48 protein-coding genes, 1 tRNA gene, 2 rRNA genes and 1 other RNA gene (1 of these 52 only partly in view) are annotated in these 57,671 nt (G+C 57.5%); 14 read left to right on the top strand and 38 right to left on the bottom strand.

Annotated elements, in window-relative coordinates; all coding sequences use genetic code 11:
• The 3 genes in view from recF to RMR21_RS14675 are tightly spaced (at most 41 nt apart) and all read left to right on the top strand, a layout consistent with a single transcriptional unit that may run on beyond the window.
• Window positions 1-440 carry the end of a DNA replication/repair protein RecF gene (gene recF / locus RMR21_RS14685; protein ID WP_498668693.1) on the top strand. 685 nt of this gene lie to the left of the window's left edge, so only the last 440 of its 1,125 coding nucleotides appear in the window; its start codon lies off the left edge, out of view; it ends in the stop codon at window positions 438-440.
• A 41-nt stretch (window positions 441-481) separates the two neighbouring features.
• Window positions 482-1,243, top strand: coding sequence for a molybdopterin-synthase adenylyltransferase MoeB (locus RMR21_RS14680; protein ID WP_498668692.1), 762 nt, complete (start codon window positions 482-484; stop codon window positions 1,241-1,243).
• A complete protein-coding gene (locus tag RMR21_RS14675; RefSeq protein ID WP_498668691.1) occupies window positions 1,240-1,713 on the top strand; it encodes a GNAT family N-acetyltransferase in 474 nt (157 codons plus the stop codon). Before RMR21_RS14680 ends, RMR21_RS14675 begins: the two co-directional genes overlap by 4 nt.
• Window positions 1,714-1,719: 6 nt before the next feature.
• Here RMR21_RS14675 and RMR21_RS14670 read toward each other — a convergent pair whose 3' ends face one another.
• Window positions 1,720-2,724, bottom strand: a complete 1,005-nt coding sequence (locus RMR21_RS14670; RefSeq protein WP_183896765.1) for a 2-hydroxyacid dehydrogenase — start codon at window positions 2,722-2,724, stop codon at window positions 1,720-1,722.
• A gap of 184 nt (window positions 2,725-2,908) precedes the next feature.
• Here RMR21_RS14670 and RMR21_RS14665 point away from each other — a divergent pair, with 184 nt between their 5' ends.
• On the top strand, window positions 2,909-3,445 hold the full coding sequence (locus tag RMR21_RS14665; protein ID WP_498668690.1) for an SH3 domain-containing protein: 537 nt from the start codon (window positions 2,909-2,911) through the stop codon (window positions 3,443-3,445).
• A gap of 10 nt (window positions 3,446-3,455) precedes the next feature.
• On the opposite strand, the gene RMR21_RS14660 is transcribed toward RMR21_RS14665, so the two are convergent.
• On the bottom strand, window positions 3,456-4,448 hold the full coding sequence (locus RMR21_RS14660; RefSeq protein ID WP_498668689.1) for an adenosine kinase: 993 nt from the start codon (window positions 4,446-4,448) through the stop codon (window positions 3,456-3,458).
• A 318-nt stretch (window positions 4,449-4,766) separates the two neighbouring features.
• Between RMR21_RS14660 and RMR21_RS14655 the strand changes: the two genes are divergently transcribed.
• A complete protein-coding gene (locus tag RMR21_RS14655; RefSeq protein ID WP_498668688.1) occupies window positions 4,767-5,711 on the top strand; it encodes an AEC family transporter in 945 nt (314 codons plus the stop codon).
• On the opposite strand, the gene RMR21_RS14650 is transcribed toward RMR21_RS14655, so the two are convergent.
• The 9 genes from RMR21_RS14650 to rimP form a co-directional block, all read right to left on the bottom strand.
• Window positions 5,712-6,731 (bottom strand): class I SAM-dependent methyltransferase, encoded by a 1,020-nt coding sequence (locus tag RMR21_RS14650; RefSeq protein ID WP_498668687.1) that lies wholly within the window; start codon window positions 6,729-6,731, stop codon window positions 5,712-5,714. It lies immediately after the preceding gene.
• Between the two features lie 79 nt (window positions 6,732-6,810).
• Window positions 6,811-8,952 carry a polyribonucleotide nucleotidyltransferase gene (pnp, locus tag RMR21_RS14645; RefSeq protein WP_498668686.1) on the bottom strand — a complete coding sequence of 714 codons (2,142 nt, stop codon included), beginning with the start codon at window positions 8,950-8,952 and terminating at the stop codon, window positions 6,811-6,813.
• 282 nt (window positions 8,953-9,234) lie between these two features.
• A complete protein-coding gene (gene rpsO, locus RMR21_RS14640; RefSeq protein ID WP_067649741.1) occupies window positions 9,235-9,504 on the bottom strand; it encodes a 30S ribosomal protein S15 in 270 nt (89 codons plus the stop codon).
• Between the two features lie 176 nt (window positions 9,505-9,680).
• Window positions 9,681-10,628 carry a tRNA pseudouridine(55) synthase TruB gene (gene truB, locus RMR21_RS14635; RefSeq protein WP_498668685.1) on the bottom strand — a complete coding sequence of 316 codons (948 nt, stop codon included), beginning with the start codon at window positions 10,626-10,628 and terminating at the stop codon, window positions 9,681-9,683.
• Window positions 10,629-10,631: 3 nt separating this feature from the next.
• Window positions 10,632-11,048, bottom strand: coding sequence for a 30S ribosome-binding factor RbfA (gene rbfA / locus RMR21_RS14630; RefSeq protein WP_498668684.1), 417 nt, complete (start codon window positions 11,046-11,048; stop codon window positions 10,632-10,634).
• Between the two features lie 73 nt (window positions 11,049-11,121).
• Window positions 11,122-13,842 (bottom strand): translation initiation factor IF-2, encoded by a 2,721-nt coding sequence (gene infB, locus RMR21_RS14625; protein ID WP_498668683.1) that lies wholly within the window; start codon window positions 13,840-13,842, stop codon window positions 11,122-11,124.
• A 102-nt stretch (window positions 13,843-13,944) separates the two neighbouring features.
• A complete protein-coding gene (locus RMR21_RS14620; protein ID WP_498668682.1) occupies window positions 13,945-14,640 on the bottom strand; it encodes an RNA-binding protein in 696 nt (231 codons plus the stop codon).
• Window positions 14,637-16,247 (bottom strand): transcription termination factor NusA, encoded by a 1,611-nt coding sequence (nusA, locus tag RMR21_RS14615; protein WP_498668681.1) that lies wholly within the window; start codon window positions 16,245-16,247, stop codon window positions 14,637-14,639. Before nusA ends, RMR21_RS14620 begins: the two co-directional genes overlap by 4 nt.
• Window positions 16,248-16,300: 53 nt before the next feature.
• Window positions 16,301-16,885, bottom strand: coding sequence for a ribosome maturation factor RimP (rimP, locus tag RMR21_RS14610; RefSeq protein ID WP_498668680.1), 585 nt, complete (start codon window positions 16,883-16,885; stop codon window positions 16,301-16,303).
• Window positions 16,886-17,167: 282 nt separating this feature from the next.
• On the opposite strand from rimP, the gene RMR21_RS14605 reads away from it, so the two are divergent.
• Window positions 17,168-18,796 carry an MFS transporter gene (locus RMR21_RS14605; protein WP_498668679.1) on the top strand — a complete coding sequence of 543 codons (1,629 nt, stop codon included), beginning with the start codon at window positions 17,168-17,170 and terminating at the stop codon, window positions 18,794-18,796.
• 17 nt (window positions 18,797-18,813) lie between these two features.
• On the opposite strand, the gene RMR21_RS14600 is transcribed toward RMR21_RS14605, so the two are convergent.
• From RMR21_RS14600 to RMR21_RS14585, 4 genes are all read right to left on the bottom strand, one after another.
• Entirely contained in the window at window positions 18,814-20,064 is a 1,251-nt protein-coding gene (locus RMR21_RS14600) for an ABC transporter permease (protein WP_498668678.1), read from the bottom strand.
• Between the two features lies 1 nt (window position 20,065).
• Window positions 20,066-20,746: an ABC transporter ATP-binding protein gene (locus RMR21_RS14595; RefSeq protein ID WP_498668677.1), complete on the bottom strand. Its 681-nt coding sequence runs from the start codon at window positions 20,744-20,746 to the stop codon at window positions 20,066-20,068.
• 2 nt (window positions 20,747-20,748) lie between these two features.
• Window positions 20,749-21,213 (bottom strand): hypothetical protein, encoded by a 465-nt coding sequence (locus RMR21_RS14590; protein ID WP_498668676.1) that lies wholly within the window; start codon window positions 21,211-21,213, stop codon window positions 20,749-20,751.
• Between the two features lie 94 nt (window positions 21,214-21,307).
• On the bottom strand, window positions 21,308-23,065 hold the full coding sequence (locus RMR21_RS14585; RefSeq protein ID WP_498668675.1) for an alkaline phosphatase: 1,758 nt from the start codon (window positions 23,063-23,065) through the stop codon (window positions 21,308-21,310).
• 352 nt (window positions 23,066-23,417) lie between these two features.
• On the opposite strand from RMR21_RS14585, the gene dnaK reads away from it, so the two are divergent.
• Both dnaK and dnaJ read left to right on the top strand, forming a co-directional pair.
• On the top strand, window positions 23,418-25,322 hold the full coding sequence (gene dnaK, locus RMR21_RS14580) for a molecular chaperone DnaK (protein WP_174151719.1): 1,905 nt from the start codon (window positions 23,418-23,420) through the stop codon (window positions 25,320-25,322).
• Between the two features lie 86 nt (window positions 25,323-25,408).
• Entirely contained in the window at window positions 25,409-26,542 is a 1,134-nt protein-coding gene (gene dnaJ, locus RMR21_RS14575; protein WP_174151718.1) for a molecular chaperone DnaJ, read from the top strand.
• 78 nt (window positions 26,543-26,620) lie between these two features.
• Here the strand turns inward: dnaJ and RMR21_RS14570 are convergent, their stop codons facing one another.
• The 10 genes from RMR21_RS14570 to recR form a co-directional block, all read right to left on the bottom strand.
• Entirely contained in the window at window positions 26,621-27,178 is a 558-nt protein-coding gene (locus tag RMR21_RS14570; protein WP_498668674.1) for a DUF924 family protein, read from the bottom strand.
• A 10-nt stretch (window positions 27,179-27,188) separates the two neighbouring features.
• Entirely contained in the window at window positions 27,189-27,401 is a 213-nt protein-coding gene (locus tag RMR21_RS14565) for a SlyX family protein (protein WP_042616170.1), read from the bottom strand.
• A 105-nt stretch (window positions 27,402-27,506) separates the two neighbouring features.
• A complete protein-coding gene (locus RMR21_RS14560; protein ID WP_498670185.1) occupies window positions 27,507-29,012 on the bottom strand; it encodes a tripartite tricarboxylate transporter permease in 1,506 nt (501 codons plus the stop codon).
• An 8-nt stretch (window positions 29,013-29,020) separates the two neighbouring features.
• Complete coding sequence (locus tag RMR21_RS14555) at window positions 29,021-29,482, bottom strand: tripartite tricarboxylate transporter TctB family protein (RefSeq protein WP_498668673.1); 462 nt, start codon at window positions 29,480-29,482, stop codon at window positions 29,021-29,023.
• Between the two features lie 72 nt (window positions 29,483-29,554).
• On the bottom strand, window positions 29,555-30,538 hold the full coding sequence (locus RMR21_RS14550; RefSeq protein WP_498668672.1) for a tripartite tricarboxylate transporter substrate-binding protein: 984 nt from the start codon (window positions 30,536-30,538) through the stop codon (window positions 29,555-29,557).
• 214 nt (window positions 30,539-30,752) lie between these two features.
• Entirely contained in the window at window positions 30,753-32,117 is a 1,365-nt protein-coding gene (locus RMR21_RS14545) for a sigma-54-dependent transcriptional regulator (protein ID WP_498668671.1), read from the bottom strand.
• Window positions 32,114-33,937, bottom strand: coding sequence for a sensor histidine kinase (locus tag RMR21_RS14540; protein WP_498668670.1), 1,824 nt, complete (start codon window positions 33,935-33,937; stop codon window positions 32,114-32,116). Before RMR21_RS14540 ends, RMR21_RS14545 begins: the two co-directional genes overlap by 4 nt.
• Window positions 33,938-34,100: 163 nt before the next feature.
• A complete protein-coding gene (gene rpmF / locus RMR21_RS14535) occupies window positions 34,101-34,286 on the bottom strand; it encodes a 50S ribosomal protein L32 (RefSeq protein WP_003507205.1) in 186 nt (61 codons plus the stop codon).
• Window positions 34,287-34,492: 206 nt separating this feature from the next.
• Window positions 34,493-35,758, bottom strand: a complete 1,266-nt coding sequence (locus RMR21_RS14530; protein WP_498668669.1) for a lytic murein transglycosylase — start codon at window positions 35,756-35,758, stop codon at window positions 34,493-34,495.
• 46 nt (window positions 35,759-35,804) lie between these two features.
• On the bottom strand, window positions 35,805-36,410 hold the full coding sequence (recR, locus tag RMR21_RS14525; RefSeq protein WP_498668668.1) for a recombination mediator RecR: 606 nt from the start codon (window positions 36,408-36,410) through the stop codon (window positions 35,805-35,807).
• Between the two features lie 55 nt (window positions 36,411-36,465).
• On the opposite strand from recR, the gene RMR21_RS14520 reads away from it, so the two are divergent.
• Window positions 36,466-37,080, top strand: a complete 615-nt coding sequence (locus RMR21_RS14520; protein ID WP_498668667.1) for an MOSC domain-containing protein — start codon at window positions 36,466-36,468, stop codon at window positions 37,078-37,080.
• 6 nt (window positions 37,081-37,086) lie between these two features.
• Here the strand turns inward: RMR21_RS14520 and RMR21_RS14515 are convergent, their stop codons facing one another.
• The 3 genes from RMR21_RS14515 to ffs all read right to left on the bottom strand — a co-directional run bounded on the left by RMR21_RS14515 (window position 37,087) and on the right by ffs (window position 39,537).
• Complete coding sequence (locus RMR21_RS14515; protein ID WP_498668666.1) at window positions 37,087-37,410, bottom strand: YbaB/EbfC family nucleoid-associated protein; 324 nt, start codon at window positions 37,408-37,410, stop codon at window positions 37,087-37,089.
• A gap of 21 nt (window positions 37,411-37,431) precedes the next feature.
• Window positions 37,432-39,300 (bottom strand): DNA polymerase III subunit gamma/tau, encoded by a 1,869-nt coding sequence (locus RMR21_RS14510; RefSeq protein WP_498668665.1) that lies wholly within the window; start codon window positions 39,298-39,300, stop codon window positions 37,432-37,434.
• A gap of 140 nt (window positions 39,301-39,440) precedes the next feature.
• Window positions 39,441-39,537, bottom strand: an RNA gene (gene ffs / locus RMR21_RS14505) — signal recognition particle sRNA small type.
• A 31-nt stretch (window positions 39,538-39,568) separates the two neighbouring features.
• Here ffs and RMR21_RS14500 point away from each other — a divergent pair.
• Entirely contained in the window at window positions 39,569-40,030 is a 462-nt protein-coding gene (locus RMR21_RS14500; RefSeq protein ID WP_498668664.1) for an HIT domain-containing protein, read from the top strand.
• Window positions 40,030-40,998, top strand: coding sequence for an NAD(+) diphosphatase (gene nudC, locus RMR21_RS14495; RefSeq protein ID WP_498668663.1), 969 nt, complete (start codon window positions 40,030-40,032; stop codon window positions 40,996-40,998). Before RMR21_RS14500 ends, nudC begins: the two co-directional genes overlap by 1 nt.
• Before the next feature lie 15 nt (window positions 40,999-41,013).
• Here the strand turns inward: nudC and RMR21_RS14490 are convergent, their stop codons facing one another.
• Together RMR21_RS14490 and RMR21_RS14485 are read right to left on the bottom strand one after the other, a co-directional pair.
• Window positions 41,014-41,871: a prephenate dehydratase gene (locus tag RMR21_RS14490; RefSeq protein ID WP_498668662.1), complete on the bottom strand. Its 858-nt coding sequence runs from the start codon at window positions 41,869-41,871 to the stop codon at window positions 41,014-41,016.
• A gap of 13 nt (window positions 41,872-41,884) precedes the next feature.
• Complete coding sequence (locus tag RMR21_RS14485; protein WP_498668661.1) at window positions 41,885-42,640, bottom strand: 3-deoxy-manno-octulosonate cytidylyltransferase; 756 nt, start codon at window positions 42,638-42,640, stop codon at window positions 41,885-41,887.
• Between the two features lie 148 nt (window positions 42,641-42,788).
• Here RMR21_RS14485 and RMR21_RS14480 point away from each other — a divergent pair, with 148 nt between their 5' ends.
• The gene (locus RMR21_RS14480) at window positions 42,789-43,361 is read left to right on the top strand and encodes a c-type cytochrome (RefSeq protein WP_498668660.1); all 573 of its coding nucleotides are present in this window, start codon (window positions 42,789-42,791) and stop codon (window positions 43,359-43,361) included.
• A gap of 64 nt (window positions 43,362-43,425) precedes the next feature.
• Here RMR21_RS14480 and RMR21_RS14475 read toward each other — a convergent pair whose 3' ends face one another.
• Window positions 43,426-45,762 carry a transglycosylase domain-containing protein gene (locus tag RMR21_RS14475; protein WP_498668659.1) on the bottom strand — a complete coding sequence of 779 codons (2,337 nt, stop codon included), beginning with the start codon at window positions 45,760-45,762 and terminating at the stop codon, window positions 43,426-43,428.
• 125 nt (window positions 45,763-45,887) lie between these two features.
• The gene (locus tag RMR21_RS14470; protein WP_498668658.1) at window positions 45,888-46,346 is read right to left on the bottom strand and encodes a YbaK/EbsC family protein; all 459 of its coding nucleotides are present in this window, start codon (window positions 46,344-46,346) and stop codon (window positions 45,888-45,890) included.
• Window positions 46,347-46,856: 510 nt separating this feature from the next.
• Between RMR21_RS14470 and RMR21_RS14465 the strand changes: the two genes are divergently transcribed.
• Window positions 46,857-47,066 carry a cold-shock protein gene (locus RMR21_RS14465; RefSeq protein ID WP_045230211.1) on the top strand — a complete coding sequence of 70 codons (210 nt, stop codon included), beginning with the start codon at window positions 46,857-46,859 and terminating at the stop codon, window positions 47,064-47,066.
• 453 nt (window positions 47,067-47,519) lie between these two features.
• Here RMR21_RS14465 and RMR21_RS14460 read toward each other — a convergent pair whose 3' ends face one another.
• From RMR21_RS14460 to RMR21_RS14450, 3 genes are all read right to left on the bottom strand, one after another.
• A complete protein-coding gene (locus tag RMR21_RS14460; protein ID WP_498668657.1) occupies window positions 47,520-48,911 on the bottom strand; it encodes a dipeptidase in 1,392 nt (463 codons plus the stop codon).
• Between the two features lie 137 nt (window positions 48,912-49,048).
• Window positions 49,049-49,492 (bottom strand): MarR family winged helix-turn-helix transcriptional regulator, encoded by a 444-nt coding sequence (locus tag RMR21_RS14455; RefSeq protein WP_498668656.1) that lies wholly within the window; start codon window positions 49,490-49,492, stop codon window positions 49,049-49,051.
• A 315-nt stretch (window positions 49,493-49,807) separates the two neighbouring features.
• The gene (locus tag RMR21_RS14450) at window positions 49,808-50,191 is read right to left on the bottom strand and encodes a hypothetical protein (RefSeq protein ID WP_498668655.1); all 384 of its coding nucleotides are present in this window, start codon (window positions 50,189-50,191) and stop codon (window positions 49,808-49,810) included.
• 87 nt (window positions 50,192-50,278) lie between these two features.
• On the opposite strand from RMR21_RS14450, the gene polA reads away from it, so the two are divergent.
• Window positions 50,279-53,257, top strand: coding sequence for a DNA polymerase I (polA, locus tag RMR21_RS14445; protein WP_498670184.1), 2,979 nt, complete (start codon window positions 50,279-50,281; stop codon window positions 53,255-53,257).
• 394 nt (window positions 53,258-53,651) lie between these two features.
• Here polA and RMR21_RS14440 read toward each other — a convergent pair.
• From RMR21_RS14440 to RMR21_RS14430, 3 genes are all read right to left on the bottom strand, one after another.
• Window positions 53,652-53,728, bottom strand: a tRNA-Met gene (locus tag RMR21_RS14440).
• Window positions 53,729-54,077: 349 nt separating this feature from the next.
• Window positions 54,078-54,192, bottom strand: a 5S ribosomal RNA gene (rrf, locus tag RMR21_RS14435).
• A 458-nt stretch (window positions 54,193-54,650) separates the two neighbouring features.
• Window positions 54,651-57,457: ribosomal RNA gene (locus RMR21_RS14430) — 23S ribosomal RNA — on the bottom strand.
• Between the last annotated feature and the right edge of the window lie 214 nt (window positions 57,458-57,671).

Genomic DNA, 57,671 nt, shown 5'->3' with positions numbered 1-57,671 from the left:
TCTCTGGCTTCATGGACGGCGAGTTTCATCGTCCCGCGGTCGATCTGGAAGACGCGTATCTGGCAACGCTGAAGGACAACCGCTATCGCGATGCCGCAGCCGGGCGCACGTTGGAAGGTCCACACCGGGCTGACCTGTTCGTGCGCCACGCAGAGAAGGACATGGATGCGGGCCGTTGCTCGACGGGCGAGCAAAAAGCGCTTCTGGTCGGGCTGGTTCTGGCGCATGCGCAACTCACGGCCAACATGACCGGCCATGCGCCGGTGCTGCTTCTGGATGAGATTGCCGCCCATCTGGATGAAGGGCGACGGGCTGCACTGTTCGATCTCATCCATGCGCTGGGTGGGCAGAGCTTCATGACCGGCACGGACGTTTCGATGTTTGCGGGGCTCGGTGAGCGCGCCCAGTTTTTCGATGTTTCCCATGGAAGCATCGGGTGATAATTCTAGATTTCTGTTGAGCATTGCCGGGAGAAGTGACTTTGGACCCCCTGACACCAGAGGAAATCGAACGCTACAAGCGCCATATTCTTTTGCCGGAAATCGGCGGCGCGGGCCAGCAGCGTCTCAAGGCTGCCAAAGTGCTGGTGATCGGCGCAGGTGGCCTCGGTGCGCCGGTGCTGTATTATCTGGCAGCGGCTGGCGTGGGTACGCTCGGTCTTATCGATGACGATGTGGTTTCGCTCTCCAATCTCCAGCGTCAGATCATTCACGACACGGGCACGATCGGAGAACAGAAAACGGAAAGCGCCCGCCGCTCCATCGCGCAGTTGAACCCGCATGTGCGGACGCAGAATTTCGAGGAACGATTCTCGCTTGTCTGGGCGAATGACCATCTGAAATCCTTCGATCTCGTTATCGATGGTTCCGATAATTTCGACACACGCTACGCCGCAGCCGACGCAGCAGAGACCGCTGGGGTGCCGCTGGTGACGGGCGCCGTCGGTCGCTTCGATGGTTCCGTGACCGTCTTGAAACCTTATGAGACCGGACCCGATGGCATGTTATGGCCGGGTTATCGCGATCTCTTCCCTGCCCCCCCACCGGAGGGAGTGGTGCCATCCTGCGCCGAAACAGGCATCATCGGTGCCCTCACCGGGGTGATCGGCACGATCATGGCGATGGAAGCCATCAAGCTGATAACCCGGACCGGAGAGCCGCTGATCGGACGGCTGCTCCTATACGATGCGCTGGCGGCGCGGTTCGATACCGTTCGCTACAAGCGGCGTGCACAGACATCATGATCGATATCGTCAAGATCGACGGCGACTTTTCGCGGTTTTCCGAGTTGCTGGCGCTGATCAGGTCATCCTTTGCCTATATGGACGGCGTGATCGATCCGCCGTCTTCCGCGCACCGGCTGACGCCCGAGACACTGACGCAGAAAACACGTGACGAGATCGCTTTTATTGCGCTTGAGGACGAGACCCTGCTGGGGTGCATATTCTTGAGGCCGGAAGCAACCAGCCTTTACGTCGGCAAACTCGCGGTTCCCCCATTGGCGCAGGGCAAAGGCGTAGGCTTTGCTCTTCTGGGTAAAGCGGAAGAGGTAGCCCTTGGTTTGGGGCTTATGGCGCTGCGGCTGGAAACGCGCATCGAACTCATCAGCAACCACCGCCGCTTTGCTGCATGGGGTTTCGTAAGAACGGCAGAAAATTCCCATCCCGGCTATACGCGCGTAACCTCCATCGAGATGACGAAGCGTCTGGCCTGATATCGTCTAGGCCCGCCCCGGCAGGACCCGATTTGGGGGCCGGTGGCCATCGTAAAAGGCGCGGATGTTGATGATGACCTTGTCACCCATATCGATGCGGCCTTCGATGGTGGCGGAACTCATATGCGGCAACAGAACGACCTTGCCTTCCTTGGCGAGCTTGATGAGTTTGGGGTTGACCACCGGTTCGTTTTCGAAAACGTCGAGGCCCGCGCCCGCAATCTTGCCGTCCATTAGGCAGCGGATCAGCGCTGCCTCGTCGATGATATCGCCGCGCGCCGTGTTGACGATGTAGCTCGTGGGCTGCATCAGCGCCAGATGGCGGGCCGATATCAGGTGATAGGTGGCAGGCGTCGAAGGGCAGTTGACGGACACGATGTCGACGCGGGCCAGCATCTGGTCCAGACTGTCCCAATAGGTCGCTTCGAGCTCGGCTTCGGTGGCCGGATTGACACGCTTGCGGTTGTGATAATGTATCGACAGGCCAAAGGCCTTGGCGCGACGGGCGACCGCCGTGCCGATGCGCCCCATGCCGACAATGCCGATGCGCTTACCCGACAGACGGCGTCCCAGCATCCATGTGGGTGACCAGCCCAGCCATTCATCCGAGCCGTTGGCGAGAACGCGGGTTCCTTCCACCAGACGGCGCGGGACGGCCAGCACCAGGGCCATGGTCATATCGGCGCTGTCTTCGGTCAGGACGTTGGGCGTGTTGGTGACGGTGATGCCCTTGCGGGCGGCAGCATCCACATCGATATGGTCGATACCGTTTGAAAACCCGGCGATCAATTTCAGTTGAGGGCCTGCCTGCTCGATCATATCGGCCGTGATGCGATCCGTGACGGTCGGCACCAGAACGTCCACTGTCTGCATGGCTGCGATCAGCTCAGCCTTGGTGCGTGGGGCATCTTCGATGTTCAGTTCCGCGTCGAACAGCTCTCGCATGCGGGTTTCGACCAGATCCGGCAATTTGCGTGTCAAATAGACGGTCGGTCTCTTCTTATTCGTCATTGTCCGATGGCACCTTGTTCAGAGGTCGTTAACCAAAAAGAGCGATAATTTCTTTCACCACGGGCGTTTCTACCAGACCCACCGGCGAAGACAAACAAATCTCGCATGTTGCCTTCATCGACTGTTGAAATGGTAGGCCTGATCGTCATCTCGATTGCTGAAACGCAAGGAAACGGAAACCGGCATGCGTAGCATTGTCCTTATTGTCTGCATGGCATTGTCGCTGGGTTTTCTCGACGCTGCAAGCGCACCTGTGATGGCACAAGGTGCGGCCAAGGGCGCAAGCGGCCTGCCTTTGCCACGCTTCGTCAGCCTGAAATCGAGACGCGTCAACATGCGCATCGGCCCGAGCACAGATTACGCGGTGTCGTGGATGTACATGAAGTCCGGCATGCCGGTTGAAATCATTCAGGAATATGAAAACTGGCGGCGTATACGCGACGCCGATGGCACCGAGGGCTGGGTCAACCAGGCGCTGCTATCGGGCGAGCGAACCGCCGTCGCAGCGCCATGGATGCGCGGCAAGGGAAAGGACGTCTATGTCAACCTGCGCCGTGAACCCCAATCCGGCGCGGGTATTATGGCCAAGCTGGAGCCGGGTGTTCAGATCAGGATCGGCGAATGCAACGGCGACTGGTGCAAGGCCGAAGCCGGTCAGGTGACCGGCTGGGTGTCTCAGGGTGAAATCTGGGGTGCATATCCCGGAGAAGCCTTCAAGTAGGCGATGGCCTTCAGATAAGGCCGTGCTTTTCCGCCAGCGCCTTCAGCGACGACATGGGACGTGGACCGACCTGCTGGATGACGGCAGCCGCCGCCAGGCATCCGAGCTTGCCGCTGTCTTCCAGCGAACGCCCCTGCGTATAGCCATACAAAAAGCCAGCGGCGAAAAGATCGCCCGCGCCCGTCGTGTCGACCACGTCGAAAACCGGGTAGGCCTCGACCTTGATGCGTTCTGTGCCGCGAACGATGGTTGCGCCCTCCTCGCTCATGGTCACCGCCGCAATCTTGCAATCGGCAGCGATCTTTGTCAGCGCCAGATCGAAATCATCGGTCTCATAGAGCGAGAGCGCTTCCTGCTTGTTGGCGAACACGATATCGACCGTGCCGGAGCGCATGAGATCGAGAAATTCATCGCGGTAACGACCGACGCAGAAGCTGTCCGACAGCGTCATGGAGACTTCACGACCGTTTTCATGGGCAATGCGAGCACTATCGCGGATCGCATCCTTGGCGCGTGGCGGGTCCCAGAGATAACCTTCGAAATAGGTGACCTGCGAAGAGGCAACGACCGATGGTTCGACGTCTTCGGGACCGAGATCGACACAGGCACCGAGATAGGTGTTCATCGAGCGCTCTCCGTCTTCGGTGACGAAGATCATCGAGCGTGCTGTTGGCGGGAACGTGCCTTGCGGTTTGGTCTCGAAGTGAACGCCCTGGGCGCGAATATCGTGCTGGAAAATCTCGCCAAGCTGGTCTTCCGCAACCTTGCCGAAATAGGCTGCACGACCGCCGAAATTGGCAATGCCAGCCGCCGTGTTGCCAGCACTGCCACCAGATGCTTCCAGTGCTGGGCCCATCAACGAATAGAGCAGTTCGGCGCGCTCGGCATCGATGAGGTTCATCGCGCCCTTGGTGATCTTGGTCTCTTCCAAAAACTGATCATTGCAGCGGGAAATGATATCAACGATGGCGTTGCCGACCGTCAGTACGTCGAATTTTGTCATGAGCCTCTTATCCGAGATGCATCGATCGATGCGTTACCTGCCATCAGGTCTTAAAGAATTTTGGCGACAAGAAAAGCCAAAACCGTTGCCACCCCTGGCAGAACAGGTGCTGCGAAAAAAAGAAATGCGTCATGTGTCTGTCATGCAGCGTTGTTATAGAATGCCCATTGCGTCATCACGGATGTACTGGTGAGGCAAGCGGATGAAAGCGGGGGCGACCTCGCTTTTTTCTTTTGTGCGGGCGCGTTGGTTGTTCGCCTGCCACAGATGCGCTAGACCCGAAGTCTCGTGCCAAGGGCCTGCGAAAGTACCTCCGCAATGTATGCTGTCGCCATCAATGTCGCTCCGATCTTCCTGCTCATTCTCATTGGCTGGATCACGGTCAAGCTGAAGCTTTTCAAGGCGGACGCCAGCGATGTGCTCAGCGACTTCGTCTTCAAGATCGCCGTTCCCACACTAATTTTTCGCACGCTTGCGTCTGCCGATTTTCACGGCGCCTCGCCGTTCAAGCTGTGGGTGACCTATTTTGCCGGCGTCGCGGTGACCTGGACCGTGGGACAGCTGGTGACCCGGCACGTCTTCAAACAGGATTTGCGCGTCAGCGTCGTCGCTGGAATATCATCCGCATTTGCCAACAACATCTTCATCGGCCTGCCGCTCGTCGGGCGCTCCATCGGTAGCGAAGGCATTGTGGCGATTTCCATTCTGCTGGTGATACACCTGCCGATCATGATGATTGCCGGAACGATTCTCATGGAAAATGCCACCCATAAGGTTCTGGGCGGAGAAAAGCGCAGCGCATTTGCCGTTCTGAGGCAGGTGGGGCGAAACTTGGCACAAAACCCGCTGGTGATCGCGCTTGTGCTGGGTTTGAGCTTCAACATGACGGGCTTTGCGATGCCTGAGGTCATGACGACCGTCATCGATCAGATTGCCAGCATGGCGGGACCGGCGGCACTGATATCGCTGGGTATGGCACTGACCAAATATCCCATTCGCGGCAATTTGCGTATTGCGGTGACGATGACCGCCTTCAAATTGATCCTGCTACCTGCCTGCGTGTGGCTGACCGCCCATGCGCTGGGTTTGAGCCCGGCATGGACCGCCGCACTGGTCCTCACATCCTGTGTGCCGACCGGAATCAACTCCTGGCTGCTGGCCAACCGCTTCGGCATCGGTCACAGCATTGCCGCCTCCACGATCAGCATTTCCACCCTGTTCGGTGTGCTGACCGTGTCGTTCTGGGCGTGGCTTTTGAGCTGATTATTTCTGCGCGCTCAAAACCTTGAAGCGCGAGTTGCGGCAGACTTCCTGGCTGGAGCGGAATTCCGTGGACAGCATCGTCTCGTAGGGCATGCCGCGATTGGCAACCATCAGCAGCTTTCCGCCACTGCGCAGTGCCGTTGCCGCCGTCTTGATCATCGCTTGGCCGAGGGCTGGCTCTGACGCCTGCCCATTGGCATGGAAGGGCGGGTTCATGATGATGAGATCGTATTTTTCCTTTGGTGGCTCTGCCACCAGATCCTGCCAGAAGAAGCGTGCCGTGAGACGTGGGCAGTTTTCCAGCATATTGGTCTTTGCGAATTCCAGCGCGTTCCAATCGGCTTCGAACAGATCGATCCGGGCGGTGCGCGCGGACTTTTCAGCCAGCATGACGGAAAGATAACCCCAGCCAGCACCAAAATCGGCGGCATTGCCATCGAAATCCGTCGGCAGGCGTGATGCCAGAAGTTCGGAGCCGCCGTCCACGCGGTCGTGCGAGAACATGCCGGGCATCGCGGTAAAGCGGCCATCGATGGTGGCGGCACCCTGCTGGAGCTTGGAAACAGCTGCCGAGACATCGTCGGGACGTCTGAACCAGATGGCGACGCCGTGATATTTCGGTGTCGATTCCGCTTCGATCCCAAGCTTCGACAGGGTCTTGCGCAGCGTGACGATGCCGTCTTCCTTGGAACCGGCAGCAACGATCAGGCCACCCGCCTTGACGCGGATGAGCGCCTGCGCAAGGCGGTTTTCGTTTTCGCCACGATGCTTGCCGCCGATGAGAAGTGCCACGTCATAGTCTTCACCCGAAATCTCCGGCGTTACCTCTACGCCCTGCGCATGCAGTGCACGGTAGAGCGGGCGCATGTTCTGAACGGCTGTAATGGTGGCATCGAACCCTTCCAGACGCGGCGCGCCCGCTTCAGCGCCCAGAAACAGGACGCGTTCGTCCGCTTTAGGGCTCGCCAGCATCTCTGCGGCAAAGGGGTGAAACAGGGTTTTGACGGCGTCGCGGCTCATGAGGGTCGTTCCTAGGTTCAGATAGAAAAAAGGCGCGGGGAGAAATCCCGCGCCTCGATATCTTCAAGCGCATGCAGCCTTATTCGGCAGCTTCGCCTTCGCTCTTCTTTTCAGCAACGGCTTCCTTGCCGGTTGCCTGATCGACAACCTTCATGGACAGGCGAACCTTGCCACGCTCGTCAAAGCCCATCAGCTTGACCCAAACCTTGTCGCCTTCCTTGACGACGTCGGAGGTCTTGGCAACGCGATCGGATGCCAGCTGCGAGATATGAACGAGACCGTCGCGTGCGCCGAAGAAGTTGACGAATGCGCCGAAGTCAGCGGTCTTGACGACCGTGCCTTCGTAGATCATGCCAACTTCAGGCTCTGCAACGATGGAGTGGATCCACTTGCGGGCCGCTTCGATTTCCTTGCCCGAGGACGAGGCAATCTTGACTGTGCCATCGTCTTCGATGTTGATCTTGGCGCCGGTCTTTTCAACGATTTCGCGGATAACCTTGCCGCCGGAGCCGATAACTTCACGGATCTTGTCGACCGGAATGTTCATGACTTCGATGCGTGGTGCAAACTCGCCGAGCTGCGAACGTCCTTCGGTGATGGCGTTGGCCATTTCGCCTAGAATGTGCGTGCGACCGCCCTTTGCCTGCTCCAGAGCAACCTTCATGATCTCTTCGGTGATACCGGCGATCTTGATGTCCATCTGCAGCGAGGTGATGCCATCGGCTGTACCGGCAACCTTGAAGTCCATATCGCCGAGGTGATCTTCGTCACCCAAGATATCGGAGAGAACGGCGAAGCGTTCGCCTTCGAGGATGAGGCCCATGGCAATACCGGCAACCGGCTTGGCAAGCGGAACGCCAGCGTCCATCAGAGCGAGCGATGTGCCGCAAACGGTTGCCATCGAGGACGAGCCGTTGGACTCGGTGATCTCGGAGACAACGCGCAGCGTGTAGGGGAACTGCTCAGGCGATGGCAACATCGGACGGATTGCGCGCCATGCGAGCTTACCGTGACCGATTTCGCGGCGGCCCGGGGAGCCCATGCGGCCTGTTTCACCAACCGAGTAGGGAGGGAAGTTGTAATGCAGAAGGAAGCGTTCCTTGTACATGCCAGTCAGGCTGTCCACATACTGCTCGTCTTCGCCGGTGCCGAGTGTTGCAACAACGATGGCCTGGGTTTCGCCGCGTGTGAACAGCGCCGAACCGTGGGTGCGTGGCAGCATGCCGACTTCCGACACGATCGGACGAACAGTGGACAGATCGCGACCGTCGATGCGGCTCTTGGTGTCCAGAATGTTCCAGCGAACGATCTTCGCCTGAAGATGCTTGAAGACAGCGCCGATGACTTCATTGGTGTACTTCGGCTCTGCACCTTCCGGGAAGAAGTGCGCCTTGACCTTTGACTTGGCGACGTCAACGGCTGCGTAACGGGCAGCCTTTTCAGTGATCTTGTAGGCATCGCGCAGTTCAGCTTCGGCAACGCCGAGCATTTCAGCTTCGAGGGCGGAGAAATCTTCCGGCTCGAATTCGCGGGGTTCCTTGGCAGCAACTTCAGCCAGCTTGATGATGGCGTCGATGACAGGCTGGAAACCGCGGTGACCGAACATAACGGCACCGAGCATGATTTCTTCGTTGAGTTCCTTGGCTTCCGATTCAACCATCAGGACGGCGTCCTGCGTACCGGCAACGACCAGATCCAGAACCGACTCGTCCATCTCGTCGAGATGCGGGTTCAGAACATATTCGCCGTTGATGTAGCCGACGCGTGCACCGCCGACTGGGCCCATGAAGGGAACACCCGAAAGCGTCAGCGCTGCGGAAGCGGCAACCATCGACAGAACGTCCGGGTCATTTTCGAGATCATGCTGAATGACTGTCACGACAACCTGTGTGTCGTTCTTGTAGCCTTCAGGAAACAGCGGGCGGATTGGACGGTCGATCAGGCGGGAAACCAGCGTTTCCTTTTCGGAAGGACGGCCTTCGCGCTTGAAATAGCCACCGGGGATCTTGCCGGCTGCGTATGTCTTTTCCTGGTAGTTGACGGTCAGCGGAAAGAAATCCTGACCGGCCTTTGGAGACTTTGCGGAAACGACGGTCGCGAGAACCATTGTTTCGCCGTAGGTTGCGATCACCGCACCATCGGCCTGACGGGCAACTTTGCCTGTCTCAAGTCTTAAGGGGCGGCCTGCCCACTCGATTTCGACGGAATGTTGATTGAACATATCTTGTCCTCAAATGTCGCCTCGGTTCTCACAGTGAAGGAAAACACGGAGGCTTTAACAGGTCACGGGCAAGACAGCGGGAGGCTCAAACGCATGTACAAGAGACATGCAGCAACGCTTCAGGCGTTACTAAAGCATCCGGCAATCCTGCCCCATGACAGGTCATCGGTTTATGTCAGACGGCACCGGCCCATCCGGCCCATCTTCGTTTTCGCGTCTTCGAAAAGACTGCGGGTAAAGAAACCGGCGGACTTCGTATCGAAACCCGCCGGTGTCATGTTTTTAGCGGCGGATACCGAGGGCACCGATCAGCTTGGTGTAACGGCTTTCGTCCTTCTTCTTGACGTAATCAAGAAGCGAACGGCGGCTGGAAACCATGGTCAGAAGGCCACGACGCGAGTGGTTGTCCTTCTTGTGATCCTTGAAGTGGCCTGTCAGGTTGTTGATCCGTTCGGTCAAAATTGCGACCTGAACTTCCGGCGAACCGGTATCACCTTCCTTGATGGCATATTCCTTGATGAGGGCGGCTTTGCGCTCTGCAGTAATCGACATCGGACGATCCTTTCTATTTAAGGAAAAACGGGACGCCAAGTACCGGGATGTCGTCCAGCACTGGCCATTCATTAGCGCGGGCGCTGCCCAAGCTGCCGCTGCCTATAAACCAATTGGTCTATAAAGGAAAGAGGCGATTGGGACCGCCTCTTTGGGATAGCCTGATGTTTCAGCACTCAGCCGAAAACGCGCTTGGGACGGAACTCGCCTTCGGCGATCTCACCGATGGCGACCAGCTTACCGCGCGCCGTCGCATAGGCCTCCATTTCCTGTGTCGGCGCATCACGACCGCGCAGGAGAATTGGATTGCCCATTTTCAATCGATGCGCCTGATCATCATTGATGATGAGGTGCGGCAGAGACGACAAGGCTTCGGACGTATCGATAAGGTAGGCGTCAAGCGCAGCGGCTCTCTCGTCGCGATCTTCGATGGCTTCGAATTCGATCAGCTTTGCCAAGGGCACCATGGCATCTTCCGAAAAGGGCGCGACCATGGAGCGGCGCAGTTGCGAGATGAAGCCGTAGCAGCCCAGATCGCGGCCCATGTCACGGGCGAGCGCACGCACATAGGTGCCCTTGCCGCATTCCACTTCGAAATGCGCCGTGTTGGCGTCCGGGCAGGCCAGCAGGGTTATGCGGTGGATGATGACTTCACGGGCGGGAATTTCGACCGCTTCACCGCCGCGTGCGATATCATAAGCACGCTCACCGGCAATTTTGATGGCCGAAAACTGCGGCGGCGTCTGCATGATGGTGCCGGTGTAATTCGGCAGAAGGTCACGAATTGCCTGTTCGTCGGGGCGATCGGGCGATGTGTTGAGGACCTCGCCTTCCATATCGTCAGTGGTGCGCTCTTCACCCCAGGATACGGCAAATTCGTAGATTTTGCGTCCGTCCATCACGTAAGGAACGGTCTTGGTCGCATCGCCCAGCGCAATCGGCAACATGCCGGAGGCGAGCGGATCAAGTGTTCCGGCGTGGCCGGCCTTTTGGGCGTTGAAAAGCCATTTGATTTTCGAGACGGCTTCTGTCGAGCCGAAATCGAAGGGCTTATCAAGAATGAGCCAACCGGAAATCGGCCGGCCCTTGGGCTTACGGTTTTGCTGTTTGCGTGGTTTGGACATGCTTCAGTTCTGTTCGTCGTCTTTTTCAGTTGAAGGTCCCAGATCGCGCTGAACCTCCGGCGAGCGCAGGAGCGCGTCTATCTTCTTGTAATTGTCGAAGCTGGTATCATCGCGGAACCGCAGTTCCGGCACATATTTCAGCTGACGCAGATGTGGACCGAGACGGCCACGCAAGAACTTTGCGTGACGGTTCAGCGCTGTGATCGTGTCGGTATGGTCATCGACGCCGATTGGCGTGACGTAAGCGGTCGCGATCTTGAGATCGGTCGACATGCGCACTTCCGAAATGGAAATCACCGTCTTTTCGATAAGATCGTCGTTCACCTCTCCGCGTTGCAGAATTTGGGTCACCGCAGCGCGAACCTGTTCGGCAACGCGCAGCATGCGTTGCGAAGGCGCGGATGATGTTACTTTTGCCATTTTATCAAGCCTCAAACAGAGCGAGCGCCGGTTAAGCCGGCGCCCGACAGTTTTATTTGGTGTGGCGAAACGCTTAGAGCGTTCTGGTGATGTGCTCTACGCGGAAGCACTCGATGGTGTCGCCAGCGCGGATGTCTTCGTAGTTTTCGAATGCCATACCACACTCCTGACCGACCGGCACTTCGCCGACTTCGTCCTTGAAGCGCTTGAGCGTCTTGAGCTTGCCTTCGTGGATGACAACGTTGTCGCGCACCAGACGAACACCTGCACCACGTTCGACCTTGCCTTCAACCACACGGCAACCGGCAACCTTACCGGTCTTGGTGATGTTGAAGATTTCAAGGATCTCGGCATTGCCGAGGAAGGTTTCACGACGTTCTGGCGACAGAAGACCGGACATCGCTGCCTTCACGTCATCAACCAGATCGTAGATGATGTTGTAGTAGCGAATTTCGATCCCGGCCCGTTCGGCAGCAGTACGCGCCTGCACATTGGCACGAACGTTGAAGCCGATGATGGCCGCGTTCGATGCTTCGGCAAGCGCAATGTCGGACTCGGTGATGCCGCCTGCACCGGAATGGATGATGCGCGCACGCACTTCGTCCGTTCCAAGCTTGTCCAGCGCGCCGGCAATGGCTTCGATCGAGCCCTGCACGTCGCCCTTGATAAGCAGCGGGAAGTCCTTGCGGCCTGTCGACTGCAGTTGCGTCATCATCTGTTCCAGAGAACCACGCTGACCGGTCTGACGTGCAACGGCCTTGTCGCGCGTCAAGCGCTGGCGGTACTCGGAAATTTCGCGCGCACGTCCCTCGTTTTCGACGACCGCGAAGCGATCACCGGCAGATGGCGTGCCCGAAAGACCTAGAACCTCGACCGGCATGGCAGGACCGGCTTCCTTGACGTGGTCGCCCTTGTCGTTGACCAGCGCACGCACACGGCCCCACTGATCGCCGGCAACGATGATCTGACCTGGACGCAGAACGCCCTTCTGGACGAGAACCGTTGCCACAGAGCCACGACCACGGTCGAGCTGGGCTTCGATGACCGTGCCTTCGGCAGTACGGTTCATGTTTGCCTTCAGATCGAGAATTTCGGCCTGGAGCAGAACGGCTTCGAGAAGCTTGTCGAGGTTGAGCCTGTTCTTGGCCGAGACTTCGACGTCGAGAACTTCACCGCCCATGGATTCCACGAACACTTCGTGCTGCAGGAGCTGTTGGCGAACCTTTTCAGGATTGGCTTCGTGCTTGTCGATCTTGTTGATCGCCACGATGATCGGCACACCCGCGGCTTTCGCGTGGTTGATCGATTCAATCGTTTGCGGCATCACGCTGTCGTCGGCTGCAACGACCAGGATCGCGATATCGGTTGCCTGTGCACCACGGGCACGCATGGCCGTAAAGGCGGCGTGGCCGGGGGTGTCGATGAAGGTGATCTTGTGACCGTTCTTCTCGACCTGGTAGGCACCGATGTGCTGGGTGATGCCACCCGCTTCACCGGACACAACACTCGTCTGACGAATGGCGTCGAGAAGCGATGTCTTGCCGTGGTCGACGTGACCCATGATGGTGACGACAGGAGGACGCGAAACAAGCTCGCCGCCGCCATCTTCGTCAGAAATATTGAAGATACCTTCTTCAATGTCGGATTCCGAGACGCGCTTGACCGTATGGCCGAATTCGCCTGCAATCAGCTCGGCCAGATCGGCGTCGATGACGTCGCCCGGCTTCATCATCTGACCTTCCTTCATCAGATACTTGATCACATCGACGGCCCGTTCGGACATACGCTGCGAAAGTTCCTGAATGGTGATGGTCTCAGGCAGAATGACTTCGCGCATAACCTTTTCGCGCGTTTCCTGCATCTGGCCGCGGCGGAATTTTTCCTGACGACGGCGCATGGCAGACAGCGAGCGGCCACGGGCCTGACCGTCTTCTTCCAGATTGGATGTCACCGTCAGCTTGCCACGACGACGCTCTTCTTCCGTCTTGAGGCGAGCGGCAGGCTTGGCAGGAACAGGTGTCGCGACCTTGCCACGAACCGGCAGGTTACCACGGCGCTGGTTGCTGCGTTCGTCCTCTTCCTCTTTTTCGGTCCGGCGCGCGCCTGGCGTGCCGCGTGCCGGCGTCAAGCCGGGAGCAGGTGCTGCGGCAGGCGCAACGGTCCGTGTCGTCTGCGAACGCGCATCCTGACGTGCAGGCTGTGCCGAAGCATCGGCTGGAGTTTCAACTGGGGCAACCGGCGCTGGCTGAGAGGCCGCAATCTTGGCAGCAGCAGCTTCTTCCTGGGCGCGAACCACAGCTTCTGCTTTTTCCGCTACGAGGCGTGCTTCTTCTTCAACCTTGCGACGGGCTTCATCTTCGGCGCGCTGCTTGGCTTCAACGATATCGCGGGCCTGCGCCTCTGCGAGAGCGCGGCGGCGTGCATCCATTTCACCGGCAGACAGATCATGCAGCACATTGCCGCGCGGACGATCCGGCTGGCGAGGTGGCTGCGGAGATGGCGCTGGACGCTGTTGATTACCAGACTGATGACCGCGCTGCTGAGGCTGCTGCGGACGCGGCGCGGCTGGAGCAGCGGCAGCCGGTGCGGCCGGGCGCGCGGCAATCGGTGCAATCACATGCTTTTCGTCTTCGGGACGCAATGGGCGGCGCTTGCGTGTTTCCACCACAACCGCGTTCGTGCGACCTCGACCCATATCTTGACGCACAGTGCCTTGAGACGCCCCACTCGGCTTGAGTGTCAGGGTCTTCTTGGCTGGTGCGTTCAGTGTCTTGTCGTCGTTGTTGTCGGTCATTCCGTTCCCGTTCCTTCAGACGAGAGCCGGATGACGTCACCAGACTCTGTCTCTACAATTGCTGTATCCGAACGCGGTAGACGGTCATGTCCGATAACCGCGTCATTGTGTTTCCATCCGGGCAGCGTCAATTTCTTCCCGAGGTTTTTCGCCATGGCGATACCGCTCGAGCATCTTTGCGCGCTTCACTACACCCTCACCCGCCTGTCCCGCAAGCGCGCAGGCATGGATAAAAGCATTCTGGCCCATAAGGTCGTCCATTTCCTGCTCGCTGAAGAGCTGAAAGGACGGTATTTCCGTCTCGGCGCCTGAGCCGAGGGTCCAGGCCTTGCGGGCCTGGTTTATCTTTCGCACGCCGTCGGGCGCTGCATCGGTCGCGTGAAAGACCGCAAGGGTCTTTCCCGATCGCACGGAGGCGTCGACCTTCGTCGCACCCGAGATGAACTGACCGGCTTTACGCGCCATGTTCATCATCCCGGCCAGCTGCTGCGCCATCAATCGGTCCATCATATCCAGAAGGTCCGGTCCGGCTTTCACATCCGTCTTCAAGGCACGCGCAAAGAGCTTCTTCGCAATGGCCTTTTCTATCAGGGCGCGCTCGGGTGTCACCCAGCAACCGCGCCCCGGCAATTGGCGTTTCAGGTCTGGAACAACACTCTGGTCCGGGCCTGCGACAAAACGGATCAACTCATCCGGTGTTCCGATTTGTCGTGTCACAATGCACATCCGCTCACTTGCGGTGCCTTCGAACTGGTCGTCATCGACCAATTCGTCCGGCTCATGCGCCTGCGAAATCATTCCTGATCGGCGGTATCCGCCTCCTCGACACCAAGGTCTTCCTGCTGAGCCGCAAGATCCTCTTGCGTGATCCAGCCAGCCAGAAGGCGGGCCTGAACGATCATGTTCTCAGCTTCGACTCGCGAAACGTCGAGCTTTGAGAATGTGCCCTCGAACTTCTTGGTCTCGCCATCCTTGCGTTCGCTCCAGCCAACCAGATCGTCGGCGGCGCAACCTGCAAAGTCCTCGATGGTCTTGACACCTTCTTCACCCAGCGCGACCAACATCGGAGATGTCAAACCATCGATCTGGAGAAGCTCGTCGGTAACGCCGAGTTCCTTGCGCTTTGCGTCCATTTCAGTCTCGATGCGCTCGAGATATTCCTTGGCGCGCGTCTGGATTTCAATCGCTGTATCCTCATCGAAACCGTCGATAGAGGAAATTTCGCTCAGATCCACATAGGCGAGTTCTTCGACCTGCGCGAAGCCTTCGGACGCCAGAACCTGGCCAACCATTTCGTCCACATCCAGCGCTTCCATGAAAATGCCGGTGCGTTCGTTGAATTCCTTCTGACGACGCTCCGACTCTTCGGCTTCCGTCATGATGTCGATGTCCCAGCCGGTCAGCTGCGACGCGAGACGTACATTCTGTCCGCGACGACCGATGGCGAGCGACAGCTGCTCATCGGGAACGACGACTTCGATACGCTCAGCCTCTTCGTCGAGAACAACCTTGGACACTTCAGCAGGCTGAAGGGCGTTGACGATGAAGGACGCCGGGTCCTGAGACCAGGGAATGATGTCGATCTTTTCGCCCTGAAGCTCGCCGACCACGGCCTGAACGCGCGAACCGCGCATACCGACGCAGGCGCCGACCGGATCGATCGAGCTGTCATTGGAGATAACGGCGATCTTGGCACGTGAACCCGGGTCACGGGCAACCGACTTGATCTGGATGATGCCGTCGTAGATTTCAGGCACTTCCATGGTGAAGAGCTTAACCATGAACTGCGGATGGGTACGCGACAGGAAAATCTGCGGGCCACGCTGTTCGCGGCGCACGTCATAGACGAAGGCACGAACGCGGTCGCCGTAACGCAGGTTTTCCCGTGGGATCATCTCGTCGCGACGAATGATGCCTTCGCCACGGCCCAGATCGACGATGACGTTGCCGTATTCGACACGCTTGACGGTACCGTTGATGATCTCGCCGATGCGATCCTTGAATTCGTCATACTGGCGGTCGCGCTCGGCTTCACGGACCTTCTGGACGATGACCTGCTTGGCGGACTGGGCTGCGATGCGGCCGAAATCCATCGGCGGCAGCGGATCGGCGATGTAGTCACCGATCTTGGCATCGACGTTGCGGTCGCGCGCCAGCTCCAGCGGGATCTGCGTGCCGTAGTCTTCGGCCTTTTCGACAACTTCGAGCAGACGCTGCAAGCGGATTTCGCCGGTCTTGGAGTTGATGTCGGCGCGAATGTTGGTTTCGGAACCGTAACGCGAGCGGGCAGCCTTCTGGATGGCATCGGCCATCGCGGCGAGCACGATTTCGCGGTCGATGACCTTTTCGCGCGCCACAGCATCGGCGATCTGCAGAAGCTCAAGCCTGTTAGCACTGACTGCCATTTTATGTCTCCGTATGTCGTTTTGCCCGCGTTATCAGGGCTTATACGTTGGAATTAGTCTTCGTCTGCTTCTTCGTTCTGGTTGGCAGCTGCGGCCTTGGCCTGCTTGTCCGCCTTCAGCGCGTCGCGAATGAGTTCATCCGTCAGGATCAGCTTCGCGTCGGACAGTGTGTTGAACGGGATCATCACCACCGGCTCTTCGCCGTAGGCGATCTGGTCACGTTCAAGCTTGAAACCGTCTTCTTCGACGCCCGCGATCTTGCCACGGAAGCGCTTGCGGTTATCCACCAGGATCGACGTCTCGACCTTGACGATATGGCCCTGCCAGCGGGCAAAATCGATCTTGCGCACCATCGGCCTGTCGATGCCGGGCGACGACACTTCCAGATGATACGCCGTTTGAACGGGATCTTCTACATCCAGAACCGGAGAAATGGCGAGCGACACCGCTTCGCAGTCCTGAACGGTCATGGTTCCGTCTTCACGTTCGGCCATGACCTGCAAGGTCGAACCGTTCTGATTGGACAGGCGAACCCTGACCAGCAGATAGCCCATGCCTGTCAGCACCGGCTCGATGATCTCGGCGATGCGTTGATCTACGCCCGTTTCAGTTATCAGTCTTGGTTCGGCTTCTGCCATTCTGGCCTTCCGGTCTCATGTCCAACACCGGCGTTCGTGCCGGTTTTAAGGGCGCCTAACGAAAAAGAGCGGGGCCTTGCGACCCCACTCTTCATCAGACGATCAAGAATTTGAAGGTCCGTATAAACCCTTACGGCCGATAATGCAAGGATAAGGCGCAAGCGCCGCTAAATTGGCTATCGCCACAATTTTACCTTGGCAGAGCCTGAAACAGTAGCATCCTCTCAAACGGCGTCTATAGTGTCTGCCGCATCACCAGCAATTGCATCCATTGGACTGCCCGTGCCCGATAGAAAATCTCCCCTCACGCCGCTCAAGCATCAAACCTACAGAACGATCTGGTTTGCAAGCATCGCCTCCAATTTCGGCGGCCTCATTCAGGCGGTGGGTGCTGCATGGATGATGACGGCGCTGTCCTCGTCGGAAAACATGATCGCATTGGTGCAGGCCTCGACCTCCCTTCCCATCATGCTGTTCTCCCTTGTGTCAGGCGCGCTTGCGGACAGTCTCGACCGCCGCCGTATCATGATTTCGGCTCAGTTCCTGATGTTGACCGCTTCCGTCATGCTGACCGTTTTTGCCTGGTTTGGCTGGCTATCGCCCTGGTTGCTGTTGTTTTTCACCTTCATGATCGGTTGCGGCACGGCTCTCAACAATCCGTCCTGGCAGGCATCCGTCGGCGAAATGGTGCCGCGCGAAGACCTGCCAGCAGCCGTGACCCTCAACAGCGTCGGCTTCAATATCACCCGCAGCGTCGGTCCCGCCATCGGCGGTGTCATCGTCGCGATTGCGGGGGCGGCGGCAGCGTTTCTCGTCAACACCTTCAGCTATTTCACGCTGATCTATGCACTCATCAAATGGCAGCCGCCAAAAAATACGTCGACCTTGCCACGTGAGCATCTGTTGGCCGCGATTTCGGCGGGAATGCGCTACGTGGCGATGTCGCCGAATATCGGCAAGGTTCTGGTTCGTGGCTTTCTGTTCGGTCTGTCGGCCAGCGCGATTTTGGCTCTCATGCCGCTTGTCGCCCGCGATCTCGTGCAGGGCGGGCCGTTGACCTACGGCATCATGCTCGGCGCTTTCGGTGTCGGCGCCATCGGTGGAGCGCTGATCAGCGCGCGTCTGCGTGAAACGCTGAGCAGCGAATGGATCGTACGCGTCGCCTTCCTCGGTTTCGCCTTCAGCGCCGGTGTGACGGCCATCAGCACCAACGCGATTCTGACGGCACTTGTTCTAACGGTCTCTGGCGCAAGCTGGGTGCTGGCGCTTTCGCTGTTCAACACCATCGTGCAACTGTCGACGCCACGCTGGGTGGTGGGACGCGCGCTGTCGCTCTACCAGACACTGACCTTCGGTGGCATCGCGGTGGGCAGCTGGCTGTGGGGCTCGCTGGCGGAAGATTACGGCCTGACCTATTCGCTGCTCTGTTCGTGCGTGCTGATGCTGCTGGGCGTTCTCGTCGGTTTCAAGCTGACCATGCCCGCTTTCGCATCGCTCAATCTCGATCCGCTCAACCGCTTCGTGGAGCCGAACCTTCGCCTCGACATCAAACCCCGCAGCGGCCCCATCGCCATTCTGGTCGATTACGAAATCGACGACAGCGACCTGCCGGAATTCATGGCCATCATGGTCGAGCGGCGACGCATTCGCCTGCGGGACGGCGCGCAGAACTGGACGCTGATGCGCGATCTGGAAAACCCCGACATCTGGACGGAAATCTACCACGTGCCAACCTGGGTGGAATATGTGCGCCACAACCACCGTCGCACCCAAGCCGACGCGGAAAGCTGGGACAGCATTTTAAAGCTGCACCGCGGTGCGACCCGCCCGCGCGTTCACCGGATGATCGAACGTCAGGCGATACCGCCGCAGGACGACATCTTCCACAAGGCGCATATCGAGCCGCATTGAAGTCCGACCAGTGTCGCTTATCCGCGAAGCGCTTGCGCAGGTGACTGGCGGTAAGCCAGCCATGCAGGCAGGATTGCCAGAGCCGCTGCGACGACAAGCAACACAGCAGCTTGGGTAGCATCAGCCCGCGCAAATTCCACCGGCATAACGACGCCACTTTTGGCGACGAGCATGCCGGTGATGATGTTTGCGGCCGTAAAGCCGATGGCAAAGCCCAGCGCGATGCCTGTTGCAAACAATGCAAACAATTCCGTCCAGACAATCAGCGAGATCGAGGATCGTGGTGCACCGAACGCACGCAAGGCACCGATCTGCTTTCGCCTTTGGACGATATGCGTCAGCGTGACGAGAATGAGGGATGCGCCAACCAGCCCTTGCGCGCCGATAGCGACCACAGACAGAACCTGCCGTGCATCGCCCAGCGTCGCATAGAGTTTGGTCAACACTTCGCCGGGAAACACCGCCATCGTATTTCCCTGCCGGTACTGCTGGCGCAGCTTGTAGGCGTCCGCGATGGTTTTCGGTTTCACGAGGATTGCCGGTACACCCGGTGTTTGCGCTGTAAATGTCTCGTTCAGCCCGGCAGCCTCACCCTCTTCATGGGAATGTGCGTGGACATCATGGCTTTCGGCTTCATGGGCGTGATCTTGCCCTTCCTCATGCGCCTCCATGCCGTGAATGTGCCAGACGGAGCTGATCGGCACCAGAATGGCCCGATCCCACGGCGTTCCGGTGGGCTTCAGACGGCCCTCTACATGATAGATGATCTCGGTATGGGTATGACCGCCCTCTTCCGGTGCGCCATGCATCGGTTTGATCTCAGCGCCAATGGGCAAATCTACGGCAGAACCGATTACGGCGTCTTCGCCATCGGCAAAGCCCTGACCTTCCAAAAAACCGCTGGCCGTGTTTTTGATGAGAGCGGTCGTCGTTCCGACAATTGGATAGCCGGCAAAGGAATCTCCGAAACCGACTGGTCCGGCCCATGCGACACGCGGATCGTTCGTCAGGGATGCCAAGGTTTCGCCACTGACCAGCGGCAACGGTGCCGCTTGGAGGAAGACCGAGGATAGAACCAGTTGCGTCTCGCTGCCAGCCGCACCAACGACGAGATCAAACTTGTCGGCTGCTCGGGCCGTCCCCAGGCGCAAAGCGCGTTCCTGCAATGTCACGGTGACGCCGAGCGCCGTTGCGAGGGAAACCAGCAGGACGACGACAAGCGAGCCTGCCCAGAGCCGTTTCAGATCGGAGAGAATAAAACGGATCATATCAGGCCTTCCCGGCGGTGTCGGACAGGATCCGGCCATTGGCGAATTCCAGACGGCGGTCGAGGCGTTGTGCCAGAAGCCTGTCATGGGTGATAACGATGAGCGTCGTGCCTTCCGCCCTTGCCAGCTCGACCAGCAGGCGGCCGATGGCCTCACCATTGTCGGGATCGAGACTTGCAGTCGGCTCATCGGCAACGATGACACCCGGTTTTCGCAACAGAGCCCGCGCAATGGCAACGCGCTGCATCTCACCACGCGACATGGTGTCGATGTTCTGATCCGGCCTACCAAGACCGGTTTTTTCGAGCAGAGCCTTGGCGCGCTTGCCATAGTCACTGGACATGGCGCGTGCGAGGCGAACCGGGAGCAGGACGTTTTCGATGGCGGACAGACCGGGCAAAAGGTGAAACTCCTGCATGACGAGCCCGACATTTTCGCCGCGCCAGCGATCTCGTCCGGTTTCGGTCAATCCGGCGATATCACGATCACTCCAGACAACCTTGCCCTCGCGGACCCGTTCCAGTCCGGTAATGATATTGACGAAGGTGCTCTTGCCCGAGCCCGAAGCGCCCGTGATTGCCATGGTCTCACCGGCAGCGACGCTCAAGGCGTCGATGGACAGAACAGGCGTTGCAAGTCCGGGGAAAGAGACGGTCAGGCCGGATATGGTCAGTGACAGCATGTTTACGAGACCGAATATTCTGCATCACGAATGCGCACGAGACTGACGAACCCCGTTTCCGGGTCGGTCCACGAGCCATACTCTAGCACGCCCCTGACCTCGATCGTGGTGCTTGGCTGCACGAAGGTCTGTTTTTCGGAGAGATAGACGACGACGATATTATCGGGCCAGTCGGAATCGGACGAGCAGAACGGGCAGAGCGCCATTGGAATCTCTGTCAGCACGAAAAAGGCAGCCTCAGCTTTGAGCGGCGGAGCCATGAAGCCCTTCATGCGGATATCCTGGCCGCTCAATTGCTTGAGTTTATCGGAAAATTCCAGCCCGAGCACGCCGACCTTGCCATACATCTCATCGAAGGTCAGCGTCGACGGGGACGCATAGGATTGACGAGCGGCAAGCGAGAATGCCGCCAGACTGGCAAGTTGAAGAGACTGCCTGCGGGTTAGCATGGGGAAAGAGCGCGCCATGACGATCTCCGATTTGGACCTGTCTGGATTATTCTAGAACGAGGCGATCCGGCCCGCATGATGCGAGCCGGATCGTTATCACTCAATGCATGGCTTACTGCGTCTGCTTTACGCCGAGCGCAAACGTATCGGCCAGTACGCGGTAGACGTCGCTCTGTTCCATATAGCCCTTGAACTCTTCCGAGCCGGGACCGGTGGACTGAAGCACGATATCGTCGACGGCATGAACGCCGCTATCGCCTTCTTTCGGGATGTTGCCCTGGACGAAAACGGCGCCCGGAACGTTCTTGTAGGCTTCGTTGGCGATATATTCCTTCTTTTCGTTCTGGATTGCCGGAACGAAAGGACCATCCATCTTCGGACGGAATGTTTCATAATGGTCAGGACCATTATTGGCATTGAGGAACAGACGGCGGCTGACGTCGATCCGGTCCGGATAACCATCGCCATCCTTGTCTTCGTAGTTCGGGAATCCGGCTTCCGCATAGGTCCCGACCTTGGCGCGCATTTCATCGCCCGGCTTGTCGTCATCGACGGTGCCGATGATGGAAACGCCATGGGTGTGGTCGCCGGTGACGACGATCAGCGTATCCGGGTTTTTCGCCGCAAATTCGCGGGCGACGCCGACGGCCTTGTCGAATTCGATGGTTTCCATCACGGCGCGATCCCAGTCCAGCGGGTGGGACATCTTGTCGATGTTTGCCGCTTCAACCATCAGGAAGAAGCCGTCCTGGTTCTTCGAAAGCTCACCAAGAGCGGCCTTGGTCATATCGACGAGACCAGGCTGGTTCGGAAACTTGTCGACGGTTCCCTTCTTAAGGAAGTTGCGGTCAAGAACCGCATCCATATTCGACGGGTGGAAGAGACCCAGAAGCTTGCCCGTGTTGGAACCTTCGGCTTTTTCCAGCTCGCTCTTGTCGGTTGCCAGCGTGTAACCGGCTTCCTTGAACAGCTTGATGTAATCCTTGTCGTCCTTGCGCTTGGAGCCGGGCGTGTCCTTGCCAAGGAAGTAGGCGGAGCCACCACCCAGAACGACCTCTGGCTTGACGTCGTACATCATGCCGGTGATCTCGGCCTTGTCGGCGCGTTTACGGGTATGAGACACGACGGCCGCAGGCGTTGCGTCCTGCAATTCGGAGGTCGTGACGATGCCGATCGACTTCTTGGTCTGGCGGCGCAGCGCCTCTGCCATCGTCTCGACGCGTGGGTCGTCAAGGCTTGCAGGCGTGCGGTCGCCATATACACCAAGCGCGTTCACGGCTGTCTTGTGGCCGGTCATATAAGCGGACATGGTGTTGGCGCTGTCGGTGGCGACAGCTTCTGTAGAGGATGTACCGATGAACGCCATGCGGTCCATCTCGTCCATGTTGAGGCGACCGTTGGCTTTGCCTTCAGTCATGCCCTTGGACATGATGCGGGCCGCCGTGCGGTGGGCAACCGAAAGGCCATCGCCGAGCAGGAAGATGATATTCTTGGCTTTTGGCTTCTCAGGCGTGCCATAAACCGTCCATGTGACGTTTTTGGTTTCGGAGCCTGCCGAGACCTCGACCTTGTAATCTCCAGCCTTGGCGATCTTAAGTCCGCGCAGAATGACAGCAGACCCGAGCACCTTGTCTTCCTTGCCCTTTTCTTCCGCCGTGAACGTAACGTCGGACCCGAAGACAGCCTTGTAATCCTGGCCATTGACCATGATCTTGACGTCTTCAGGTTTTACGACGCTCTTGAACTCGACCTTGAAATCAAAAGGCGAGCCGGACAGGATCGTCGCGCGGTCGAGGGGATAAACGGTCGCAGCCTGTGCGGCACCGGCAAGAACGGTGGTTGCGACAAGCAGCGCGAGAAATTTGCGCATGGTAACCTCGCGGGATGGGTGTTTGGTTGAAGATACATTCGCCTATAGGGGCCGTGCGTGACAGACACGTGACGGTTTCCAAGGATTTGGCTTCGATACCCAAACGTCCAATGTTTCTTGCATTCGGATCCAATGTCTGCACGCGCAGGGGCTTCATTCGCATATGAGGGCTTCATTTCTTTTTTTTGCACCTCTCAGCAGCGCTATCGCCTTGCAGCCTGAAAAATCGCTCCTTATATACCCCGCAGACCAGCAGAAATGCTGACAAAACCGGAAGACCCATCCAAGTCAAGGAGTTGTCAGTGGAATGCCTCCCGGGGTTCCGACAACTCGCTTCAAGGAGAGAAGAAAAATGGCAAAAGTAATCGGTATCGACCTTGGCACGACCAATTCCTGCGTTGCAGTGATGGACGGCAAGGATATTAGAGTTATTGAAAACGCGGAAGGTGCGCGCACGACCCCTTCCATGGTTGCATTCAGCGACGATGGCGAGCGTCTGGTCGGCCAGCCTGCTAAGCGTCAGGCCGTCACCAACCCAACCAACACCCTGTTTGCCGTGAAGCGTCTGATCGGTCGCCGTTATGAAGACCCCACTGTCGAGAAAGACAAGGGCCTCGTTCCGTTCGAGATCGTCAAGGGTGACAACGGCGACGCCTGGGTTCAGGCACAGGGCAAGGGCTACTCCCCTTCCCAGATTTCTGCCATGATTCTTCAGAAAATGAAGGAAACAGCCGAATCCTACCTTGGTGAAAAGGTCGAAAAGGCCGTCATCACGGTTCCCGCCTACTTCAACGACGCACAGCGTCAGGCAACCAAGGACGCAGGCCGGATCGCCGGTCTTGAAGTTCTGCGCATCATCAACGAGCCGACCGCTGCCGCCTTGGCCTATGGCCTCGACAAGAAGGAAGGTAAGACGATTGCCGTGTACGACTTGGGTGGCGGCACTTTCGATATTTCCGTTCTGGAAATCGGCGACGGCGTTTTCGAAGTGAAGTCCACCAACGGCGATACCTTCCTTGGCGGCGAAGACTTCGACATGCGTCTGGTCGAATATCTGGCTGGCGAATTCAAGAAGGATCAAGGGATTGATCTGAAGGGCGACAAGCTTGCGCTTCAGCGCCTGAAGGAAGCCGCTGAAAAGGCAAAGATCGAACTGTCGTCTTCGCAGCAGACCGAAATCAACCTGCCGTTCATCACGGCGGATGCGACTGGTCCTAAGCACCTGACACTGAAGCTGACCCGCGCCAAGTTTGAAAGCCTGGTTGACGATCTGGTCCAGCGCACCGTTGCACCGTGCAAGGCAGCGTTGAAGGATGCTGGCTTGACTGCAGCCGAAATTGAAGAAGTGGTTCTCGTCGGCGGTATGAGCCGCATGCCGAAGGTGCAGGAAATCGTCAAGCAGCTGTTTGGCAAGGAGCCGCACAAGGGTGTGAACCCTGATGAAGTGGTTGCCATGGGTGCAGCCATTCAGGCTGGCGTTCTGCAGGGTGACGTTAAGGACGTTCTGCTTCTCGACGTGACACCTCTGTCGCTCGGCATCGAAACACTGGGTGGCGTCTTCACACGTCTGATCGACCGTAACACGACGATCCCGACGAAGAAGAGCCAGACCTTCTCGACAGCCGAAGACAGCCAGTCTGCCGTGACCATCCGCGTTTCGCAGGGTGAGCGCGAAATGGCCGCCGACAACAAGTCGCTTGGTCAGTTCGACCTCGTTGGCCTGCCGCCGGCACCCCGCGGCGTTCCGCAGATCGAAGTCACCTTCGATATCGACGCCAACGGCATCGTGCAGGTTTCCGCCAAGGACAAGGGTACCGGCAAGGAACAGCAGATCCGTATCCAGGCATCTGGTGGTCTTTCAGACGCCGACATCGAAAAGATGGTCAAGGATGCCGAGGCCAATGCCGAGACTGACAAGAAGCGTCGCGCCGGTGTGGAAGCCAAGAACCAGGCCGAAAGCCTGATCCACTCCACCGAGAAGTCGGTGAAGGAGTATGGTGACAAGGTTTCCGAGACGGACCGCAAGGCCATCGAAGATGCCATCGCAGCGCTGAAGACGTCTGTTGAAGCATCCGAGCCGGATGCAGATGACATTCAGGCCAAGACACAGACACTTATGGAAGTCTCCATGAAGCTTGGTCAGGCGATCTATGAGGCGCAGCAGGCTGAAGGCGGCGAAGGCTCTGCGGAAGGCGGCAAGGACGATATCGTCGATGCCGACTATGAGGAAATCAAGGACGACAAGAAGTCCGCCTAAGTGTGGATCTTGAAACCCAATTGATGCTTGACTGAAATCCGGCTGCCTCGTGCAGCCGGAAATCCATTTCCGGGGCTTGTTGATTAATGGCGAAAGCAGACTTTTACGAAACACTTGGCGTTGGCAGGACAGCTGACGAAAAAGAGCTGAAAAGCGCCTTCCGCAAACTCGCGATGAAGTATCATCCGGACAAGAATCCTGGTGACGCCGAGTCCGAGAAAAAATTCAAAGAACTCAACGAAGCCTATGAAACACTGAAAGATCCGCAAAAGCGGGCTGCCTACGACCGGTTCGGTCATGCGGCCTTCGAGCAAGGCGGAATGGGCAATGCAGGCGGCGGCTTCGGCGGCGGTGCCAGCGGCGGGTTCTCCGATATTTTCGAAGACATTTTCGGTGAGATGATGGGAGGCGGGCGGGCGCGTCGCTCCAGCGGCGGACGCGAACGTGGTGCCGATCTTCGCTACAACATGGAAATTTCGCTGGAAGAGGCCTTCGCAGGCAAGACCGCGCAAATCCGTGTCCCGACGTCCATCACCTGTGATGTCTGCACCGGTTCGGGCGCAAAGCCCGGTACGCAGCCGAAAACCTGCGCCACCTGCCAAGGCTCTGGCCGCGTGCGCGCAGCGCAGGGTTTCTTCTCAGTGGAACGGACCTGCCCGACCTGTCACGGTCGCGGACAGACGATCACCGATCCTTGCACCAAGTGCAATGGTCAGGGCCGTGTGACGGAAGAGCGCTCGCTGTCGGTCAATATTCCAGCCGGTATCGAGGATGGCACGCGCATTCGCCTGCAAGGCGAAGGCGAGGCCGGTATGCGGGGTGGCCCGTCCGGCGACCTCTACATCTTCCTGTCGGTGCGACCGCACGAGTTCTTCCAGCGCGATGGTGCCGACCTCTACTGCGCAGTGCCCATCTCGATGACGACGGCAGCGCTAGGCGGCACGTTCGATGTGACGACGCTTGACGGCACGAAGTCGCGCGTGACCGTGCCCGAGGGTACACAGGCGGGCAAGCAGTTCCGTCTGAAGGGCAAGGGGATGCCTGTGCTGCGCTCTGCGCAGCAAGGCGATCTCTATATCCAGATCCAGATCGAAACACCGCAGAAGCTGACGAAACGGCAGCGCGAACTGCTACAGGAATTCGATGAACTGTCGTCCAAGGATAACAACCCTGAATCCACCGGCTTCTTTGCCCGGATGAAGGAATTCTTCGACGGTTGATGTCAGCCTTTGACGTCTACGACAAAGCCGCGCTTCGACAAGAATGCGCGGCTTTTTCATGCGGTAATGTCAACTCGATCAGCCGGCAAACCCGCCCTCTTCCAGAAAGCGTTTTTCGTCCGCAGTGCTCTTGCGCAGCAGAACTTCGTTTCGATGCGGAAAACGACCGAAGCGTTCGATGATGTCGCGATGTTCTATCGCAAACGGCAGATAGCGTTCACCCAGCGGTTCGCACAGCTTGCAGCATAGGTGCTGGTCCTCAAGGTCTTCCGAATGCATCAAAGAGAGATAAAGGAAGATGCGAAGCTCGGGATCGATTGTCTTGTCATGGCCTCGCCGCAGGACTTCTTGAGTGTAGTGGCGAGCGAGCGGGTCCGTCGCGTACATATGCGCCGTGCCGCGAAAGCAGTTGCGGGGAAACTGATCCAGCAGCAGCAACAGCAACAGAGCGAGGCTGTCCTCAGCGGTCTCTAACCACGTTTCCAGCTCGCGCCGTGCGGCGGTGAAATGCAAATCCCTGAAGCGGTCATGGAACGTTGCGTCGAATTGAGCGTCCTTGTCGAACCACTTTTCAGGTCCAGCATCTTTCCAAAACGCCATAACATCGGAAGCAGACATGGCAATGCCTTTGCTCATGGTGCTGTCCTCAATAATGCGGGGGCTTGGTGATGGCGGGGGCCTCGAGCGATTGCTCCTCGAGGTTCAGGAAACGGTCGGTCAGCCGGTCCAGCTTGGCGCGCGTCTGCTCGACCACTTTCCATTGCTCGGTCAACTGGTCTGAAAGCTCTTCGATGGTTTTTGCCTGATGCGCCACGGTTTCTTCGAGCGCAATGATACGGTTTTCGCTGTCGTCGGCCATGGGATCTCCTGTCAAAGGCCTGCTTTGCCAGCTTTGTATCCCACAAACAAGACAGAGGCCGGACATGATGCCCGGCCCCTGACATTTTCGAGATCGAACAGGCGATCAATCCTCTTCTTGGAAGACTTCCTCGCGCTTTTTCTTGACGCTCGGCAAAAAGACGACGACCAGAACCGCCAGTGCAATCAGCAGCAGCGTCGCGCTGATGGGACGCGTGACAAAGGTCGTCGCGTCGCCACGCGACAGGATCATCGCTCGCCGCAGGTTTTCCTCCAGCAACGGCCCCAGCACGAAGCCGAGCAGAAGCGGTGCCGGTTCGCAGCGCAGTTTGACCAGCGCATAACCGATGAGCCCAAAGAAGGCGACGGCATAGAGATCGTAGACGTTGGAGTTGACGCTGTAGACCCCGATGGCGCAGAAGGCCATGATGATGGGGAACAGCACATAGTAGGGGATGGTCAGCAGCTTCACCCACAGGCCGATCAGCGGTAGGTTGAGGATGACCAGCATCAGGTTGCCAATCCACATGGACGCGATGATGCCCCAGAACAGTGCGGGTTGCTCGGTGGCGACATTGGGACCAGGGACGATACCTTGAATGATCATGGCACCGATCATCAGCGCCATGACGGGGTTGGCAGGAATGCCGAGCGTCAGAAGTGGAATGAACGAGGTCTGCGCACCGGCATTGTTGGCTGACTCAGGGCCAGCTACACCGGCGATGGCACCATGGCCGAACTCTTCCGGATGTTTCGAGACACGCTTTTCGACCGTGTAAGACGCAAAAGCCGCAAGGATCGCACCGCCGCCCGGCAGAATGCCGAGAGCCGAGCCGATGGCCGTGCCGCGCAAAACGGGGCCGATCATCTGCTTGAAGTCTTCCTTGCTGGGCAAGAGACCGCTGACCTTGGCCATCAACACGGACCGCGTCTTTTCGTTTTCGAGATTGCGCAGAATTTCTGCGATACCAAAAACACCGACGGCAACGGCGACGAAGTTCAGGCCATCGGCATATTCACGGATGCCGAGCGTGAAGCGCGGCGTGCCGCTATAGATATCCGTGCCGACAAGGCCCAGCAGCAGGCCGAGAACCACCATCGCCAGCGCCTTGATGATGGAGCCGTGTGCCAGCGCGATGGACGACACGAGGCCAACGACCATCAGCGAGAAATATTCGGCAGCGCCGAATTGCAGCGCAATGGCTGTCAGCGGTGGTGCGAAAATCGCCACGAGGAACGTCGAGACCGTACCGGCGAAGAACGAACCGATGGCGGCAACCGACAGTGCCACGCCCGCCTTGCCTTTGCGCGCCATCTGGTAGCCATCGATGGCGGTGACGGCAGACGAGGATTCACCCGGCATATTGATGAGGATGGCCGTGGTCGAACCGCCATATTGCGCGCCGTAATAGATACCGGCCAGCATGATAAGCGACGACACCGGTTCCAGCTGGAAGGTGATCGGCAGCAGCATGGCAATGGTTGCCGTGGCACCGATGCCCGGCAACACGCCGATCAACGTACCCAGCAGTACGCCGATAAGGCAGAAGAACAGGTTATCGATAGAGGTTGCGGTGGAAAATCCCAGCGCGAGATTATTGAATAGTTCCATCATGCACCTCAGAAATTGAGCCAGGGGCCGAAGCGCTGGAAGGGCAGGCCAAGACCGTAGTCAAAGACTGCGACGGAGAAGATGGTGATGCCGATGGACAATAGGACAGCCATTGCCGGCTTCATCTTATGCGATGCAAAGGATGCGATCAGTGCGCTGATAAAAAGCGCTGGCACGAAGCCAAGGCCACGCACGGTCATGCCGAAGAAGATGGGTGCCGGCAGAATGAGGAAGATGCCGCGCCATGCGATTGGCCCCAGCGGCTCGCCCTGAACCTTGCCAGCCCGCACAAGAATGAGGGTGCCAAGGCCGACGAGAATGAGTGACAGCACCAGCGGGAAATAGCCGGGGCCCATGCGAAATGCCGTTCCCAGTTCCAGCCCAAAGGACTGCCAGGCAAAGAAAATGCCGAGCAGGATGAAGAATGCGCCGCAAACTGCCTCTGTTGTGTCGAAAGAAAGTGATTTCATGATGATGTCCCCCGCTGGCGAGTGAAGACCGGCGGCTTTCTAAGGCCACCGGTCGATTGCTTGAGAGCAGGCTTAGTCGGCGTACTGACCGGCGGCCTCGATCACCGTTTTCCAGCGCGGTATCTCGCTTTCGAGCTTGGCCTTGAGGGCCGATGGCGTGCCATCGGCCTCAGGTGATGGCGTAGTGCCAAGCTCGGCAAAGCGGGCTGCGACATTCGGATCCTTCAGCGCGATCTGAAGCGACTTGGACAGGCGCTCGTTGATATCAGCCGGTGTGCCCTTGGGCGTGTAGATGCCATGCCATACGCCGACTTCGAAGTTGGGCAGACCGGCTTCAGCCGAGGTCGGCACATTTGGCAACACATCCAGACGCTTCGGCGTGGTGACGGCATAGGCTTTGACGGTGCCGCCCTGGATCTGCTTCGTCGTGTTGGTCGTCTGGTCGCACATGATATCGACCTGGCCACCGAGAAGATCGGTCATCGCGGGACCCGTACCTTTGTATGGAACGGTGACCAGTGGCGTCTGGATGGCGCTCATGAACAACATGCCACACAGATGGGATGCAGCGCCTATGCCTGCGTTGGCCACTGTGACCGTGTCCTTGTTGGCCTTGGCGTATTCGATCAGGCCCTTGAGGTCAGTCGTCTCAAGCGTCTTGCGTGAGAGAATGGTCATCGGCACTTCGGTGACAAGACCAACATAGTCGAAGGCTTCGAGCGTGTTGTAGGCCAGCTTGCGGTACAGCGTGGCGCTGGTTGCCATGCCGATGTGGTGGAGAAGCACGGTGTAACCATCCGGATCGGCGGATGCGACGCGGCCTGCACCCAGGGTACCACCGGCACCGCCGACATTTTCCACGATGATCTGTTGGCCCAGATCCTTTGACATGGATTCAGCAACGAGGCGCGCGACCGTATCGGTCGGGCCGCCTGCTGCGAAGGGAACAACCATGGTGATGTTGCGCTGCGGGTAGGTTTGCGCAGCCGCGGACAGGGCAAACAGCGATACGGCAGCAGCAGCCACAGCACCTGTGACGGTTTTCAGAATTTTCATCTTTTCCTCCCGATGAAATATGGCCTCTTCGACCGTCGCACTCCTATCGCGTCCGGTCGGGGTGAGCCATTTGCAGTCGCGGCTGGCAGCTGCGCAATACCGTGCGTGACCAAGGAAAAGAAAAGCAGCTGTCGACCGGCTGGAATGGGTGGAATTCGAAACATCCGACACTATCGATGGGTGGAAACCTACCCATGGCAATATCGTGGAAGCTCTATGAAAGGCTTTTCAAATCCTCATCGAACAGATCATGTTTCGTCAGGGCGTGTTTCTGCATTTTTTCATAAAGCGTCTTGCGGGATATTCCAAGCATCTCGTAGACAGCTTTGAGATTGCCTTTGTGCAGTGCAATAGCTCTTGCGAGAACGGATTTCTCGAACTCTGCGACTTTGGCCGAAAGGCTGGCTGAATTCTGCGATGAAGACTGCTGCGCATCGGGGAAGTTGCCATCCAGCCCCAGCACCAGCCGATCTGCCGCATTACGCAGTTCCCGTACATTGCCCGGCCAGTCCTGCATTGCCAGCGCGGACACGATATCGGAGGGCACATCGATATCGTCGCGGCCATAACGTGCCGCCGCCTCTCGCACAAGCTGGAGAAAAAGCAGCGGTACATCGGAACGGCGTTGTGCCAGTGACGGGACATGCACGGTCGCGACGTTCAGCCTGTAGAGAAGATCCTGCCTGAAGCGGCCCGCCATCGCCTCTTGTGCCAGATCCGCCTTACTGGTCGCGATAAAGCGCACATCAAGCTCCACGGTCTCGTTGGAGCCAAGACGGGTGATCGTGCGTTCCTGAAGAACCCGCAGCAGCTTGCCTTGCATGTCGAACGGCATGGAGCCGATTTCGTCCAGCAGCACCGTTCCGCCACGTGCATGTTCGAACTTGCCATAACGCGGTCGCAACGCACCGGGAAAGGCCCCTGCCTCGTGGCCGAACAATTCGCTTTCGATGAGGTGCTGCGGCAAGGCCGCGCAATTGATGGCAACGAAGGGCCTGTCCGCGCGGGCACTGACATCGTGGAGCGCACGGGCCACGACTTCCTTGCCGGCGCCGGTGTCGCCAATGATCAGCGTATCGGCGTCGGCGGCACCGATCGCTCTGATGCGGTAGCGCAAATCGACCATGACCTGCGTACGGCCCGGCAAACGGGTTTCCAGATCGTCGCGTTTGCCTGCAACGGCGCGCAGCCTACGGTTTTCCAGAACGAGGGAACGCCTGTCTATGGCGCGTTTGATGATGCCTGCAAGATATTGAACGTTGAAGGGCTTTTCCATGAAATCGTAAGCGCCGTTACGCATAGCGCTGACCGCCAGTTGCACATCGCCATGGCCTGTCACCAGAATGACCGGGATTTCCGCATCCAGTTCGCGCACCTTTTGCAGAAGGGTCATGCCATCCATGCCCGGCATTCTGATGTCGCTGACGATCACACCATCGAAGCTGTAGCCGATCAGCTCAAACACATGATCGGCATTGTCGACGGTAACCACCTCCAGACCGGCAAGCTCCAGCGCCTGCGCGGTGGAAAGCCTCAAATCCTCCTCATCATCGATCAACAGAACACGCGACATACTCATTCGGCAGCAATCTCCATCGGCAGTTCAGCATCCAGCTCTATGTCGAACCTTGCTCCACCTTCGGGCAGATTGGTCACACTCAAACGCCCGCCAAAATCCTTGACGATGTTGTAGGAAATAGACAGCCCGAGGCCCAGCCCCTTGCCGACACCCTTGGTGGAGAAGAAAGGATCGAAAATGCGCTCCATGATGGCGGGCGGCACGCCGGGACCGTGATCACGGACAGACAGAATGACTTTTGCTTCTTTCTGATGCGCCGTCAGTTCGATACGGCGATCTTCAAGCCCTTCTACGGCATCGGCAGCGTTGGAGATGATGTTGACAAGCACCTGCTGAAGCCGCACGGGGCCTGCCTTTACCTGAAGGGGTATTGGCCCAAGGTTGACATCCAGCTGCGCATCCGCAGCTTTCAGGCGGGCGTTGACGATCTCCAGCGTATCACTGACCACGCCGTCTAACGGAACCGGCCCAAGCTTTTCGTTGGGTTTGCGGGCAAAATTGCGCAGATGCTTGCCGATGGCCGCCATGCGGTCGATCAGCACCGAGATCCGCTTGAGATTATCCGAGGCTTCCCCGACCCTCCCGCGCTCTATCAGCAAAGATGCGCTTTCGGCATAGGTCTTGGCGGCAGCAAGTGGCTGGTTGAACTCATGGGATAGTGCCGCCGACATTTGCCCGAGCGCCGCCAGCTTGCCCGCCTGGATCAAATCCTTCTGGGTTTTGCGCAGTCGCTTTTCCGTCTGCCTGCGCTCGGAAATCTCGTGCTTGATGTCGACATTGACGCGGGCAAGATCGGCGGTGCGTTCTTCCACCCGTCGCTCCAACTCGGCACGCGCTTCGGCCTGATGGACAAGCCTGTCCTGGAGGCTCTTGCGCCGCTGCAACATGGCAGCCACCAGCGCAACGGCAAGGCAAAGGCACAGAACAATGGCGATCATCGTGGTCTTGACTTGGGTGCGCACAGAACTGGTGTCCATCAGCACGTTGACCGTCCAGCCTGCATCAGGCATCGGTTGGGACAGGAAGATATACTCCCGGTCCTGATCGCCCTCGCGAATGGTCATTAAGTCGTTTTTGCCGAACGTGCTGCGGGTAAGGCCAAGCTGCGTGAGGTTGGCGTCGGAATAGCGGCGTGATCTCTCGGTTTTCGCAATGCGTTCGGGGGTGAGCGGCTGGACGGCCGCATAAAGCCATTCCGGCGTTCCCGTCATGAAGATGATGCCTTCGGGGTCGTTGACGAAAATCCGGTTTTCACCATTGCCGAAGGACGCTTCGATGCCTTCGATATCCACCTTGAAGACGATGACGCCCTTGATCTCTGTGTTGAAGAGAATGGGCGAGGCGAAGTAGTAGCCGCGCTTGTGCGAGGTGGTGCCGAGCGCGAAGAATTTCGATTGCTGACCTTTAGCCGCATCCTGAAAGTAGGGGCGGTAGCTGAAATTCTGTCCGACGAAGCTGGCCGGACCATCATAATTGCTGGCGGCAATCGTCTCGCCATCCAGCGTCATGATGTAGATATCCGAGGATTTCAACAGATCGTTGATGGATTTCAGGTAGATATTGGCACGCAGCCGCAGCGCCCGATCCTGCGGGTGAGCGACGAGCTCTTCGATATCGTCGTGATCGGCCATCAATGCGGGCAGTGGCTCGTAACGGCTGAGATGCCCGCCAAGCGCCGAGACCGCCAGCCTCAGCGTCGTGCCACCTTGGGCTGCGACTTCATCGAAATAGCTTTCGGCAACGAGATCGCTTCCCTTGGTCAAGGCGATACCGCCAACCCCCAGGCAAACAAGAACGACACCGATCCAGCGATATCTCATCGGCCCACCCCTCCACATGGCGGACTGATCGATGTCCGCTCTCCCTCATACAAGCCTAAGTGGAGGCGCCTGATTTTCCAAGCACGATCGAACCGGCCCCGATCAAAACAAAAAAGCCGACCCAAAGGCCGGCTTGTTCGTCATTCAAAGACTGCGCTGAAGATTAAGCGCTTTCTTTCGGTGTCAGAACCTGACGGCCACGGTACATGCCTGTCTTCAGGTCGATGTGGTGTGGGCGACGAAGTTCGCCTGAGTTCTTGTCTTCAACGTAGGTTGCGGACTTCAGGCCATCGGCCGAACGACGCATGCCGCGCTTGGACGGGCTTGTTTTTCTCTTTGGTACTGCCATTTGTGTAACTCCACTGAAGCGGCGAAACACGGGAACCAGCCAGGACCCAGGCCGAATGTCTCATGTTTCTATATCTGAATTTTGGCGCGCTTATACATGCCTCACCAGGCTTTGACCAGCCCTTCCCCATATTTTTTCGATAAGGGGCCGATGAGGCTTTTGCGTCGCGACCGTGACGCCAGACTTTAATCGCCAGAAGCCCTACACTACTTCAACATGGCTTTCAACGACGCTTGCGGAAAGCATGTCGGCCGCATGCCGTTTTTCGACTGCCAGTCCCCCAGGGAGCGGCGGGTCTTGAAGCCTGCCAGGCCATCGGCTTTTCCGACATCGTAGCCCTTGGCGACCAGCGCCTTTTGCATGGCCAGCACATCGGAGCGCAGCATGGAGCCGACGTCGCTCCACTGTCCCTGAAACGGCCCTGCACCATAGGTGATGCGATCGGCCAGATTGCCGATGAAGAGCGCGTAAAGATCGGAGTTGTTGTATTCCTTGATGACATAAAAATTCGGCGTCACCACGAATTCCGGTCCGTTGCGACCAGCCGGGACCAGCATCATGCCATCCGCTGTCAAATCATTGGAAGGAAAGGCTTTTCCAGATATACGACGGATGCCCATCTTCTGCCAGTCCGCAACCGGGCGGGCCAGATCGGGACCCTCCTGCGCACAGGATACATCGTCTGGTATGGAAACTTCGAAACCCCAATCGCGGTTTCGCTGCCAGCCACGCTTGGAAAGATAGTTGGCTATGGATGCCAAGGCATCGGGCACGGAATTCCAGATGTCGCGGTGACCGTCACCATCGAAATCGACAGCATATTTCAGATAGCTGGACGGCATGAATTGCGGCTGGCCAAGAGCGCCTGCCCATGAGCCCATCATTTTGGTGGCGGAGATATCGCCGCTTTCAACGATTTTCAGGGCATCGATCAGCTCTTCACGAAACATCTCCTTGCGGGTGGAGGTGTAGGCCTTCGTTGCCAGCACGTCGATGACGGAATTGGGCAGCTTTGCGCGGCCGAAGCCGGATTCGCGACCCCAGACAGCGATGATGATATTGCCGGGAACGCCATAGGTCGCCTCGATGCGCTTAAGCGTCGCGGCATGGGTTGCTGCCAGCGAACGGCCTGTTGCTGCCAGGCCCTGCAAACGCTGCTCTGAAAAATAAGCGCCTGGCGAGGAAAACTCCGCCTGGCTTTGGGCCTGCTCCTTCGGCGGGTTTTGACCGGGAATGATGAAATCGGGCAACTTCCAGTTTATGGATAGGTCCGTAAGCGTTGCGTTCAGCGTCTTTTGCGAAATACCGGCCTTGCGCGCTTCAGGCCATATCTCCTGTTTCAGCCATGCATTGAAGGCGGCATCATATCTGGCCGCGGCCGCACCTGTCGGGATCGTTTGCGCAAGCGTTGCACTCGCCGACAAAAGAGAGACGGCAGCGGCGACGATGAGGCCGATTGTTTTCAGGCGCATTCAATTTCCTTTTTTAATCGACAGGCAAGAGATCGCGGCTTGCGCGTCAGATCACGGTCCGGGCGCGCAAGGCTGCCGTCAACGTGCCTTCATCGAGATAGTCGAGTTCGCCGCCCACCGGCACGCCATGGGCAAGACGAGTGATCTTGACGCCAAGATCGTTCAGCCGGTCGGTGATGTAGTGCGCCGTCGCCTGACCTTCGACCGTGGCGTTGACGGCGATGATGAGCTCGCGAATGCCGCCTTCGCTGACGCGCTCGATCAATCCCTTGATGTTCAGGTCCTCAGGCCCGACGCCATCCAGCGGCGACAGCGTACCGCCCAGGACATGATAAGCGGTGTTCATGGCACCTGCCCGCTCCAAGGCCCAGAGGTCGGAGACGTCTTCCACCACGATGATGATGGTCTGGTCGCGACGATCATCGGTGCAGACAGTGCAGGGATCCATGGTGTCGACATTGCCGCAGTGCGAGCACACCTTCACCTTGTCATAGGCGTCACCCATGGCATGACCGAGCGGCCCGAGAAGCTGCTCTTTCTTCTTGATCAGATGCAGTGCGGCGCGGCGGGCCGAACGGGGGCCAAGTCCCGGCACTTTGGCCAGAAGCTGGATGAGTTTTTCAATTTCGGGGCCGGTGACTCGTTTTGCCATGAGCGCTTTCTACTGCATAAATGTCATAACGGGAATCACAAGCGGAAAGCATCCCATGAAAATACGTGCCATCTGCCGGGCCGATGCGAAAATACTGCCCGGAAAAACATCGAAGACCGGAATTTTCAAACATCCCGTGCAAGGCCCTGTTCTGGTCGATCAGCAGGGCATCGTCAGCGATGCCGTTTGCAATAAAAAGCACCATGGCGGGCCGGATCAGGCCCTTTATGTCATGGGCTCCGTGGATCTCGATTTCTGGTCGCGCGAATTCGGATTTGCCATCGAACCCGGATTTTTCGGGGAGAACCTGGTGATCGACGGCATCGACAGCGCCAAGATGCATGTGGGCGACCGGCTTGCGGCAGCGGAGGTCGAACTGGAAGTGACCGCCGCCCGCATTCCCTGTGCCACACTGTCCGCGCGGATCGGCGACGATGGTTTCGCGCCGCGTTTCAAACAGGCGGGACAGCCCGGCTTTTATTGCCGTGTGCTCAAAGGCGGGATGATCACCGTCGATGAAGGGGTCACGTTGACGACCTATCAGGGGACCAAGCTGCCCATCCCCGTCATTCTTCAACGGTTCAGGCCGTGCAGACTGTCGCAAGCGGAGCGGGATGCCTATCTCACCACACCGCTCGCTAGCCGTTTCAGGACCATGCTGGGCGGTTAAGACGGATTAAAACGGAAGCTTCATGCCCGGCGGGATCGGCAGACCGGCGGTCAGATCACGGGTCTTTTCAGCGGTGACCGCTTCGGCGCGCTGCTTGGCATCATTATGGGCTGCAACCAGCAGGTCTTCGAGAATTTCGACTTCGTCTTCCTTGAGAAGCGAAGGATCGATCTTGACGCCCAGCAGAGATCCCTTGCCGCTCATCCTGACGGTAACCAGACCGCCACCGGATGTACCTTCGACTTCAAGTGCAGCAATCTCTTCCTGCATCTTTTCCATCTTGGCCTGCATTTCCTTGACCTTGCCCATCATTCCCATGATGTCACGCATCTCGAAACTCCTGTCTTTTGCTTAGAATTCTATGTCGTCGCCCGGCAGAATGTCGCCTTCGCTGGATTCGGCGACCGAGGGCGTCGCAATCTCTTCGACGTCATCCACCAAGGGTGCGCGGATGCGGACGTCGGTAATCTTTGCACCGGGGAACTGCGCCAGAATGGCAGCGACGTCCGGGTCCTGGCGCGCATCGACGAAGCGGGCTTCGCGGGCATTGCCTTCGGCCTCCACGAGCGTCGGCTCGCCGGTCTCCTTGCTGATGGAGACGATCCAGTGGATACCGGTCCATTCCTTCAGCTTCGTGCCGATCTCTCCGGGAAGCGAGCCGGGCGCACCTTCGCCAAGCCGCAGGTCGAACCGCCCAGGCTCCAGCCGCACGACATGGACAAAATTGCGCACTCGCGCTTTCAGAATTGGGTCGCGGTGTTTCGTGCAGAGATCAACGATATCATTCAGGGAATTGACGGGAACCTTGGGTTCCGGTCGTTCCTCTGGCTTTGGCGTTGCAACCTGCATCTCCTGCGGACGGCTGTCCGGCACCGCGCGCAGCATGGCGGTCGGCTGTGGCGATGTCTGGCGTTGCGGTGAGGCTTGAGCGGAGGCGACGGCCTGCGTGGACGAATAGGCGCGTGCGCCGCCGCCATTGCCACCGCCGGATGGCGCTCCACTGCCGGACGCACCACCTTCGCCATTGGACAGCTCCAGCAGACGACGTGCGGCATCTTCCGGTGAAGGCAGATTGGCAGCATGCGACAGCCGGATCAACACCATTTCGGCGGCACCGGCAGGGCGCGAGGCATTTTCCGTTTCAGGAATGCCCTTCAGCAGCATCTGCCAGATGCGCGACAGCGCAGACACTGCGATCGTATCGGCAAATTCCGCACCACTGGCACGCTCGACCTCGGAAAGAGACGGATCGTCGGCTGCATCCGGCACATATTTCATGCGAGTGACGAGATGGGTGAAATCGGCAAGGTCGGTCAGAACCACGACCGGATTGGCACCCGCCTCGTACTGGCCAGTAAACTCTTCCAGAACGGAGGCGACATCGCCCTTCACCACATGGCCGAACAGATCGACGATACGGGCACGGTCGGCCAGACCGAGCATGCCGCGAACCGCTTCCGCCTCGACCCGTCCACCACCATGGGCGATGGCCTGATCCAGTAACGAAAGACCGTCGCGGGCAGAGCCTTCGGCGGCGCGGGCGATCATGGCCAGAGCCTGCGGCTCAGCCTCGAAACCTTCCTTGGCGGCAATCGCGGTAAACAGACCAACCAGATCGGCAGCACTGATGCGGCGCAGATCGAAGCGCTGGCAGCGCGACAGAACGGTGATCGGCACTTTTCGAATTTCGGTCGTCGCGAAGATGAATTTCACATGCTCCGGCGGCTCTTCCAATGTCTTCAAGAGACCATTGAAGGCCTGCGTCGAGAGCATGTGCACTTCGTCGATGATGTAGACTTTGTAACGCGCAGACACAGGGCGATAGCGCACCTGCTCGATGATCTCTCTGATATCGTCGATGCCGGTATGGGAGGCAGCATCCATTTCGATCACATCGACATGGCGGCCTTCCATGATCGCCTGGCAATGTTCACCGGGAATGCGCAGATCGATCGTGGGCTTGTCGATTTCGTCGGTCTTGTAATTGAGCGCACGCGCCAGAATACGGGCCGTCGTGGTCTTGCCCACGCCGCGAACGCCGGTCAGCATGTATGCTTGTGCAATGCGACCGCTTTCGAACGCATTGGTCAGCGTGCGAACCATCGGCTCCTGGCCAACCATCAGATCTGAAAAGTCTTTCGGGCGGTACTTGCGCGCCAGAACCCGGTAACCGGTACCCTGCTCTTTTGTCTGGGGCTTGTTGGTTCCGGTTTCGCTCATCGCCTCGCCAGTCGTTAAAACATATCGCATGTCTTGGTCGCAAAACCGCGACACACTTTTGCGAGACATGCTTTAGGTGGTGCCCGCTTTGAGGCCGAACTGGCCCGGCGAAACCGGAGCACGTCTTCGAAATAGAAAAGGTGGGAGGCTGGCACGGCGACCCGTGCCTGGCTCGTTAGGGCTGCTTCCTTCCGGACCTGACCCGGTTGGCGAGTGGCTCGTCCACCACCAACCTCCCGGAGGCACATATCGGCAATAATAAAAGCAAATGCAAGCCAAGCTGTCAAAAAACTGCTATCACATTCAAAACAATTGGGAGGATGCCTTGGAAACATTCCGGCTGGATGAAAGACTGGCGCGCGACAGCGTGCTGATAACCCAGCTGGGTTTGTGCCAGATGCGCCTTCAAAACGACAAGCGTTGGCCCTGGATCGTTCTCGTGCCGCAACGCAACGACAAGAGCGAGCTGTTCGAGTTGACCCCGCTCGATCAGGCGCTGGTCACTTTCGAAACCAATCAGGTCGCCTCTGCACTGAAACAACTGACGGGAGCGACAAAAATAAATGTCGGCGCCCTTGGAAACATCGTGCGCCAGCTCCACGTCCATATCATCGCCCGCAAGGACGGCGACGAATGCTGGCCGGGGCCGATCTGGGGTCACGGAACAGCCGTTCCCTACGCGGACGATGACAGACATGATCTCATGAAGAAACTGGCCGGCGCATTGTGATGAATTCAAAAAGCATATTCGACACCAACTCCCCCCACCCGGAGCCCAGCACCCTCACCGCATTCGCCCAGAATGGTCTGGACCGTCTGGCTGAAAAACGCACCGAAAGCTGCGTCTCCGACGCGCTGAAGGTGGAAGGCACGCATCTGCTGGCCTTTGCTGGCACCAAGCTCGTGCTCAAGCACGACGATCAGGTTCTGGACCCGCTGTTTTCAGCGTATGAGCTGGCTGAGCTCGATCCCGATTTCGAAAATGCTATTCTTCTTGGCTATAAGGACAATGGCGAGCCGCGCGTTGCAGTGCCTGTGCGAACCGCCGAAGGCAATCTTGCCAGCCATTTCAAGCCTGTCGATGCTCGCAGCCTCTATCGCGATCAGTTGATCGGGAAGGAGTTGCTGGGCGAGGTTGCGCAGGCCGTCAGCCTTCTTCACTGGAACGCCGACAATCGATTTTGTGGACGGTGTGGCGGCGCGATGGAACTGCATATCGGCGGTTATAAGCGGATTTGCGCGTCGTGCAGCCACACGATTTTTCCACGAACCGATCCCGTCGTCATCATGCTGACCATCGATCTCGAACGCGAACTCTGTCTGCTGGGTCGTGGAGCGCATTTTCCACCCGGCATGTATTCCTGCCTTGCGGGCTTCGTCGAACCCGGCGAAACCATTGAAAACGCCGTTCGCCGCGAGACGCATGAAGAAGCGAATATCGATGTCGGCCGGGTGCGCTACCATGCCTCGCAGCCATGGCCGATGCCGCATACGCTGATGATCGGCTGTTTTTCCGAAGCGCTATCGTCCGATATAATCCGCGACGAGGCAGAGCTAGAGGATTGCCGCTGGTTTACCCGTGACGAAGTGGCGGCCCTTCTGGAGATGGGTGGGGCCAACGGCCAGTCGCCGCCGCCACGTGGCGCCATCGCGCACCGCTTGATGCGCGACTGGATAGAATGGGACACGGTTGAATAGAACCGGATCGCAAGCTCAGAGGATGTTGAGCTTGCGTCGCATGGCGTGGCCTTTGTAGACGCCGAGAATACGGACTTTTTCGGAGAAGAAGCGCAGTTCTTCCAGGGCGTGACGCACCGGCTCGTCTTCGGGATGCCCTTCTATATCGGCATAGAATTGCGTTGCCACGAACTTGCCGCCCAGCTGGTAGCTTTCCAGCTTCGTCATGTTGATGCCATTGGTCGCAAAGCCACCCATGGCCTTGTAGAGCGCGGCTGGAATGTTGCGGACATTGAAAACGAAGGTGGTGACGATCACCTCTTCCGGCGATGTCCGCTTTACCCAGTCTTCCTCGCGCGACAGCACGACGAAACGGGTGACGTTGTTTTCCGAATCCTCGACATTCTCCGCCAGGATTTCCAGACCGTAGAGATCTGACGCCAGCCGCGGCGCAAGCGCTGCCATGCTGCGGTCTCCCAGTTCGGAGACCAGCTTTGCCGCACCGGCCGTATCGCCCGCCACGACGGGTTTCCAACCGTTGGAGCGAATGATCTTGCGGCACTGTCCCAGTGCATGAATATGGCTATGAACGGTCTTGATCTCATCCTTCTTCACACCCGGCAACACCATCAGCTGGAAGCGGATGGGCATGAAATATTCGCCGATGATGTGCAGGCGTGATTCGGGCAAAAGGTGGTGAATATCGGCGACACGACCCGCGAGCGTGTTTTCGATGGGGATCATCGCCAGATCGGCGTCACCGTTTTCAAGCGCGTTGAAGGCGTCCTCGAATGTCGGGCACGGCAGCGGGTCCAACTGCGGAAAGACATCGCGGCAGGCCATATCGGAATTGGCGCCATAGTCGCCCTGGAAGGCAATGGAGTTGCTGCTCATAGGTCAATCGCATTCATTTGCCGGTGTTTCCTAAAATTTCGCGCGCCTTGTCCAGCTGCACTTGTGTGTCGACGCCCAGCGGCACCGAGTGGACGATTTCCGCATCGATGCGCATGCCTGCTTCCAACGCCCGTAGCTGTTCGAGGCTTTCTCGCATTTCCAAGGCCGACGGCTTCAGGGATACGAATTTTTCGAGTGCCGCGCGGCGATAGGTGTAGAGCCCGATATGATGGTAAAGCGGCCCCTGGCCGTAAGGTGCCGTCGCCCTTGTAAAATAAAGTGCCCTCAAACGGGTCCCGGAGATCGGGCTACCGACGATCTTGACCACGCTCGGGTTGGTCTTTTCTTCCTCATCGGTGATTTCGACCGTCAGCGTGGCAATATCGGTCGAGGCATTTTCCATCGGACGCAAAGAGGCACGGATCGTTTCCGGCTCGATCGTTGGAAGATCGCCCTGGACGTTGATGATAAATTCGGCGCGGCCGTAAGGGTCGGCCTTTTGCAGCGCCTCATGGATGCGATCGGAACCTGACTGGTGATCGAGGCTCGTCATCGTCACCTCGAAACCGGCATTTTTCACGACGTCGAAGACATCGGGATGATCGACAGCGACGACGATGCGCTCGGCGCCTGCTTCGCGCGCGCGCATTGCAACCTGAACGACCATCGGGTGGCCTGCAATATCCGCCAGAGGCTTTCCGGGAAGGCGTGTAGAGGCCATTCGTGCCGGAATAAGGACAATGGCCTTTTCGAAAACGTTATTATTCATCCAACACCCTTCAAATCCCGCCTGAAAAGTGGCAATACGTCACGGTGCGGGGAACATATTCAAGTTGCGCAGGCTGTGCAAAAGCCATAGCTTTCGAGCAATTTCAAGATGTCCGTTTATGCGAACGGTTGTGAGGGAGCGCAAATCAATGGATTCACGTGTTAACATGGCGGTTGGTGCCCTATTGGGCACGATCTTCGTCCTGATGTCGGTGTCGATCGCATCCGAGGGAATTTTCCACGCGCCTGCGCCGGAAAAGGAAGGTTACGCCATTGTTGCAGAAACAAGTGCGGACAGCGCCAGCGGTGAACCCGCAGCCGTTGCAACGCCGATTGCCAAGCTTCTCGCAAGCGCGGACGCCGCAAAGGGCGAGACCGTCTTCAAGAAGTGTACGAGCTGTCACACCGGGGAGAGCGGCGGCCCCAACAAAGTCGGCCCCAATCTTTATGACCTCGTCAACCGCCCGATCGCCAGTCATGCAGGTTTCAGCTATTCGGCGGGCATGAAGGACTTCTCCAAGGGCAGCACCGTGAAGTGGGACTACGACCACCTCAGCTACTTCATCGAGGCGCCGAAGAAGCACGTTCCCGGTACGGCCATGGGCTTTGCCGGCATCAAGAAAGAGACGGAGCGCGCCGATCTCATCGCCTATCTGCGCACGCTTTCTGCCAATCCGGCTCCCCTGCCCGATCCGAATGCGGCGCCGGAGCAGATCAACTAAAACGAAAAAAGCCCGGCTCGACCGGGCTTTTTGCTATCCATATGGATGCCAGACAGGCGTGGGATCAGTTGCCCATCAGGATATCGAACAGGGTCGTCTGTTTCGGTGCGGGCTGTCTTTGCTGCGAACCGCCACCGCCGATGTCGGCCGGGGGTACAGGACCGCCATCATATTGCTGCTGCTGCGGGAACTGCTGGGACGGCGCATCGACCGGCGGATATTGCGGATTCGATGCCGTCTGATCGCGACCAACAGGTGCTGCCGGATAGTTAGCAGGGACGGGCGCTTCGTTTCCACCCAATGCATTGGAGATGAGATCGCTGAGCGACTTTGGCAGGGCCGTCGGTGCGTCGGCCATGGGCTGACCGATCTCAGGGGTGCCGTAATTGCCAAGACCGAAGAGCGGCGACGGCGTCAGCCCGGAATGGGCAGCCGTCATGAATTCCTTCCACGCCTTGGCGGGCAGGCCGCCACCGGTCACCTTTTTCATAGAGGTGCCATCGTCATTGCCGAACCAGACACCGGTGGTGAGCGTGCTCGTATAGCCGACGAACAGCGCGTCGCGGAACGACTGCGTCGTGCCGGACTTGCCCGCCGCCTGCCAGCCTTTGAGCTTTGCGGCCTTGCCGGTGCCCTCATTGATGACGCCGGTCAACATGCCGTTCATGGTCGCGGCAATCGCCTCGCTCAGCACCCGTGGTGGATTGTCATATTTGTTCTCATAGAGAATCTTTCCATCCGAATCGGTGATTCGCTTGACGATGTGCGGCGTGGCCTTGAAGCCGCCATTCATCATCGGGGCGTAAGCCGAGGTCAGCTCCAGAAGCGAGACTTCCGACGTTCCCAGCGCAATCGAGGCATTGGCCTGCAAATCCGATTCGATGCCCATCCGATGCGCGACCTGGGTGACCCTGTCAGGGCCGACTTCCATGACCAGCTGAGCTGCAATGGTGTTCAACGAATTGGCAAGCGCGGTGGCAAGCGTGACCTCGCCGCGATATTTCTGATCGTAATTTTCCGGTGTCCATTTGCCTATCTTCACCGGTGCGTCGTTGCGCACCGAATTGGGCGTCAGGCCGTTTTCGAGCGCCGCGATATAGACGAAAGGTTTGAAAGCCGAACCCGGCTGGCGCTTGGCCTTGGATGCGCGGTTGAACTGGCTTTGTGAATAATCCGCACCGCCAACAATGGCCCTGATGGCGCCGGTGCCATCGATGGAGGCCAGTGCTGCCTGCGATGCGCCGAGCTTCTTGCCCTCGCTTTTCAGGACGTCGGACAGCGACTTTTCAGCCTCTTTCTCAAGATCGAGATCAATGGTCGTATCGACCACCAGATCCTGCTTCACATCGCCCACCAGCATGCGCACTTCTTCAAGCACCATATCGGCGGCGTAGTGTTCTGCACCCGACCAGAAGCGCTTGGCCTTGGTGGGCGGCTGCGACATGGCCGTTTTGATTTCATCTTCGGTTATGAAGCCGACATCCTGCATGGATTGCAACACGACCTGCGCGCGCTCTTCGGCTGCCTGCGGATCCCGCGCAGGCGACAGGCGCGACGGCGCTTTCAGCAATCCGGCCAACAACGCGGCTTCACCCAGATTGACGTCCCGGGCCGATTTGTTGAAATAACGACGCGATGCCGCTTCCACGCCGTAGGCATTGGAGCCGAAATAGACCCGGTTCAGATACATCGCCATGATCTGATCCTTGGTGTATTTCTGCTCCAGCCAGAACGACAGCAGAACTTCCTGGATCTTGCGCTCCAGTGTTCTGTCGGGAGACAGGAACAGGTTTTTCGCCAGCTGCTGCGTCAGCGTCGACCCCCCCTGGACGGCGCGACCGCTGACGATGTTGGTAACGATGGCGCGGGCAAGGCCGAACGGGTCGATACCGAAATGCGAATAGAAACGCCGGTCCTCGATGGCCATGACGGCTTGCGGCAGGTAGGGCGACATATCCTCGAGCGCCAGAGCTTCACCGCCCGTCGTCCCGCGATTGGCCAGAACAGAACCATCGACCGCAACGATCTTGAGGTTGGGCGGACGCTCGGGAATCGACCATGTGCTGGCGCTGGGCATGCGTGCTGCATAGTAGGCGACGAGACCAGCGACCCCGATGCCGCCCCAAATGCCAAGCACGATGCACCAATAGGCGAATGTCCGGATAAAACCGGTCATGCCTCCGCCCGAAGAGCGGGCCTGACGCTTTGCTATGCGAGACGATTTCGATCGTTGACGCTTGGGTGCAGGTGCATCGTCCATGTCTAAAGCTTTGGACGTCTTAGCCCGCGCCTTGTTGCCGGTAATGCGTTCGCTTTCGTCCAGACGCAGGTCATCGCCGGATGCTTTGAAATCCCCGAAAGAAGGTTCTACGCGCTGGCGTGACTTGCCATTACCTGCCATTAGCGGGAAATTGCTCCATGATTTGGCGCTGCGATGTGCTGCCCCGTGATCGCCCTTTGATCCCGATGAAGCTTAAATGCGGCGATTTAAGGTGGGGTTAAGGACGCTCAACCTTCACGTTGCCGTCACTGACAGACGTCGACCCATTCCGCCGCCGTGAGTGCTGCCATATGATCGGGTGCAATACGCACCGCTGCATTGGTCGCACCGGCTGCGGGCACCACCTCGGCGTAGGCCTTAAGCGAGATGTCGCAATAGACTGGCAAGGCAGAGGGCAGACCGAAGGGACAAACGCCGCCAACGGGATGACTGGTTACCTCCACCACGTCATCACCACTAAGCATGCGAGGTTTTGCGCCAAAACGGTCGCGGAATTTGCGATTGTCCAGTCGTTTTGTGCCAGCCGTGACAACGAGAAGAATAATGTCTCCGGCCCTCAGGCAAATCGTCTTTGCAATCTGATCCGGATCGACATTGTGAGCCTGCGCCGCCATAGCCACGGTCGCAGAACTGTCCTCAGTCACCAGAACGGTGATCTCGGGCGCGCGACTTGCGAAGAATTCTTTGACGGAATCAAGGCTCATGCGTAATCTTTAGGCGTTGCGCTTGCGAGAAGCAATGTTTTGATAGAGAGGTATGCATTATACGCAATGCTGCGCTGCAATGTCTCGACTGTTCATCGCTGTCGAATATGGTAATTTCGAATCATCGAAGCGACGCACTCCTCCTCCCAGCGTCGCCCGATTGGACTGACAACACTCCTCCTCCCAGTTGTCAGTCAGTATCAAGAACCCGGCGCACCTCCTCCCGCGCCGGGTTTTTGCTTTCCTAGATTCCTGTTTCAGTTGAGATACTACGGATTCCTGCAGGAATTTACACGATCAGGTCGCAAATTTCGAGGTTGCTGACGCGGCTTCGTCATCGAAGAAACTTGACTTATTGGTGCTGTAACCTTAGGTGTTTCGCCATCGATATTTGTTTGACGACCAGAGCTTCAGCGTCCCCATAGACGTAAACGACGATCTTCCCTTCAAATTCGAGAACACCGCGCTGAGGTTCAGCGCAAAAGTAATGCCAACGGAAGGAACATCGTTATGGCGACTGGTACAGTAAAGTGGTTCAACGCAACCAAGGGCTACGGCTTCATTCAGCCTGATGATGGCGCACAGGACGTTTTCGTTCACATCTCCGCAGTTGAGCGCGCTGGCCTGAACGGCCTTAAGGATGGTCAGAAGATCACCTATGAACTCGTTCAGGACCGTCGTTCTGGCAAGATGTCTGCAGACAGCATCGTCGCTGCTTAAGCTCGTCTCTGGATCGGCTTTGGGGCCGGTCTGATATATGCGTCAAAGGCCGGGTCAAACCGGCCTTTTTCTTTGGGCAGAGCTTCCGCCCAAACGCGCGCGCTGAAGACGGGACTGCGTTAAAATTCAGCGCACCTCTTGAAAACATTCAACCCAAAACAAATATAGAGTTCATCAGTGTTTCAGCAGCCTCTGACGAGGCCGTATGAACGGAATGATTGGGTAGTTGAGCGTTAACTAAATGTTAACCAAACCAGCGCAATCTGTTTCGGAAGACATGAGCGACAGCGGATTTGCTGGCGCCGTGCTGAGACACATACCGTTTTATGCGCTTTGACCACGGATGTACTGGCACTGAAGCTGAAACGGTAAGGAAAGGTCGGGCTTGCCCCGGCCTTTTGCTTTTTCAGGCATCAGCCTTGAAAACGCCGCCCGTCGCCGGGCGGCGTTTTTTCATTTCACAGCCAACGCCGTCAGAATTCGCACCCACGAACGGATGCCCTTGTGGAACGATTGCAGATCGTATTTTTCGTTCGGTGAATGAATACGGTCATCCGTCAGGCCAAAGCCGATCATCAACGAGTCCATGCCCAGCATCTTTTGGAAGTCCCCTACGATGGGAATCGATCCACCCATGCCGATGACAACGGCAGGCTTTGCCCACTCGTCCGAAAGAGCGTTCTTCGCTTTCGTCAATGCGGGCGAATCATAAGACAACTGGATGGCTGGCGAACCGCCGTGCTCGTGAAACTCCACCGAGCAATCGGCGGGGATTTTGGAACGCACATAGGTACGGAAGCTTTCGCGGATCGCGGCAGGGTCCTGGTTACCGACAAGACGGAACGACACTTTCGCGGATGCCTTTGCCGCAATCACGGTCTTGAAGCCTTCACCGGTGTAGCCTCCGATGATGCCGTTGACTTCGGCCGTTGGGCGCGCCCAGGTCAGTTCCAGGACCGAACGGCCCTTTTCACCAGCCGGAAGCGAAAGGCCGACCTCGCCTAAAAAGCTTTCGGCGGTGCGGCCGAGATTATCCCACGACGCCTTGATATTGGATGGCGTCTCTTCGACGCCTTCATAGAAGCCCGGCAAGGTGATGCGACCCGTCTCATCGTGCAGACCGGCCAGAATACGCGTTAGAATATGGATGGGGTTGGCTGCAGCCCCGCCAAACAGACCGGAATGAAGATCGCGGTCAGCCGCCGTCACCACGATTTCTTCTCCGACCAGCCCGCGTAGAGCCGCCGCAATCGCCGGTGTTTCGCGATCCCACATGCTGGTATCACACACCAGCGCGTAATCCGCCTTCAGTTCATCGGCATTGGCATCGAGAAAGGGTTTGAGCGATGGAGAACCGGATTCCTCTTCGCCCTCAAACAGAATGGTGATGCGCAGTGGCAGCGAACCGTGGACCTGCTTATAGGCTCGGCACGCTTCGACGAAGGTCATCAACTGACCCTTGTCATCCGACGTTCCACGCCCTGTGATGACCTGCCTGCCCTCACCGATATCCTTCAACGCAGGATCGAACGGCTCGTTTTCCCACAGATGGAGAGGATCGACAGGCTGGACGTCGTAATGGCCATAAAACAGGACATGCGGCGCATCCGGCGTCGCGCCATCATGGTGGGCAACGACCATAGGATGACCTGCGGTTTCGCGCGACGATGCCTGAAAGCCAATCTTCGTCAAATCGCGAACCAGCCAATCGGCCGCCTTGCCGCATTCCGCCTTATAGGCCGGGTCCGTCGAGATGGATTTGATGCGAACGAATTCGAAAAGCTTGTCGAGGCTGGAGTTGAGGTTGTCGTCAACCGCCGAGAGAACGGGGGATATGTCTGTCATTACGCGATCCTGTCATGCGAAGATGACACAACAATAGAGCAAACACCTCCGTGTTTCGAGCCGGAAAATCACCTCTGTGCCGAAGGCGATGAAATCCTCTCTACCGCGCCTGGTCGAGCGAACTCGACAGTTTCACATCAGATTTTCTGGTCGGCCACTCTCGCCGCGTCGATGGTGCGGCCCATATATTCGAGCAGCAATTGTCGTTCGAACTTCAAAAGCCCCGCCAGCATCGTATCGTCTGTATCCTTCGACGCGGCAATGGCCTGAACTTCCAACTCGCGGCCCTTTTCCGTCAGTTCGATGATCTGCGCCCGGCGATCTCTTGGATGCGGTTTGCGATCAATCAGCCCGTCGCGATCCATCCGCGCCAGCGTATTGGCAAGCGTCGCCTGTTCGACATCCACGCGATCCAGCAATTGCCGCTGGGTGAGACCATCCTCGTTCCACAGTTCCAGCAAGACAGGAAACTGACCGGGAGAGAACCCGATAGCCACTGCCCGCCTGTTCAGCGCCTTCGAAAAATTTTTTGCCAATTGCGCCGCGAGGTAGGTCGCCGAATCATTTCTCGAAAAACGCATCTCATCTCCACTCTGGACACGGCTGTATGGCTTCGATTGCATATCATGCGATGTAGATCGGTTGGCTTTCACGAAGCATGCGGATCGAAAAACGGCAATAAAAAACCGCCATGGCCGGGAGGGACAGCCATGGCGGTCATATTGAAGGACAAAGGCCCGGAGAGGGGGGTAGGCCTTTGTCCGATCTGAAGCGGCGGGGGACGAGCCAGCAATCAGACTACGGCGTGATCAGTCGCCGTCCTCTAAGAAATGAGGCTTCAAATACGGCTTTTCAAGGGAAGGCAGAATTACAAATTTGTAACGTTCCGGTGAAGTTCAATCGGTGCGCTGACGCCTGTTGCGGCTGTACCAGAACATCGAAATCTTCAAGCTCCCATAGATGACAACGAAGACGACAAAAAGGAGCAAGGCGCGCCAAAAATTATCATCTGTCTTCAATCCCACACCGGTTATGAAAGCCCCGAGTAACGCCGCGTTCAAGAGCTCGAACTGGGCTTGACCTGCCATGCTGCGCCTCCCGTCAAGATTCTCCGGGAAGTGGGCTCGAAGTCCTTCGCCTGCGAGCAGGAACATCGGTGCGATCAGGACTTTCTGGAAGATGAGACCATTGGAATAACCGTTCAGCCAGGACGCAATGCCTGTGATCATCATCAGTACCAGTGTTGCCACAACAGCTTCGGTCCTCGATCTCCTGTTCATATGACCTCGCAACGGTGCCAAAGAATATTGTCGGGCAATCATCGCAACGATAGACCTTTGCGCTTTGGCGCGCTATCCCTTCTTCCCATGAAAAAAGGCGATCATCTCTTCCTCGTTGACGGCTCCGGTTTCATCTTCCGGGCGTTCCATGCCATTCCTGCGCTCAACCGCAAATCGGATGGATTGCCGGTCAATGCCGTCTCCGGTTTCTGCAACATGCTGTGGAAGCTGCTGAAGGATGCGCGCAACACCGATGTCGGCGTGACGCCTACGCATTTTGCGGTGATTTTCGACTATTCCTCGAAGACCTTCCGCAACGAGCTCTACGATCTCTACAAAGCTAACCGCTCCGCACCACCGGAAGATCTGGTGCCGCAGTTCGGATTGATCCGACAGGCCACCCGAGCCTTCAATCTGCCCTGCATCGAGACCGAGGGTTTCGAAGCGGATGACATCATCGCTACCTATGCCCGCCAGGCCGAAGCGATCGGCGCTGACGTGACCATCATCTCATCCGACAAGGATTTGATGCAGCTCGTCTCGGCCAATGTGCATATGTACGATGCCATGAAGGACAAGCAGATCGGTGTTCCCGATGTCATCGAAAAATGGGGCGTCGCTCCGGAAAAGATGATCGACCTGCAAGCCATGACCGGGGATTCGACCGACAACATTCCCGGTATTCCGGGGATTGGGCCGAAAACGGCAGCACAGCTGCTGGGCGAATACGGTGATCTCGATACGCTGCTGGAGCGCGCTGGCGAAATAAAGCAGCAGAAGCGCCGCGAAAATATCGTTGCCAACGCAGAGCTTGCGCGTCTGTCACGCCAGCTCGTCGCGCTTCGAACGGACGTACCGCTGGAAATGCCACTCGACGCCCTGACGCTTGAGCCACAGGATGGCCCAAAGTTGATCGCCTTCCTTAAGGCTATGGAATTTACCACGCTGACACGGCGCGTTGCTGAAACAACGGGGGCGGATGCCGCAGCCATTGATGCAGCGCATGTGCCGGTCGAGCGCGGTCCGCAGGCGCATGGCCCGGATATGGATGCAGCAACGAATTCACCCGTTCCGCCGGGCGAAAATGTAGTCGGGAATATCGATGCCGTCGGATCTAAGATGGACGGCACAGGACCGGCTTCCTTGACATCGTCGCGAGAAGCTGGATTTTCTGCCGCCAAGATCGATATCACATCCTACAAAACGATCCGCACTTTAGAAGAGCTCGATTGGTGGATAGCGCTTGCGCGCGAAACCGGCGTCGTGGCCTTCGACACGGAAACCACCTCGCTTGACCCTATGCAGGCAGAACTTGTCGGGTTTTCCCTGGCGGTGGCCGACAATGGCAAGGATGCAAGCGGCCTCGATATTCGTGCAGCGTACGTGCCGCTCAATCACAAAACCGGCTCGGGCGGCGATCTGTTCAGCGATGGTATCAAGCTTGCGCCAGACCAGATCGCGTTCGATGAGGCGCTTGTCCGGCTGAAATCGCTTCTGGAAGACCCCTCGGTGCTCAAGGTCGCACAAAACCTCAAATATGATTATCTGCTGGTGAAGCGTCTCGGCATTGTCATGCAGAGTTTCGATGACACCATGCTGATGTCCTATGTTCTGGAGGCGGGCAAGGGCCTGCATGGCATGGACGCGCTTTCCGAACGCTGGCTGGGCCACACGCCGATTTCCTACAAGGAGGTTGCGGGATCCGGCAAGTCGGGCGTTACCTTCGATTTCGTCGATATCGACAAGGCAACGACCTATGCCGCCGAAGATGCCGATGTAACGTTGCGGCTATGGATGGTGCTGAAACCACGCCTCGTTGCCGACAAGATGACGGCGGTTTACGAGCGGCTGGAACGTCCGCTTTTGCCTGTTCTTGCACGCATGGAGGAACGCGGCATTACCGTCGATCGGCAAATCCTGTCGCGCCTCTCCGGGGAGCTTGCGCAGAAAGCAGCGGCCTTCGAAGACGAGATTTACGAACTCGCCGGTGAGAAATTCAACATCGGATCGCCTAAGCAACTCGGAGACATTCTCTTTGGTCGAATGGGTCTGCCGGGCGGTTCGAAAACCAAGACGGGGCAATGGTCGACATCCGCCCAGGTCTTGGAGGATCTGGCTGCCGAAGGTGCAGAACTCCCGCGCAAGATCGTGGATTGGCGTCAGCTGACGAAATTGAAATCGACATACACCGACGCGCTTCCCACTTACGTCCACCCACAAACAAAGCGCGTGCACACGTCCTACTCGCTAGCCTCTACGACCACGGGACGTCTGTCGTCGTCCGAGCCCAACTTGCAGAATATTCCAGTACGAACCGCCGAAGGGCGGAAAATCCGCACGGCCTTCGTCTCGACACCGGGCAACAAGCTGTTGTCGGCCGACTACAGTCAGATCGAACTGCGCGTGCTCGCGCATGTGGCGGATATTCCGCAGCTGCGAAATGCATTCGAGAACGACATCGATATCCACGCGATGACCGCGTCGGAGATGTTCGGTGTTCCCGTCGAGGGCATGCCATCGGATGTCCGCCGACGTGCGAAGGCGATCAATTTCGGCATCATCTACGGTATTTCAGCCTTCGGTCTGGCCAATCAGCTTGCCATTGGCCGCTCGGAGGCAGGCGACTATATCAAGAAATATTTCGAGCGTTTCCCCGGCATTCGCGACTATATGGAAAGCACGAAAACCTTCGCCCGCGATAGAGGATATGTCGAAACGATCTTCGGTCGGCGCATTCATTATCCGGAGATCCGATCGTCCAACCCTTCCGTCAGAGCCTTCAACGAACGCGCCGCTATCAATGCGCCTATCCAAGGATCAGCCGCCGACGTCATCCGCCGCGCCATGATCCGGATCGAGCCGGCCTTGGATCAATCCGGCCTATCGGCACGCATGCTCCTCCAGGTCCACGACGAGTTGATCTTCGAGGTAGAAGAACCCGAAATCGAAAAGGTCCTCCCAATCGTCGTCGCCATCATGGAAAGCGCCGCACTGCCGGCCATAGACATGAAGGTGCCGCTGAAAGTGGACGCAAGGGCAGCCAGCAACTGGGACGAAGCCCATTAAAACCGGTCGCGATTTTTGCGGTTCATAGTTCTCAAATCAGGCGATCCGTGATTCCCGTTGATTTTAAGGGATATCGCCATGGGCAAGTCACATCCGATTGCGTTGCGTGAGCGTGTCGTCGCGTTTGTTGAAGAAAGCCAAGTTGAATGAACCCTGGCGAGCACTTTAAAGTGTGTCGGCCTAACGATTGTAGGTCGCCTGGCTTCCATTTTCGCCTCGATACAGGCGTTTCAGGAACACTGCGCCGGTTTGCGGGATCGTCACAGAAACGAGTTTGCCTGCCGTGTTAGGGCGGGTGAGTTTAGGAATAGTGCTGAGAATCTGGAGTTTCTGTCTCACTTCCGTGCCGTTCTCGGTGCGGCAGAGACTGAATGGGAGAATTTACAAGTTTCGTTGGTTGCGGGGGCAGGATTTGAACCTGCGGCCTTCAGGTTATGAGCCTGACGAGCTACCGGGCTGCTCCACCCCGCGTTACCAGGTTTTTGCGTTTGCAAAAACCGCCATAGCAAACTCGCAGAGTTTGCGTCACTACCCGACTTTTGCGTTAGCAAAATGTCGCTTTTTTCCCGGTTTTTGCCTTGGGCAAAATACCGATCATGTACACCGCAAGGCGGTTTACATGGAGTGCCGGAGCAAATTGCGTAGCAACTTGTCTCCTGTAAGGGACGCACCTCTTTTTTTGGTACGCCGATCTTTGATTTGTTTTCGGCTTATCGCTTCAACGACGAAAGGCCGCTTGATGCGGCCCTTTGTATCGGCTGGGCCGAAGTTTGTTTATGTTTGAGAAGATTTTTGTTTTATCATGTGTTGCGTTTTGCAGACCTGGCAGCGACCTACTCTCCCGCGTCTTAAGACGGAGTACCATTGGCGCAGGGGCGTTTCACGGCCGTGTTCGGAATGGGAACGGGTGCAGCCGCCCCGCAATAACCACCAGGTCGGCAAAACGCAACATATGTTCATGCGGAGCATGAACATATGATTGCTTGTGATTGGTGTAGCTTATCCTGTTCGCTTGACGCTCACAGGGCACACCAATGGTCGATACGGCACCCTTTGCGAGTGTACGTTTGACCAAAGCAACATGTTCATGTTTTCACATGGAAACTGTTGTTTCGAGAAGCTGGGTGGCTGAGCCACTTTTTGTCTTAATTACACGTCTTATCTGTTTTGTCCTGACGCCCGAAGGGCTCCGGACGGGCCGCATCACGCGATGCGACGGCTCGCTGAGCCTGTATGGTGCCACACTCAAGCTTGAGCGGGGCAGCCCTACAGGACGATAGTCCGTCGCAAATCGTTTTGCGCGCCGTCTGCAGCGTAGTGGCCGAAGGCCACGTCAGCGTGAAGACAGAACAGATCTTCATCAAGCTTTGCTTGATGAACATAATCAATGGGAACGAAGAAGTCGATCGAGCTATTAGTAACGGTAAGCTTCATGCATTACTGCACTTCCACACCCGTCCTATCAACGTGGTCGTCTTCCACGGCTCTGATAGGGAACACTCGTTTTCAGGTTGGTTTCCCGCTTAGATGCCTTCAGCGGTTATCCATTCCGTATATAGCTACTCTGCTATGCCCTTGGCAGGACAACAGATCCACCAGAGATACGTCCATCCCGGTCCTCTCGTACTAGGGACAGATCCTGTCAATATTCCTACACCCACGGCAGATAGGGACCGAACTGTCTCACGACGTTCTGAACCCAACTCACGTACCGCTTTAAATGGCGAACAGCCATACCCTTGGGACCTGCTCCAGCCCCAGGATGCGATGAGTCGACATCGAGGTGCCAAACAACCCCGTCGATATGGACTCTTGGGGGTCATCAGCCTGTTATCCCCGGCGTACCTTTTATCCGTTGAGCGATGGCCCTTCCACACGGGACCACCGGATCACTATGACCGACTTTCGTCTCTGCTCGACTTGTCAGTCTCGCAGTCAGGCGGGCTTATGCCATTGCACTCGACGACCGATTTCCGACCGGTCTGAGCCCACCATCGCGCGCCTCCGTTACTCTTTCGGAGGCGACCGCCCCAGTCAAACTACCCACCATACACTGTCCCGGATCCGGATAACGGACCGCGGTTAGACATCCACGAAGATAAGGGTGGTATTTCAAGGATGGCTCCACGAGAACTGGCGTCCCCGCTTCAAAGCCTACCACCTATCCTACACATGCCTTGGCGAATGCCAGTGTAAAGCTATAGTAAAGGTGCACGGGGTCTTTCCGTCTGACCGCAGGAACCCCGCATCTTCACGGGGAATTCAATTTCACTGAGTCTATGTTGGAGACAGCGGGGAAGTCGTTACGCCATTCGTGCAGGTCGGAACTTACCCGACAAGGAATTTCGCTACCTTAGGACCGTTATAGTTACGGCCGCCGTTTACTGGGGCTTCAGTTCAGAGCTTGCACCCCTCCCTTTAACCTTCCAGCACCGGGCAGGCGTCAGGCCCTATACGTCGTATTGCTACTTCGCAGAGCCCTGTGTTTTTGATAAACAGTCGCTACCCCCTGGTCTGTGCCACCCTGACATACTTGCGTACAACAGGGTCACGCTTCTTCCGAAGTTACGCGTGCAATTTGCCGAGTTCCTTCAACATAGTTCTCTCAAGCGCCTTGGTATACTCTACCTGACCACCTGTGTCGGTTTCGGGTACGGTCTATACGGTGGAGCTATTTCCTGGAACCTCTTCGCCGCCCAACCAATCCAATAAGGTTGAACAACACACGAGATCCGTCACTACCACCAGGCCCACGAATATTAACGTGGTTCCCATCGACTACGCATTTCTGCCTCATCTTAGGGGCCGGCTAACCCTGCTCAGATTAACTTTAAGCAGGAACCCTTGGTCTTTCGGCGAGGGAGTCTCTCACTCCCTTTATCGTTACTCATGTCAACATTCGCACTTCCGATATCTCCAGGGGCCCTCACGGGTCCCCCTTCACAGACTTACGGAACGCTCCGCTACCACAAAACAGCCACTACGACTGTCTTATCCTCAGCTTCGGTGCATGGCTTTAGCCCCGTTACATTTTCGGCGCAAAGACCCTTATTTAGACCAGTGAGCTGTTACGCTTTCTTTAAATGATGGCTGCTTCTAAGCCAACATCCTGGTTGTTTTGGGATCCTCACATCCTTTCCCACTTAGCCATGACTTGGGGACCTTAGCTGGAGGTCAGGGTTGTTGCCCTCTTCACGACGGACGTTAGCACCCGCCGTGTGTCTGCCGATTAGTACTCCTCGGTATTCGGAGTTTGGTTAGGATCAGTAAGACGGTGAGTCCCCATAGCCCATCCAGTGCTCTACCCCCGAGGGTATTCGATCGACGCACTACCTAAATAGTTTTCGCGGAGAACCAGCTATTTCCGAGTTTGATTGGCCTTTCACCCCTAGCCACAAGTCATCCCAATCTATTGCAACAGATATGGGTTCGGCCCTCCAGTTGGTGTTACCCAACCTTCAGCCTGCTCATGGCTAGATCACTCGGTTTCGGGTCTAATGCAACAAACTAAACGCCCTATTCAGACTCGCTTTCGCTACGCCTACACCTACCGGCTTAAGCTTGCTTGCTACACTAAGTCGTTGACCCATTATACAAAAGGTACGCCGTCACTCTTTCGAGCTCCGACTGCTTGTAGGCATCCGGTTTCAGGTTCTATTTCACTCCCCTCGTCGGGGTGCTTTTCACCTTTCCCTCACGGTACTTGTTCGCTATCGGTCATGCACGAGTACTTAGGCTTGGAGAGTGGTCTCCCCATGTTCAGACAGGATTTCACGTGTCCCGCCCTACTCAAGGACAATGAGTGTTCTACGTGTACGGGGCTATCACCCGCTATGGCCACCTTTTCCAAAGTGTTCCACTTTATTCCTCATTGCCACTGGCCTGGTCCGCGTTCGCTCGCCACTACTTACGGAGTCTCGGTTGATGTCCTTTCCTTCAGGTACTTAGATGTTTCAGTTCCCTGAGTTCGCTTCTTACACCCTATGTATTCAGATGCAGATACCTTATCATAATGCTTGGAAACCTAAGCCGTACCGAAGCACAACTTAGATTCTCCAAGCATTTAAGGTGGGTTCCCCCATTCGGAAATCCATGGATCAAAGCTTATTCGCAGCTCCCCACGGCTTATCGCAGCGTATCACGTCCTTCTTCGCCTGTGCATGCCAAGGCATCCACCAAATGCCCTTAATTCACTTCTTCGTTCTCATTGTCTATGCTCACCCATAGTCGCTCCAAAGGAGCGACAACCCGATTACCTTTTACAATCAGGTCATTTCTTGATGACATCGACGTGTCGATACAGTCCTCATTGAAGGCACGCCGGTGCACTTCGAGGCCGTATCATTAAGACCAGCTTCTCGAGATATCATCCGGTGATGCGCGGTCAGGCAACATCAATCCAGCATCTCCATCA

It is taken from the genome of Agrobacterium sp. rho-8.1, assembly GCF_033957725.1.
Taxonomy (GTDB): Bacteria; Pseudomonadota; Alphaproteobacteria; order Rhizobiales; family Rhizobiaceae; genus Agrobacterium.
Note: the sequence above shows the minus strand (reverse complement) of the source record. Positions and strands in the feature narration are given on the sequence as shown.

What these genes read in the sequence shown, in the direction of transcription:
- RMR21_RS14675 (WP_498668691.1), top strand. Translation starts at nt 1,240, where the DNA reads ATGATCGATATCGTCAAGATCGACGGCGACTTTTCGCGGTTTTCCGAG.
- RMR21_RS14670 (WP_183896765.1), bottom strand. Translation starts at nt 2,724, where the DNA reads ATGACGAATAAGAAGAGACCGACCGTCTATTTGACACGCAAATTGCCG.
- RMR21_RS14665 (WP_498668690.1), top strand. Translation starts at nt 2,909, where the DNA reads ATGCGTAGCATTGTCCTTATTGTCTGCATGGCATTGTCGCTGGGTTTT.
- RMR21_RS14660 (WP_498668689.1), bottom strand. Translation starts at nt 4,448, where the DNA reads ATGACAAAATTCGACGTACTGACGGTCGGCAACGCCATCGTTGATATC.
- RMR21_RS14655 (WP_498668688.1), top strand. Translation starts at nt 4,767, where the DNA reads ATGTATGCTGTCGCCATCAATGTCGCTCCGATCTTCCTGCTCATTCTC.
- RMR21_RS14650 (WP_498668687.1), bottom strand. Translation starts at nt 6,731, where the DNA reads ATGAGCCGCGACGCCGTCAAAACCCTGTTTCACCCCTTTGCCGCAGAG.
- pnp (WP_498668686.1), bottom strand. Translation starts at nt 8,952, where the DNA reads ATGTTCAATCAACATTCCGTCGAAATCGAGTGGGCAGGCCGCCCCTTA.
- rpsO (WP_067649741.1), bottom strand. Translation starts at nt 9,504, where the DNA reads ATGTCGATTACTGCAGAGCGCAAAGCCGCCCTCATCAAGGAATATGCC.
- truB (WP_498668685.1), bottom strand. Translation starts at nt 10,628, where the DNA reads ATGTCCAAACCACGCAAACAGCAAAACCGTAAGCCCAAGGGCCGGCCG.
- rbfA (WP_498668684.1), bottom strand. Translation starts at nt 11,048, where the DNA reads ATGGCAAAAGTAACATCATCCGCGCCTTCGCAACGCATGCTGCGCGTT.
- infB (WP_498668683.1), bottom strand. Translation starts at nt 13,842, where the DNA reads ATGACCGACAACAACGACGACAAGACACTGAACGCACCAGCCAAGAAG.
- RMR21_RS14620 (WP_498668682.1), bottom strand. Translation starts at nt 14,640, where the DNA reads ATGATTTCGCAGGCGCATGAGCCGGACGAATTGGTCGATGACGACCAG.
- nusA (WP_498668681.1), bottom strand. Translation starts at nt 16,247, where the DNA reads ATGGCAGTCAGTGCTAACAGGCTTGAGCTTCTGCAGATCGCCGATGCT.
- rimP (WP_498668680.1), bottom strand. Translation starts at nt 16,885, where the DNA reads ATGGCAGAAGCCGAACCAAGACTGATAACTGAAACGGGCGTAGATCAA.
- RMR21_RS14600 (WP_498668678.1), bottom strand. Translation starts at nt 20,064, where the DNA reads ATGATCCGTTTTATTCTCTCCGATCTGAAACGGCTCTGGGCAGGCTCG.
- RMR21_RS14595 (WP_498668677.1), bottom strand. Translation starts at nt 20,746, where the DNA reads ATGCTGTCACTGACCATATCCGGCCTGACCGTCTCTTTCCCCGGACTT.
- RMR21_RS14590 (WP_498668676.1), bottom strand. Translation starts at nt 21,213, where the DNA reads ATGGCGCGCTCTTTCCCCATGCTAACCCGCAGGCAGTCTCTTCAACTT.
- RMR21_RS14585 (WP_498668675.1), bottom strand. Translation starts at nt 23,065, where the DNA reads ATGCGCAAATTTCTCGCGCTGCTTGTCGCAACCACCGTTCTTGCCGGT.
- dnaK (WP_174151719.1), top strand. Translation starts at nt 23,418, where the DNA reads ATGGCAAAAGTAATCGGTATCGACCTTGGCACGACCAATTCCTGCGTT.
- dnaJ (WP_174151718.1), top strand. Translation starts at nt 25,409, where the DNA reads ATGGCGAAAGCAGACTTTTACGAAACACTTGGCGTTGGCAGGACAGCT.
- RMR21_RS14570 (WP_498668674.1), bottom strand. Translation starts at nt 27,178, where the DNA reads ATGAGCAAAGGCATTGCCATGTCTGCTTCCGATGTTATGGCGTTTTGG.
- RMR21_RS14565 (WP_042616170.1), bottom strand. Translation starts at nt 27,401, where the DNA reads ATGGCCGACGACAGCGAAAACCGTATCATTGCGCTCGAAGAAACCGTG.
- RMR21_RS14560 (WP_498670185.1), bottom strand. Translation starts at nt 29,012, where the DNA reads ATGGAACTATTCAATAATCTCGCGCTGGGATTTTCCACCGCAACCTCT.
- RMR21_RS14555 (WP_498668673.1), bottom strand. Translation starts at nt 29,482, where the DNA reads ATGAAATCACTTTCTTTCGACACAACAGAGGCAGTTTGCGGCGCATTC.
- RMR21_RS14550 (WP_498668672.1), bottom strand. Translation starts at nt 30,538, where the DNA reads ATGAAAATTCTGAAAACCGTCACAGGTGCTGTGGCTGCTGCTGCCGTA.
- RMR21_RS14545 (WP_498668671.1), bottom strand. Translation starts at nt 32,117, where the DNA reads ATGAGTATGTCGCGTGTTCTGTTGATCGATGATGAGGAGGATTTGAGG.
- RMR21_RS14540 (WP_498668670.1), bottom strand. Translation starts at nt 33,937, where the DNA reads ATGAGATATCGCTGGATCGGTGTCGTTCTTGTTTGCCTGGGGGTTGGC.
- rpmF (WP_003507205.1), bottom strand. Translation starts at nt 34,286, where the DNA reads ATGGCAGTACCAAAGAGAAAAACAAGCCCGTCCAAGCGCGGCATGCGT.
- RMR21_RS14530 (WP_498668669.1), bottom strand. Translation starts at nt 35,758, where the DNA reads ATGCGCCTGAAAACAATCGGCCTCATCGTCGCCGCTGCCGTCTCTCTT.
- recR (WP_498668668.1), bottom strand. Translation starts at nt 36,410, where the DNA reads ATGGCAAAACGAGTCACCGGCCCCGAAATTGAAAAACTCATCCAGCTT.
- RMR21_RS14520 (WP_498668667.1), top strand. Translation starts at nt 36,466, where the DNA reads ATGAAAATACGTGCCATCTGCCGGGCCGATGCGAAAATACTGCCCGGA.
- RMR21_RS14515 (WP_498668666.1), bottom strand. Translation starts at nt 37,410, where the DNA reads ATGCGTGACATCATGGGAATGATGGGCAAGGTCAAGGAAATGCAGGCC.
- RMR21_RS14510 (WP_498668665.1), bottom strand. Translation starts at nt 39,300, where the DNA reads ATGAGCGAAACCGGAACCAACAAGCCCCAGACAAAAGAGCAGGGTACC.
- RMR21_RS14500 (WP_498668664.1), top strand. Translation starts at nt 39,569, where the DNA reads ATGCAAGCCAAGCTGTCAAAAAACTGCTATCACATTCAAAACAATTGG.
- nudC (WP_498668663.1), top strand. Translation starts at nt 40,030, where the DNA reads ATGAATTCAAAAAGCATATTCGACACCAACTCCCCCCACCCGGAGCCC.
- RMR21_RS14490 (WP_498668662.1), bottom strand. Translation starts at nt 41,871, where the DNA reads ATGAGCAGCAACTCCATTGCCTTCCAGGGCGACTATGGCGCCAATTCC.
- RMR21_RS14485 (WP_498668661.1), bottom strand. Translation starts at nt 42,640, where the DNA reads ATGAATAATAACGTTTTCGAAAAGGCCATTGTCCTTATTCCGGCACGA.
- RMR21_RS14480 (WP_498668660.1), top strand. Translation starts at nt 42,789, where the DNA reads ATGGATTCACGTGTTAACATGGCGGTTGGTGCCCTATTGGGCACGATC.
- RMR21_RS14475 (WP_498668659.1), bottom strand. Translation starts at nt 45,762, where the DNA reads ATGGCAGGTAATGGCAAGTCACGCCAGCGCGTAGAACCTTCTTTCGGG.
- RMR21_RS14470 (WP_498668658.1), bottom strand. Translation starts at nt 46,346, where the DNA reads ATGAGCCTTGATTCCGTCAAAGAATTCTTCGCAAGTCGCGCGCCCGAG.
- RMR21_RS14465 (WP_045230211.1), top strand. Translation starts at nt 46,857, where the DNA reads ATGGCGACTGGTACAGTAAAGTGGTTCAACGCAACCAAGGGCTACGGC.
- RMR21_RS14460 (WP_498668657.1), bottom strand. Translation starts at nt 48,911, where the DNA reads ATGACAGACATATCCCCCGTTCTCTCGGCGGTTGACGACAACCTCAAC.
- RMR21_RS14455 (WP_498668656.1), bottom strand. Translation starts at nt 49,492, where the DNA reads ATGCGTTTTTCGAGAAATGATTCGGCGACCTACCTCGCGGCGCAATTG.
- RMR21_RS14450 (WP_498668655.1), bottom strand. Translation starts at nt 50,191, where the DNA reads ATGAACAGGAGATCGAGGACCGAAGCTGTTGTGGCAACACTGGTACTG.
- polA (WP_498670184.1), top strand. Translation starts at nt 50,279, where the DNA reads ATGAAAAAAGGCGATCATCTCTTCCTCGTTGACGGCTCCGGTTTCATC.